Below are 57,671 nucleotides of genomic sequence, written 5' to 3' on the forward strand. Positions count from 1 at the left end.
TGATGATATTAACGTCCCTGTCGGCGTCCCTATTCCATACCCCCACCGCTACACACCAGTTGGCTATCTTACGTGCAATGGTCAATCATTCGATAAGTCTTTATACCCAAAGCTAGCAGAAGCTTATCCTGCCGGCAGAGTACCCGATTTAAGGGGGCGAGTTTATCCGAGGTTGGGATGATAGCCGTGGTGTTGATCCTGGTCGGGTGTGTGGGTCGTGGCAAGCTGACGAGAATAAATCCCATAGCCATTTTTGCCAACGGGCAGGATGGCTGTTGGTGTTAATAGTTCCGCCAGTACATGGGTCGTTGTTGAAAACGATGTGTCATCGACGAAAGTATCGACATATGGGGCGGGAGGCAACGAAACCCGCCCCCGCAACGTTGCATTTAACTACATAGTGAGAGCAGCATAATGACAGAACAAAAGTACTCTTTAGAACACGAAACAGCCGTATTGGGTAAAGACGGATTGGCTATTCAAACAGGCTGGATAAAGGTTTATCACTCGAATCAGATAACGAGAGAATTCACAATTTCAGACATTGAGTATGTCATGCTCGGTGTCAATCTATCAGCCGGTGCTTATCCCGATGCGCCACAACTTCCAGATTCTCACGATAAAGCTGTTTGTCGCAGTGAAGACGGTAAGTGCTGGCAAATCCTCCCGGATTACCGTGGCAAAACAGCTTACGACACGTTAACTCGCGCTCCGACTGAAATTACTGAAATCGGTGAACTGCCGGATACGCTAACCTTCAAGAAACCTCCCACAGATTTCGATAAGTGGGATGGTAAAGAATGGGTAGTTGATAAAGACCTTCTCAAATCTCATCAGATTAATGAAGCGAAGCAACAACAAGCAGCACTGTTACAACAAGCAAATGAAACACTCTCATTGCTACAAGACTCTGTTGACTTAGAAGTTGCTACTGACTCAGAGAAAGCCGCTCTACTCGAATGGAAGAAATACAGAGTATTGCTTACGCGTGTAGATGTGAATCAAGCGCCTGATGTGCAGTGGCCGGAAGTGCCGAAGTAAAAGACATGTTACATGTTTGATGTTCACTGCCGTACAGGCAGAACGGAGCCGGAGATAATCCGGCTTTACGATCTCCTCCTCATCTCAGAACTGATCCCCGCATCTCCCGCTAATAGTATAAAATCAATCACTATGCTTCATATGAGTGCTTTTTCGGTTTGTACATATGTGTGTACATTCTGGTATTTTTTATTGGTTATTTTTTATTTAATTAATTGTTTTATATTAATATTTTAATTATTGAAGTATTTTTTTCTGGGATATGTTGGAATGGGTCCCCCAATTGGTGGAACTCTTGAATGGAAGGTATAATACAGTCGAGCAGCGCAATGTGGTGTTACGCTATATTTTACTAAATGGACATACTCTGGATCTCTCACACTTTGTCCATCAACTGATTGAACAATCTCCGGAGCATGAAACGAAAAAGGGCGCGAGCAAGGCCGAGAGGAAGGTAAACTGGAAACGGCTCGTGCCTTATTACGGCATGGCGTGAGTTTGGACATTATTGCCACCAGTACCGGACTGAGCCGGGATAAAATTGGAGCATTAAAGCATTAAATTAATCTTCTCTTTCATGGCAAAATGCCGATATTCAAGATCGGCATTTTTGTTATTAAACTCAGGTGGTCAGTAACTCAATATTATGTTTCAGATTCATTTTTCTCTTCAGCTAATTTATCAGGCACTTCTTTAGCAAACTAATTATCACTATCAGCATTTTTTAGTACCTGATCAATAATTTGTTTATGATCACCAATCCATATTTCTGTCATGAATGTGTACGATTAAAGGGGCATAAAAGGGGTTGATATCGTACTATTTATATGAGACAACTTCATTCGAGATCCAACCGCAGTGACGAAATTCATTTTTACTGTTCGGTCAGCGATCCTCATACGGACATGATTTGCATGGAATCAGGATGATGACTCATCATATAGACCAAACTGCCAATAAAAGTAAAAGACTCTCTGCCTTAACGGATGCGAAGCAATTCGCCCTGTATGCGCTTCCTGATTTTGATGAAGGCCTACAGTTGGAATTTCTGTCGCTGTCAGCAAGCGAACTGGAGCCTACTACAAACCGGTCGGCTCTGTATTCCCAAATTTACTGTGTCCTGCAAAGCGGTTATTTCAAAGTTAAACACGCTTTTTTCCGTTTCGCTTTGTCTGATGTGGAAAGCGATTATACATTTGTGATTAATCGCGACTTCCGTCATGCCGCCCCAGTTGCCAACCATGAGTATTACACTCAACGTAAACTAATCGCAGAATTGTTTGGATATTCTCTATGGTCTGAGAAATTTAGGCAGCAATTATCACAACGGCCTATCGCCAAATGTCTGAATACCACGCTATCGAAATGCCTGCGTCCGTTCCAGCGGACATTCGATACTGATAAAAAACCAGTCGGTCTGCATTTTATTTTTAGAAGGATAAAAGTAAATGTCTTATATTCAATCGCATTTGAAGGGAGGGTGTTGGTTTACCCTCGGTGACAGTATAACTGAAAGAGGGTGGTATCAACCAATAGTGACTAAAAATTTAGATCTAAAAGAATGGAAAAACTACGGAATAGGGGGAACATGCATAGCCCAAAAAGATAAAAATGACAATTCAGCCATGTGTTTAAGATATGAAAAAATGGAAAGCAATCCAGATATTATTACAATATGGGGAGGGGTAAATGATTTTGGATTTGACTTTGGCTCCAATGGAGGAGTGGAAATAGGTGATTATAAAGACAAAACCTCTTTAACATTTATTGGCGGCATGAAATTATTAATGACTGGAATTACCAAAAAATACCCATCAACGAGAATAGGGTTTATTATAACAACGCCAATATCAGTACAAAGAGGCATGAACAGTAAAAACGCCAAAGGGTATTACTTGTCTGACTATTGCAGCGTTTGTCGGGAAATCTGCGAAAAACACTCCATCCCATATCTGGATTTGTTAAAACAATCTGGATTCAATGAAGGCAATATCGATATTATGACCAGCAATAGCTTGGGCACAGTGTCCGATGGTTTGCATCCATCAAAACTAGGTATGACCAGGCTTGCCCCAAAAATTTCAAACTTCATTTTATCTATTTAAGAGACAAAAAATGAGAATATTAGCCATAGATTTATTAAAGATAGTTTCTATATTTTTCGTTGTAATTTCTCACGTTACTTTATTTTTCTTGTTGCGCGATGATAATGACGTGGTTTTGTATTTTCTTAGGCAGGCCGGTCAGTTGGGGGTCTCGTTGTTTTTTATGTGCAGTGGCTATTTCTTACTAAACAACAAGCATGAAAAGCAGGTGGATTACATCATTAATAAATCCAAAGGGATATTAACTGTATTGTTGTTTTGGCTTATATTTTATTATCTGTATGACACATATTTTATCAGTAAATTTACAACAGTGCCTACTATTAATTTTTTAAATTATGTTAATGTTAGTATAACCACATCAGATGCTACCCATTTATGGTTTATATTTGCAATTGTCTCTCTATATATATTAACACCACTAATGCGTAACACATTTAATGAAACAAATGCAAAGGGGATTAAGAAAATACTCGTTATAATGCTTATAATTTCTAATCTTACATTGCTGAATGCACTAACAGATTACAAATTCTCTTTTTCCCTAATCCCATTCAATATTTTGTTTCCGTTCCAATCTGAGGGTTTGATTAGTTTCTTGATAGGTGGATATATAGGGCTAACGAAACCTAAAATAAAGGCTTTTTCATGTAAGCATATAATATTTCTGGTATTTTTTATTATATCATTGATATCTTTATCAATCATTTCATCCAAGACGGGGATGACTTTCTTTTATGGGAAGTTTTATAATGTATTCCTTCAAGTTTCTTCGGTGTGCCTGTTTTTATTCTTGGTTAATTTGAATGTCAGAGAAATACCATTCTTAATAGATGACATTAGCAAGAATATACTAGGAATATATCTTGTTCACAATATTTTTGTTATTGAAATACATAACGAATTTATCCATAATTTCTTATTAAAAAAATTTAATTACATAAATATATATGTTTACATAATAGCCTATTCCTTGCTGGCTTTTATCCTGTCATATATATTATGCGCTTTGTTACGGAAATCAAAAATAACCTCAAAAATTATAACCCTATAACGTTATTGGCATGGAGAGCCGGTTTCTTCTAGCCATATTTTCTTGGTAGTAAAGTGTATTAGCTAAATGGAAGGCGTTTTACAATTATCACAGACCACAACAGTGGTTTGAAAGGTAAAACGCCTTATGAAACTCCCGTTGAAAAAATGAGAGCTTAAAAATGTTCTGTCAATCGAAGCCAGAGATCACACATCATATATTTTTATAATGAGTTCCAACACTATGAATCGTCATTGTACTGTCAGTGTTATTTAGATTGAAGGTTACCCTGTCTTTTTGGCTTAGCCTCACACTATATAAATTATTCGGCAGTTTTTCCAAGTTACTGCCGCTTGCTGTACCAATACTTTTTGCTGCTGTAAGTGGATCGTTACCCTTTTGCACCTCTTTTATAAATGAGCTATACTTTTGTTTTGCAGCACCTTCCATATTAGTAAATCCATTCTTGGATTTGTTATTTTTAAGTTCTTGTAAACTAACTCTCCATTTAGGCGGTTCTGTTGGGCCGGCCAAATAACCTATTCTGCCATCAGGTAATTTCTGCGGTGGTCGAAAGAAAGGTTTAGAAAGCTTTTTTCTCTCAATATAATTCTCTAATGATTTAGACTCTAATCCATTGTAAAAGTTTTTTGAAAAAATCCTCCTTCCTAAGGATGTCACAGCAGATAAGATAAATAAGAAATCAATTAATTTAAAAAATCTTGCGGCATTTGATTGTTGATTTTCCTCCAGTGGAATTTCCTGCGCAGAAAAAAAATATAGTGCCAATAATTTATCGTCATCTGAATAAGCACTCAATGGTTTATTTTCAAGATCAGGAATATTCCAAATATTTTGAGGATATTCACCTTCAAAATCCAGTTCATTCTTGTAAAAACCATCTGCCATATCTTTAGAAATTTGATCACCATTTTCACCTAATAGTGCAGATGAAAGATTAGACATATATTCTTGATAAATTATCTCAGCAGTCTCTTTATTCTTATAATAGTCACCAGGAAGATGAGATACATCATGAATACCACTTACAGCTAAAGCGTACGCTAATATTATTTTCTTAGCTCGATATTCAATTCCATGTGATGCAGTATAACCCTCATCTGTTTGCCTAAAGTTTAGTACACGTATTATATCTCCTGCTATTTGCTTTTCAACGGGTGGATATCCACTTCTATCATCAGGTGTTAATTGTATTAGACTAGAAGTTGTTACAGATTTTATATCCATTATATTTCTCCATCATGTTAGTGTTTATTGAACTATGAATCTTCTGGCAGATAGCTCCTAAATTTGTCGCTATTAATATAAATTGCAGCTTTAAATATAGGGTTTTCTCTGGCTCTTTAATCGTTAATTTCAATATAAAATTACTTTACATGATAATTATTAGCAAGATTTTATTTTCACATCTTATGTTGATATTTTTCTATTTAAATCATTACGTTAAGATTAGTTAAATAAATAATTTAATAAGTGAAATAAAAAAGAGAAAGCACTAAAGCCAAACGAACTTGGAGAATAGGATAACTTGATGTTAACAAAACGTTTTTAGATGGTCACGGCAGGTTGTATAAGTGTAAAATAATCATTAAACATGACAGGGAATAAAGCGCTTATTCTTTTAACCCTTGTCTGACCTAATTACCGATAAAAAGGTAGTTTTCGATTACCGAAAAAGGGAAACAAAAGTAACAAGAGAAAGTTAATCATGTGAAAAAATGATTAACCTGTAAAACGATTATCATTTACAAGATTCTATATTCTTTTAATTAAACTAACATATTAAGATCAACATCTATTTCTTTAATCATTTTTACTACTGCTAAATAAAGCCTCGTGTAAACGAGGCTATTTCTGATATACAAAGTCATATAGGTTTTCAATACACCACAAAGTGTAATATCTCAAGTCCTACGGCGCGATATGACTAGCTTATCCTTAGGACGGTCCACCCAATCGGAGGGATTATTGTTGAAGTTATCCGCAAGCAGATAAGACGGCGTTTTAGCTAACCAATCAGAAAGTGAAATATCTTGGTAGATACCGTTATCTAATACAATCAGTACCTTAAGATCATCATTGCCAATATTTTCGATATAGTGACCAAATCCCTGAGGAACGTAACCGACGTCGGTCGGCCCATATTTTGCAGTTTGTGCGTGTCCATGAGAACTAAACACGGTCATACGTCCTTTACCTGAAATGTAGTATTGCCACTCGTTGGCATTAGGATGCCAATGTAGCTCACGTACTGCGCCGGGTTTGATGATCTCAATGAGACCAGTGATAGTTGTAGAAATGGGAAATTCCTTCGATGATGCCCGATAAATACTCCCTGAGTCGTTCTCGAAGAAAGGTTTATTTTTCAAGAGTTCATAACGGTGGGTGAGTGGAGCATCGTTCAATCCGCCATCGTCAGCAGGTAGGGGAAGTTTTGGCGGGATAGCTCCACCGACGATGTAAGCTTCACCCTGTTTAATTTTAGAAAAAACGGATGCCGGCATGTTGACACTTTTCTCAAGCACTTCTTTCGGCATATGTGTTATCCAATCAGTGATGCTGAAAGTGCCAAATTCCGAGAAGTGCCCGTCATCAAAAGTCAGAATAAAATGTGCGCCATCTTCAAGCGCCTGAATGGAATGACCATGACCTTTGGGAAAATACCATACATCGCCGGGACCAAAATCAGCTACTTCACTTTTGCCCTCCGGATCGATAATGGTAATACGTGCATGGCCTTCAAGCATATATGCCCATTCAGCGGCAATAGCATGCCAATGAAGTTCACGCACACCACCCGGTTCAAGTAACATATCAACGCCCGCAATCCCTTCAGATATCGGGAATTGTTCTATCGTAGCTTCCCGCGCCCATCCATTTTCCAATACCCGTTTTTTACTATCTGTGAATTTATATTTATACAAACTTTTAGCATTTGTGGATGGTTTACTATTACCAGCGGCAATAGTATTGTGCTGTTCATCAGCAACAGCGGATTTAATCATACTACCCATACTAGCAGCCGCCGCGCCAATTGCGGATGCCCTCAAGATATCACGACGAGAAAACATATTTATTGCCTCCAAGTAAAATGGGCACCAGCAAGAATAGTTGCAAGCTGATATCTATTTGTTTGGTTTTTTTAAGTTACTGGTTGTCACAGAAGGAAAAATTAGAGGTGACTGATTAAGCATAGTAGAAAATGAGTCGTCTAGGGAAAACCAGAAACAATTCTGGTTTTCCCAGAGGTGTTATTACTTCATTTACTCTTTTTTCCGGGGTAGCGGCGAACGTATTTCATAATGCAGTCAAGTTTTTCACAAGTTTCCTGCCATTCTCTTTCTGGTTTTGAATCTCTGACCAACCCTGCGCCAGCCTGGAGCCAACAGCGCCCTTGATGCTGATAGAGAGAACGTAATACCAGCGCCGCATCTAGTTTACCTGAGCTATCTAATAACATGACACAACCGCTATAAAGCCGACGTGGTTCGCCTTCATAACGTGAAATTGCTTGTAAAGAAGGTTTTTTCGGTATCCCCGAAGCGGTGACTGCCGGGAACAGAGCGATGAACGCATCCCAACGATTTTTGTCTGTTTGTAGCAATCCTTTTACCCGTGATGCTAAATGTTGTACGGAACCCCGTTCACGAATCGCCATAAACTCTGATACACAAAGTGTGTCAGCCTGACAAATCGGTGCCAGTTCCTCTAATGCTAATTTAGCCGAAACAGCATGTTCAGAGATCTCCTTCGGGTCAGAAAGCAAATCTGCTCTCAACCGTCGATCTTGATCCTTGTCATGTGTCAATGCTCTGGTTCCGGCCAATGGTTGCGTGCTGACCCAACCTGAACCATCCGCTTCAACCACAGTTTCCGGGCTGAAACCATAAACAGAGAAATCTTCATCACGTAAGAAGAAGGAGCGGGCAGGTGTGTTAGCTTGGCGGCCTAACCAGTAACTGTGCGGCATATCAATATCCGAGCCAAGCTCAACCTGACGTGACAGGATCACTTTCTGGTAGTGGCCTGCGGCAATATCCTTAACCGCATTGGCGACGTTATCTTGATAACGTTTCGCCGCATCTGACGTATTGATAATTTCCATATCTTCTGTACATGAGAAAGCAGGTGTGCCTAATTGATCAGCCCGTCTGATTTTCTCCCTCAATATGGCGAGTTGACTCTCTTCGAGAGTTCGTATCAGAACCTGTCCTTGAGTTATGCGTAATTCATGCTGTGGAATAGTGATTTTTATTAACGCTTCGTTTTGTTGTGCTAATAGCAACCCATAGGTCATATGGGAGAATTCAAATAAAGTTCTTCCATAAGCCCGCCAATTCTGAATAGGAAGAGCATTGAGCGCCTGTTCAAGTTTTTGGCTTAACGTGTTGATATCGTATGGATGACGATTACCTTGTGGATCAATTAATTGTCCCGATGCATCTGCACTAATGGTTGCTGCACAGCCTATCCCAAGTGACCATTCACCTTTTGTTTCATAGAGCATATAAGGTTGTGCATCGTCGTCTGAAAGCAAATGTGTGATCAAATCTAACGGAGTGCTGGTAATAACAACAGTTTGTTCATGATATTGCTGCATTGGGCGACCATGTTCTGCTTGTGCCATCTGTACCAAGCGGCGTTTATCAATTTTTCCCACGGTGGTGAGTGGCCAATATGGGGCAAACAACCATTGGTCAGGAATTTTATGACGCTGAACCCCTTTCTGTTGTAGAAATGCCGCTATCTGCCCCGGTTCCGGTTGATTGCCGTTGTTAGGTAAACAGGCGCAGGTTCGTTCACCCAACAGTTCATCAGGCACAGAAATGACAACGGCATCATCAATGTTAGGGTGTTGCAGCAGCAAGGTCTCAACTTCTTGGGTCGAAATTTTCTCACCACTGCGGTTAATCTGCTCTTTAATTCTGCCCTCAACGATCAGGTTGCCATCTGAGGTCATACGAACCAGATCGCCGGTGCGATAGAACCCATCGGCGGTGAAAGCCACGGTATTATGCAGCTCTGCACGGTAATATCCCGTAATAGTGTAGGGACCACGTGTAATCAGTTCTCCTACCTCGCCGGGTACTACAGGTTGTAAATTGGTATCAACAATTTTGATCTCATCTTCTTCTGATAACGGACGCCCTTGGGTATTAATGATGACCTCGTGGGGATCATCCAATCGGGTATAACAGAGTAATCCTTCCGCTGTACCAAACACCTGCTGCAAAGGCCCAAGGCGTGCTATTACTTGCTCCGCTAGTTCTGGTGTCAACCTGCCACCACCCACTTGCAAACAGCGTAAGGATGAAAGATCGCTTTGTTCCCAGTCGCGAGCCTGTTCCCAGAGCCGAGCCAGAGCTGGTACTAATGCCAGATGGGTCACTTTGTGTTGCTCGATTAGCGGCATGGCCTCATCAAAACTGGCGGTATCACTCAGAAGGACACTTCCGCCCTGGGAAAGGGTGCCCAAAATACCGGGACTGCCTAGTGTGAAGTTATGTGCCACAGGCAATACGGCTAGATAAACACTTTCTGTATTTACCGTACACAGACGGGCTGACAGCACAAAATCATAGGTATAAGCATCGTGAGTACGGGGAATGAGTTTCGGTGTACCGGTTGTTCCGCCAGAAAGCAGCAATACAGCAATATCACCATAACTTGGGCCGGGAATATTTACCGGTTCATCATCAATGGATGCCAATGCGGTAAATTCTTCCGCTTCTCCATCAACAATAATGTGTTTTAGATCGGGGCAAGATGCCACAATTTCTCGTGCCATTTTTCGGTAGTCAAAATCATGGAAGCAATCAGGGATAATGTAAGCAACCGGGAGTGCAATCTGGCAAAGAGCATGAACATCATGAGTCCGCTGTGTCGGCATTAATAACACCGGATGAGCACCGAGCCTGAACAGGGCAAAACAGGTAACGACAAAGGAGATACGGTTAGGCAGTTGTACCATAACGTTATCCCCACGACGGATCCCACGACGAAATAGTCCGCTGGCCAATCTCTCTACGAATTGGTGCAATTCACGGTAAGTTAGTTGTTGTTCTTGATAGATCAGCGCTGTTTTATCACCCCAAATACCAGACCACCCGGCAAGTTGTTGGTCCAGCGTTTTGCCATTCCAAAGGTAGTCTGGCGCCATAGTAAGTGTTTTCCCTAGAATAGAAAAAGGTGCCATTATGCGAACTCCTGTAAACAAACATATTGTATAAATTGTGTAACGTGGCGAATAAAATTCTCAGGTTCTTGAGTAATATAAAAATGGTCGCCTACAATCTCCTTGTAGCGATATGAAAGGTGTTGCTCTCCGTCTGCAAGCCATTGTTGCCACTGCTGAACTTCTATCGCAGAAGCCTCTTTATCTTCACTGCCATAAAGCAGCAATGTTGGTGTTTGCAGTTTTATCGCGTCAGTCTGAACGAACCGGTGATAATGTTCCGTAGCAAGAAAATCAGCCCGTAGCATCGGCAAGAACAGCGCAAGCAAGCCGGGATCTTCTCGCAAAATCGGGCTACAACCGCCGATATCAATCAATTGTTCAATAAACTCATGATCAGGTAATCCGCTAAGTTGGCGGCGGGATTGAAGATGAGGTGCATGGCACCCCGAAAGCACCAGCGCCTTGGGTGAACAATTTTGTTGCTCAAGGCGTTGGCAAGTTTCAAAAGCAACTTGGGCCCCCATACTGTGACCGACAAGTATCAGGTTCTCTCTTTGTGCGGAGGTGAATGACACCATCAGGTCAGAAAGTGATTGCGCCAATGTCGCAATACTGGTGGCTGCCTTTTCCGTCATACGACTGTCTCGTCCGGGGTAAATCACTAGTGAAACCGCTATATCTGAATTTTCTAGTGTGGACCAGTGGCGGAATGCATTGGTACTGCCCCCGGCAAAGGGGCAGATTAACAGCGTGTATTTGGGTTTGCCGTGAGTCGTCAGGCAAGGACGAATCATCGGGTGTGTAGGGAGTGACCACGTCATCAACATTCTTCCTTAGTTAACATCAATTTTGCTGGCTCAATCCAAACAGGGGACGATAAATCCTGAGTAACAGGCTCTCCCATAATACGCAAAATTTGTTGCCATAAACCTGCTAACCGCAGTTGGTAATCGTAAGCAAAAGCCGGTGGGCAGAGGGCACCGTTCAATACAGAACCTAAGGTATTGAGCAGAAATGCCACACCTTTAGCACCATCACATTCAAATGCTGTCATCCAGTTTTTGGTTGCCGGACAAAGAATTTGTGATGTTGCTTGGTACAGATAGTTATCATCCGGCTGGCTGGCATTCAGGTAGAGGCTTTGTTCGTTGTTCAGATGATCAGGTGCATGAAGAACGGGTGTCCAGATGACCGGCCCGTAACTGGCTTCCTGCGTAAGATAACCGACAGGCCAGATCAGCGTCATTTTATGCATTACCAGATTGTGCATATCGGGATCTCTCGGGTCCAGATAGGATTGCACGTTTAATGTTACTGTTGTCCCTGCGAAGCTAAGTTCAAAGCAATGAAATGCACTGCTTCGCTGACCGACATAGACTATCTCCATCTGTTCCGGACAGTGACATGCCTGTAACAACAGATCGAGCGCGGAAAATAGCAATTGGCGACTGGTTGTCAGATAACCACTTACCGGACGTTGCTGTGATAAGTGAGTGATTTGCCGCGCCGCATGTAACCAACTTCTTCCAGCATGACATTGGCTATAAAAGCTATTTACCCAAAACATTGCATCATGTTTGTTTGCGGTTAATTGATGTCTTTTAATGGCTTCGGCATCAAGGGGGTGTTCCTGAATGACAGAAATTCCATGCGCCAAAAGTGCCTGAGTGAGCTGATCGCCTTTGCCGCCAATAACCTCCGCCCGTATTACCACGCAGGCAATATCAATATCATCTGGTAGTTCATCCAGTGAGCGGAATAGGGGCACATTAAAATCACAGGCAAGTTGCTGCGAGCGAGCACTGCCCTGTGCCAAAATACCGGCTAATTCCAAACCAGACTGAGGTTGTAAGAACGCATTAAGATATAATTCGCCAAATTTCGAACCGGCAATCAGAACCCGCCGTGGCTTTATCATATGTTCTCCTTAACAAAATTAGTGGTTGGTACTGAATTCAAGATATCTTTCAGACAAGTAACCAATGAGCCAACATGTTCATGTTGGAACAAGGTGTAATGATCGCCCGCAAGTTGTGTCACATTGACTGGCCCAAAAGCCTGCCAGCCAAGATCGATTGAGGCGATAGTGGTTGGATCGAGATAATCCATAAAATCAGGTAGTGCCTGTGCTGCCCGTATAAGCCAGAAAGGCTGTGAAGTCTGCGGCGGACAGTAGTCAAGCAACGCATTCAGGTTATGACGCCACACGTCATAAAGTGCGGTCAGCGAGCTATCAATCTTGGCAGATTGCGGCAAGGCATCGTGCAACGCATTAAGGAAAGTCTTAGTATCAGCTGCGATAACATGATTATTCAACGTCAGACCAGGGAATTGCCCCTGCAAATCGAGCAAGAAATGACGATGACAAAATGTTTCATTCAGCGTCAAATCGGTGCGCACATTTGGCGCAAAGCAGTCAATCAGGATACATTGAGAAACACTTTCACCCACCGCACGTAATTGATGAGCCATTTCATAAGCCACCAATCCACCGAACGACCATCCTGCCAAGGCATAAGGTCCTTGTGGCTGGAAAGCTCGGATTTGACTGATATAGTCAGCCGCCAACGCTGCCACAGAAGGAGTATCTGTATTTAAATTATCTGGCGAAAATGCCAACCCAATCATGCGTTGGTCACCGAAATTGGCTGCTAAATGACGATACCCTAACAGATGCCCACCAATAGGATGGACGATAAACAGGGCAGGTTGTTCAACGCTTCCCTCGTTCAATATCACCCCTTGGCAAGGGTTTTCTGGCTGATGTTCAATGAATTCAGCCAAAGAGTGTACGGTATCGTAAGTTTGTAACAGGCTGAGTGGATATTGACGGTCAAAAGTCTGATTGATTTTCACCATTAACCGTACCGCCGCCAGAGAGTCTCCACCTAACGTAAAGAAACTCTCATGCACACTGATAGCTTGTTGTTCCAATACTGATTGCCAAAGGTTCAACACAGCTTGTTCTATCACACTGCAAGCAACTGATGTTGGATTGATATCCTGTGTCGCTTCCTCAACCAAAACTGCCAATGCGCGTCTGTCAATTTTGCCATTGTCGGATACAGGGATCGTATCAAGAATGATAAATCGCTGTGGACACATCCAGACGGGCAAGGTCTGTTGCAACCAATGAGGCAGAACCGGTAAAAGCTCTGTAGATAGCGGGGCTTCATCAGATAAACGCACACCCGCAACGAGTTGCAATGCACCGGTTGACGTAGTATGTGCAAACGCTAACGCTTGTTGTATATCCGGATGCTCGCATAAGCGGTGTTCGATCTCGCCTAACTCAATCCGATAGCCACGAATCTTAATCTGATGATCATTGCGTCCCAGAAACTCAATATTACCGTCTGGCCGCCAGCGCCCTAAATCACCAGTGCGGTATAACCGTTCACCGGTTTGAGGATGGGTAATAAAGGCTTGTGCAGTTTTTTCTAAATCAGCCCAGTAGCCTAGCGCTAACCCTTGTCCACCAATATAGAGTTCCCCCGTTACCCAAACCGGGCAGGGTGAAAGCGTTGCATTAAGCACATAGAAAGTCTGATTAGCCAGTGGTTTTCCATATGGAATGCTGCGCCAGTTTGGATCAACCTGAACGATAGGATAGGCAATAGACCAGATTGACGCTTCAGTTGCACCGCCCAAACTAAGAATATTCAGGGCAGGGTGAAGGGCAGATAATCTTTCTGGCAAACTGGTTGGTATCCAATCACCACTCATCAATATCCAGCGCAGACTCTCTAAGGAGTGCGGATAATCTCTGGCGTACTCCTCAAGCAGTTGTACAAATGCCGGAACAGAGTTCCAAACTGTGACTGATTCTTGTTGTAACCGCGTCAATAACTTGTCAGGTTGTCGGCTGTCACCAGGAGAAGGAATAACTAGTTTTGCCCCACAACTTAAAGTACCGAACAGATCATAAACTGAAAGATCGAATGTCAATTCTGATATTGCCAGTACGCTATCGTGTTCATTGAGAGCAATACGTTGGTTAATATCAAGAATGGTATTAACAGCACCTTGATGATCTATCATCACGCCTTTCGGTTTGCCAGTAGAACCTGATGTGAAAATCACATAAGCCAAATCCTCAGGATGGGCAGACAAACGCTGTTCACCGGTATTTTTCGGCAAGCGGTTAAGTAATATTTCATCCAGAGAGATAACCTGTACACCATCAGGCCAACTCAGCTGTTGAGCAAACTTAGGTTGAGTCAATACAATATCAACTTCTCCTGATGCCAATAGCTGATGGATGCGTTGTTGCGGGTAGCTGGCATCAATAGGTAGATAAGCCCGTCCCGCCAATAAAATCGCTATAACCGCGATAATCTGTTCCCAACCTTTTTCCATCACCACGCCAATCAGAGGCGAATGCTGATTTTCTTGTGCTTGTAGATGGGCAGCCAGCGTCAGGCTTTGTGACCACAAAGTGCGGTAATCGATTTGACGATAAGCATCGACTACAGCGGTACGTTGTGGGTAGCGATTTACCGACTGCTCAATTAACGAACAGAGTGTGTGGGGCGGAAACACATTCTTTGTCGCATTACTATCTTGGCACAAAATCCGATCACTTACCGGGAGCCACTCTGGAAGTAAGGTGCTCCATTGGTAATCGGGTTCAAGCAGGGCGACGACACTAGCCTGATAATGCGCAAACATGTTTTCTGCAACTTGTGGCTGGAACAGTTGCGGCAAAATTGCCCATTGAATGATAACGCCACCATCTGAACCGGAAATCAGCATACAGTCGAGATAAATATGAGGTGTTTGCGCACCAAAGAGATTCAGCGTTCCCAGCCCTGATGGCCCCTGGCCCGCAGTACCGGTTGTATCGTTGAACACAATCGGCATACCGGCGTTTAGATTGTGACGGTGCTGATTTTTCTCTCGGAGTACCAGTTGTCCGTCAAATAGAGCATGTTGCAGATCAGCTAACCACTGTTTCTGTATCCGACTTAGCGCGTCACTGAATCCTGTGCTATTGCGTAAATCCACTTCCAATAATGATGTAGTAGACAGATTTCCGACCAGCGTATCGCAATGTTGCGGCATTAACAGTCGGTTGCCATGCAGAACATTGATGGTGAAATGCTCGCTGTTGCTCCATACCGCTAGAATATGGGTGAATAACGTCAGCATAACCTGTGATGGTAAAGCTCGGTATTCTGCTGCACGTTGTTGCAAACGCTGCCATTGTTGCGGACTGATATATCCCGTCAGACATTGTTGATTAAGTTCTTGTGACTGATGATCTTTTAACGGTAACACAGGAGCATCAGGCAGATAAGGTAAGCGATTAAGCCAATATTGCTGGCTTTGTTGCCAGGCTTCCCCCGTTTTCTCATCCTCCAGTGCTTGAATATAGTCACTAATAGTCGCTGCCGGTGGTTCTGGCTGCCAGTTAAGTTCCTGATATCCGCGTTGCAAATCGCGTAGGATTAACGTCAGACTTTTGCCATCAGCAACCAGTAGGTCGATAGTCAAATGCAATAAACATACCCGGTCATCAGTACGATATAGCGTCAAATCAAACAGCGGCCAGTTATCGCTAGGAACACCTTTAGTGCGCAAGATATCGCGGGCATCAGCGAGTTTTGTCTCGCGTTGATCAGGCATCATGTTACGACAGTCAATTACCGTCGGGGTATAGCAGGGCACTTCCGGCAGAATATGATATTGCCCATCCTTCACATAGCCACGTAATTGCGCATGATGGCTCACCACACGGTTCCAAGCTGCGGTAAAACGTGGCAGATCAAGATCGTTAATAGCCAGTTCAGCGTAGAAATGCGCAATGCCGTTACCAAATTGGAATAGCTGGCTTTCGCCTAACCAATAGGCATATTGCAACGCAGTCAGTGGAAGCGTCTGCTCCGATGCTGGCTTAGCCTCAAGTGGAACAGCCTGTGTAGCGGGTGTTGTTTCAACTATTCGCAAGGTGCGACAAAACTCACTCAATTTAGGATGTTCAAAAAGCTGTTGCAGATTTGCCTGTTCGTAACCTTGACGACGCAATTGCACCACCATTCGGGTAGCAATTAAGCTGTCACCGCCACTTTGGAAAAAATCACTGTGGCGCTGTATTGGCTGAGGAAGCAGTGAACACCAGAGCGCGATTACCTGCTGCTCTATATTATCATGGAGCTGGTTATCCGCTGTTTCCGGTTGTACTGCTTCCAGAGTTGATCGCTGTGCTACGCTCTCTTTAGCGGTCATGATCAATGGTAATTGTTCTTGCTGTTGAACATGCAATGAATAAGGCAAAGTGGAAAATTGTGCCGCTATTTCACTGATATTGAGCCGTGTTTGCCGTTCAGCACGCGCCAGAATCAGTTGTTGATGCAGTTCTGGTCCATCTTGCCCCGGCCATTCCAATGAAACCCGATAGCCAGATTTCTCCAAGCACTTACGCCAGTCCGCAAGCGCCATCAATGCACTATCGCCGCGATCATCACTCCAGGCATTAATGCCTTCAATAAAACCAACACTGGCGAGTTGCATCGCACTTTCGCGTTTCGTCGATTCAATAATCAGCAACCATCCACCGGTTTTTAGTAACCGTGACAGGCGTTGCAAGGTGTTTCGCAGATGGGTTGCATCATGTAACACGTTAACCGCCATAATCAGGTCATAACCGGATTCAGGATGCTGGCTAAAATCAATACGCTGATTAATATCGAACAGCGCAAATTTTACAGTTTCGCCATAATGATTGAGCAACTGGCGTGCATCATCCAGGAATAGCGGCGAAACATCGGTAAAGTGATAGCGTTCAATCGATTGTGCATTGTGCTTAAGCACCTTCGATGAGGTTGCTCCAGTTCCTGCACCGACTTCCAGTACAGTGAAATGATCAGATACTTGACTCAATTGCCGGACAATTTCAGCGGCAGTTTGGTTCAGGCATCGTAACGCTGGATTCTCACTATAGAGGCTGGCAGTGGTCTGTTTATCGGCAAACAGCAGTTCCAACGCATTACCTCGCCCGGCAAGCAGGGCATCATGTTGCTCGATACATGTTGCAACATAACGGCTAATCTTTTGACACCATACGGCATCGTCCAGTTTTGCTGTAGGAGCAAGAACATGAGTAAGCGGTTGCAGACAACGGTATCCATCAGCGGTTTTTTCAATCAATCCTTGGTTGTTTAATAACGTCAGCCATTGGGTAAGAAGACGCTGATACTGTGGTGCCAGTTGTAAACGTTGTTCAATCTCTGCACGAGAGTGACATTGCTGAGGATAAGTGAACAGATTATGACGCAGTAATGTCTGGCTCAGACCAAATAACGCTTGCTGTTCAATGTGTTGCCAGGAACGCTCAAATGACTGTTGTTCTGCCAACTCAGGCAGCGGTAACACATCGGTGTTTATTGACAATGGTTCTGGTAGCGATAATGGCAAATTATCTTCTGCCACCAGCCATAAGTTATAACCTTGCGTGTCGTCCTGACGTGGCTGAATTTCTGCCAACCGTACTTCAGGTTTAGTACGCAAATATTGTTCAGCTTGATGCAATTCAGGTTGTTGCGGCCAGAAGTTATAACGGGTATGACCGGAAGGGGGGATATGAAGATCATAATGTTCTATGCAGTCAGGCTGATGGCAAATTTGCACTAACAGAGCATTATAAACGGCAAATAGTGCTTCAATAACCCCCGGTGCCAATACATCATCCATGCAGTACCAGTTAAACAGTAAATCACCATCCACTTCCATGACCTGATGATCCAGCCAGACTTGCGGGGTTTGACTCAGAACAAAGACTGGATCACCCAGTAACTGAGTGATGGATTGTTTAATGGCGACGCCTTCTTGTGCCATTCCCAACATGCTGGTGAAAACTACCGGCGTCAGCGGTTGCCTGCTTTGAGCTTCACCATTTTGTTGACGGCCAAGTTCTCGCAACACCTCAACACCATTGACATAGTTATGGCTCAGCCGTTGCCACAGCAAAGCTTGTGTTTTCTCCATGCTGGCACGCAAGGAGATTATTTTGCGTAAATCAAAATCCATCAACATGACTGAGGTAAAATCACCAATCAGATCTTGAACCTCTGGATGGAAAGGTTGCCGGTTAAAGAATGTCAGGTTGAGAGTAAACAGCGGATGACGGCTATACCATTCCAGAGTATGAGCAAACAGCGTCAGCAGACCGGCAGAAGGAGTCACGCCCCATTGTTGCCAGCGTTGTTTAAGCATTTGCCAATCAGATTGTGCTAATCGACCTTCATAAGTTGTGAATTGTGGCTGACTACGCTGGGGCAGTTGCGGATTCAGCGGTAATCTTGGCGCCGGAGGCAACGAAGGTAATTGTTCCTGCCAATATGCCCATGATGCCTGCCACTCTTTACTTGCCCGTTGAGCTTGTTCCGCCATCACATAGTCACGGAAAGTAAACACCTGCGGGATCAGGGGTTGCTGGTGGTAAGCGCGTTGCAAATCGTCCATCATGATCCGGAAACTCTGTACGTCAAACTGCAACAGATCCAGATTCATATGTAAGCGACAGCGTGCATTCGGTAGCAGAGAAACAGAAACTTCAAACAACGGCCACTGTTCTGCTGGCGGGACTTGGTAAGAAAGCGTATGACGACGCTGAACCAGCGCCTGTTGGCAAGCGATTTCATCCAACATCCGCAAATCATCTTGTGATAACACATACCAAGGCGTTTCAGACAAAATTCTTTGTTGTCCGTCTTCATCCACGACCATGCGCAACATGCCATGACGCTGAATTAAAGCATTCCATGCCTGTTCAAAACGCGGAATATCAAAACTATCCAGTGTCAAATCCCATTCAAATAGGACGTGACACGCGACACCGCCGAAATCAATGGCCTGAGTACGACCAATCCAGTAAGCGTGCTGAATGGGTGTTAACGGGAATGGAGCATGACGTTGGGCGCTGTCAATAATGATCTCAGGCTGAGAACAGGTTACTGGTTGTTCAGGTAATGCGTCGCCAATAAGTCGATTAAGCCCCTCTAAAGTCATATTCTGATAAGCCAACTCGGCAGTTAATCTGAAACCAAATTGCTGGTGGATCACCGCATTTAGCTCCAGGAACAGCAGGGAATCCAAACCAAATTGCAGTAAGTCCTGTTGCGGTGCCAAACATTCAGGCTGTTCTAATCGTAGCAATGCAGCAATACGTTGACGCAACCAATTAAGCCGTTCTTCACTGTCCTGATACAGCGTGTTATCGACAGAGTATGAAGGAGCTGGGGTTGCCACTGGATGGATATGAGCAGTGTCAGCCTGTAAACGTCGCGAAATATCAGGATGATGCTCATCTAACCGTATTGCCAGATAGCAAGGAGATGCGGTACGCAGAGATTGATTAAAATGCCAGATACCTTCATTGACGCTGAACGGTAACATGCCATCTTGTGCCAATTTTTCCACTAATCGCCGCTCGCGGGCCATACCAACGCCTCCCCAAACACCCCAAACCAGTGTTTTTACCATCAACGGACTCGGTGCTGTCAGCGCCAAAGATTCCAGGTAAGCATTGGCAACGGCATAAGCACCTTGCCCTTGAGCACCTAACATTGATGCGGCAGAAGAATGGAGCAACAGATAGTGTGCATTATGTTGCTTAAGAGCAATTTGCAATGCCGATGCACTTAGGGCTTTTATCGATAACATTTGTGACAGACGTTGAGGTTCAAGTTCTGCCAACTGGGTGTGATCAGCGATACCCGCCGCATGAATTGCCCCGGCGATACCATCCTCTTGTGCCAGCGTCTGCACTGCATTTAACAAAGCTGGCGTATCAGTAACATCAACGTTAATCCAGCGGATCTCACATTCAATATTCAGTGATAACTCTTGAACAAAAGCATCCCAATCCGCATGTTGACGACGGGCAAGTACCGCGATTCTACGTGCACCTTGAGCCAACAACCAACGGATGGAAATCTGACCAATTCCGCCCATTCCCCCAGTTACGATATGCCAACCCTGATGAGGAATCGACATCGGCTGTTGAGAAAGCAGTAAGGATTGACGTTGTAAAACGGGTACCGAGACTTGGTTGCCACGTATTCTCAGCCAACGGTTATGTTCACTTAAATATCCAAGCGCTAATGACAAAGCGTCAGCATCGTTGATATCAGTAATATCAATCGCTTGAATACGACGATGGGGATATTCTTCAACTGCGACACGTAACAATGCCCAGACAGCATATTGAGCTGGATTGATATTCTCTGGTGATAAGGTGGTTTCCGGTTGAGCGCCACAGGTGACAACGGTTAATGGTATTTCTTCATCACGTTTTAGTTCGGTAATAACTTGATTGCATAATTCAAGTACATCACTGCCAGTAAGTAGCAATAAGATATTTCCGCTTTCTGGCTGTAAATGAATACCCGCCTGACACCAATGATTAACTATCTCGTCATTCTCAGTTGAAGAACGGAGAGTATATGCCGTTGAAGATCTTGGGTTATCTGTGATGTTTATTGTACGCCAGTGTAGGGCATAGTGGGTATCGGGGCACGGTTGTGGTGCGGGAAGCCATGAGTTGGTTGCAGCTTGTGCTGATACAAACTGACGCGGCAGATCGCAACGATCGCTTAACAGGGCAAATAGACGCTCACCCGCATAAATCAAAGCAGGGAAAGCAGTGAGTAAACGTGCCTCTAATAATCTACGTTTGGCATATGGCAGGGGACGATCAGGACGATACATTTTACTTGTTGTTGGCCCAAAAACTTCCCGGTAATAACCTTGCTGGACGCAATAGGTTAGCAATTGTTCCAACAAAGGGCGCCAACGAGGTTGCAGACGGCCAGCCCGAATAGTGTCGATAGCACTGAAACCTTGTTCAGTATCACGCCCATGACATTGATATACCAATGCATCGGTATACAACTCACGTAGTGTTGCAGCATCGGGGTTTTGCTCAATGGCAGGATCGAGCAGAGCATTGACATCAAGTCCAGTATTGATATTGGTTGTGGGCTGCACAGATTTGGTTGCAGGGAAGCGATAATGCTGCTCATCAAATGGATAGAGCGGAGCATGACATTTTTCCCCAGTAAGCGAGAAAAGATGCGGCCAGTCAAGATGCACACCAGCACAGTAAAGTTGCATAAGAGCCGTTTGCTGAGTTGTCTCTGGAGAGCCTTGGCGCTGTACGCTAGCAATCCAGGTTTCCTGTGGCAGACTGACACGCCGCCCGATGCCAGTTAATTGTGCATCAGCCCCCATCTCCATGAATAATGTCACCCCTTGCTGGCGAGCAAATTCAACCGCCGGGTAATAGCGTACGGTCTGACGCATATGGTTACGCCAGTAGTCTGGTGAACCCAATTGTTCAGCCGTTGCAATATTGGCTGTCAGGGTAGAAATCAGCGGGATTTCCCCCAATGTAGGTTGCAACTGGCTACAACGCAGAGAAAATGCCTCCAGTACGCCATCAAGCATGGCTGAATGTGCTGCACAGGCAACGTTTAGACGTTGGCAACGAATCTGCTGTTGTTCCAGACGTTGCGCCAAAGTAGCAATTTCCGTCGCTGTACCGGCCCAAACCCAGTGTTGTGGGCCATTGCAAACCGCCAAATCTAATGCCAGCGAACAAACGAACGGAAGTACTTCTTCTTCATTGGCAAAAACCGCCAGCATTGCGCCCCCTTGGGAGCAGCTTTGCATCAGTTTGCCTCGTACCGCAACGAGCGGCATCACCTGTTCAGGTGTGAGAATCCCGGCAACAACGGCAGCGGCAAATTCTCCAACCGAGTGCCCCAATACATAATCAGGCTTCAATCCAAGCGCCCGCCAATGTGCCGCCAGTGCAATCTGATGCGCCACAATTGCCGGTTGTGCGTATTCGGTGGTGGCTAATGCGGCATCATGCTCTCCGAACATCACGGCTTTTAATGGCAATGCCAACCCTGATGCACAGGCTGCACAGCAACGATCCAACATAGCGGAAAAAACAGGAGAGCTGGCATACATTGCTTTTCCCATGCCAGACCATTGGCAACCTTGGCCGCTAAATTGCCAAAGTTGCTTACTTTCGCTGTTGATTTGCCCACTGAAAACATTTTGTGTTGGTTTCTTGTTGGCAAAAGCGGATAAATTTGCAGCACTCTGTGGCGTTAGCGTCAACGCTAAACGCCAGGGTAATGAAAAATCACGCCCCTGTAATGCGGTCCATGCCAAATCTGCATGATGCTCTGGTGCACCATTGAGTGCAGCCGCATAACGTTGGGCCAATTGACGTAATGAAAATTCAGAAGCAGCAGAGAGCAATAAAGGCGAAGTCTGCGCATGATGGACACGGTGACGACGTAATTTCTCTGGCAATGATTGCACGACGACATGACAGTTAGTACCACCAATACCAAACGAAGAGACGCCCGCGGTACGTAATGCTTGTGTCCAGCGTTGCCCTTGTGTTGCCAGCTTGAATGGACTTTGTTCCAACCGTAAAGCTGGGTTGGGTTGCTGAACATTGATCGTCGGTGGAATATGTCCATGCCAAACAGACAGAACCGCTTTAATCAAGCTAGCAATGCCGGCAGCCGTATCAAGATGGCCCATATTGCTTTTCACTGAGCCAAGATAACAAGGCGGTACCGCCACACTACGGTCAGAAAATATGCTGTGTAACGCGTCAACTTCTATCGGATCGCCAAGAGGCGTTCCTGTGCCATGTGCCTCGATCATCCCAACATCATCAACACTGACATCCGCCAGTTGAAGTGCTTCGATAATAACGTTGCGCTGACCGTTAACCGAAGGGGCAGTAAAGCCAACTTTCTCATTGCCGTCATTATTAATTGCACTGCCACGTAGCACAGCCATGATGGGATCGCCATCGCGCAGAGCATCACTTAAGCGTTTTAGCGTGACAACACCAACGCCATTGCCACCATAGGTGCCATTTGCTTGGCTATCAAAAGGGCGGCAATGCCCATCAGGGGAGAAGATCATTCCCGGCTGATACAAGTAACCACTTTCTTGCGGGAAAGAAACTGCCACACCACCAGCCAACGCCATGTCACACTCACCGGCACGCAGGTTTTCACAAGCTATATGTACGGCAACCAGTGAACTTGAACACGCTGTTTGTACCGTCAGTGCCGGGCCTTTTAGGTTTAATTTATACGCGGTACGTGTCGCAAGATAATCTTTATCGTTACTGATTAACGCTTGAAGCCCTTTAACTTTGCCAACATCAGTCATGGAAAATTGTGACCATGAAGGCCAAGTACTGACTCGGCTACTACCAAAAACACCGGTTTTCAACGGGACATGGCGTGGTGCATAACCGGCATGCTCAAGGGCATGCCAGGCAGTCTGGAGAAAAAGACGCTGTTGAGGATCGAGCATCTCCGCTTCCTGACGTGAATAACCAAACAACGAGGCGTCAAATTGTTCCGCCTTCTCTAATATCGCTGCCCGATTGACAAAATTTTCACTCTCAATAACTTCAGGAGGAATACCTGCATCTAATAATGTTTGACGGGAGAGTGGAACAGTACACTCAACTCCGTGTTGCAGGTTATGCCAGAAAGTATCGCTATCTGGCGCCTGCGGAAAGCGGCAGGCAAGGCCAATCACTGCGATAGGATCGCAATTATCGTAGTGAGGTGTTAAATCAGTCATTATGCAGCTCCTTTATGACGTCTTTCCCGTTGTTGCAAACGCTTTTGTTGTTGACGCTGACGAGGGGTAATCGACTGGCGATTTCCGTCGCGGGGATCCTTCCGGCAGCGCAAACTGAGCGTCTCTGCTGTTGGATAAGCAAATAAATCAGTCACGGCAAGATGATAAAAACCCGCATGTTGTAATTTGCTATGCAATTGAATTAGCTGTAGCGAGCTGGCTCCTGCCTCAAAAAAGTTTTGTTGTGCGTTAATAGGATGATTTGTTATAGACAAGAACAGGCGTTGAATTTCGCTGCATATTTGTGGGTCATATCCCGCTGAACTCAGTGATGGCGCAATGGCAACAGCAGTATTTTCAACCATCACGGATTGCTGGCGTGGCATCAGTTGTTCCAGTGCTGCATGCCAACTTTCTGGCTGTGCCGCAAGGGTACGCAACAGCGTCATGTAGCTATTGAACATGTTTTGCAACTGACGCGGTTCAAACAATTCTTCGACAGCATCCCAATTTAGACAAAGTTCATTATCAGATTCATAAACCTGGTGATCCAACCAGATTTGTGGCGTTTGGGAAATACCCCAAACGGGTTTCATCCATGATGAATGCGAAAGAAATTGCCCTTGGTGTGTTCCCAATGCACTGGTGAAAACGACCGGCATAATGGCCGCATCGGGGCTACGGCTCTGTGCCAATTCACGCATCACTCTAATTGCTGAAATGTGACGGTGATCCAGATCCTGCCAGAGCTGTTGTTGCAATCTACGGGCACTTGATAACCAATTTTTCTTCGGGCGCCAGGCCAGTAATAACAGAGAAGTGAAATCACCCAGAATGTGATTAATATCTTCATGCCAGTGCGGACGATCGAAAAGGGTAAGGTTGAGCGTTAGCTCCGGTTTAGTACTGAATGCAGAAAGAACCGCTGCATAAGCCGCAATTAATAGCGCGGAAGGCGTTATCTGATAAGGCGCTGCATGTTGTTTTAACTGGCTCCATTCATATGCAGATAACCGATCGCTATAGCGCACAAAACGTGGGGATTGAACCTCTTCCGGGGCAATACGCAGTGGCAATTGTGGTGCCAGTGGTAATGTTTTCACTTGCTCCTGCCAATATTGCAGCGAATGCTGGTGCGTCGGCATTTGCTGCTGGCATAACACACAATCCCGGAATGTCACTTTCAATGGTGGCAATTCATGTTGCTCGTCGAGATAGAGCTGTTCTAATTCGGCCAGCAATATCTGCATGCTCAACCCGTCTAATAGCAGATTATCCAGACTGACAAATAGCCGGGAGATAATTCCATCATCTTGCGCAAGCTGGAAATCGAATACCGGCCAGTTGCCGGCATCTAATACCTGATGTGAAAGCTGTTCACGTAATGTGTCGGCCCGCGTTATATTGATGAATTGATGTTGTTTGACGGAGAACTGCGGGACATTTTCTAATACCTGTTGCTGCCCATTAACAACCACGGTTCTGAGCATTGGATGACGCTGAATCAGACGATTTAGCACCCGATTTAAACGTTGAACATCTAATTGCTCTATCCGGTATTCAATAAAGAAATGCGCGCCAACACCACTTAAAGCGAAACCCGGATGGCGCCCGACCAAATAAGCCTGCTGAACTTCCGTGAGTGGGAAAGGGTGGTATTCATTTTGCTCTTTCGGCAGAGCACACGCTGCTGATGAGGTTTCAGCCAGAGGAACCAGCGTAGCCGCAAATGCAGCTAATTGTGGGTTACGGAAAAGATGGCCCAGTTCACCTTTGAAGCCTTGTTGTGTCAGTTCACCAACCAAGCGTGTAGCCAGAAGACTGTCTCCACCAAGTTGGAAAAAGTCACTGTCACGGCCCAGTTGCTCTGTATTGAGCAAACGTTGCCAAATGCCAGCAACGGTTTGTTCAACTGCATTTAACAAAACCACTTCATTCCGGCGTGATGATGTCTCTGTTTTTGTCGCAGACTGTAGTTCTTGCGACAACACCTTACGATCAATTTTGCCGTTAGGTGTCAGTGGCAGGCGAGGAATGATATGCAAGCGCTGTGGAATCATATATCCCGGCAGATGTTGTGCCAGCACAGACTTAATTTTTTCCCGATCAGGAATGGTGACACTGTCACTTGATCGCATCAATAACACATTAAGGTTACCGATGGTAATTGGCGTTTCAACCTGTAATGGCAATCGTTGTGGTAATAGCGATAACCACTGTGACGCAGAACGTAATTGAATACCTTGAGGTGAAAGCAATTCAGTCGTAATCAGGGAAAGAGACGATGCCTGTTGCAACTCCATTACCAATATCAACGCGCCAGGTTGAGCAAGGGGTACCAATTCCTTGGCACAACATGCGGGATCTTCTTCCCGATGTAATACGTTATTCAGCAGAATAATATCAGCCTGATGTTGCAGCGATTCAGGAACTTGTTCAGGCCAACTTCGTTCAGACCAACATTGTACTGATGCATGAGCATAACCGCTCAGCCGTGTTTGCGCCTGATTGACCAATGCTTGAGAACGTTCAAAGCCGAGATAACAGAAGTGCTGATCAGTAATATGCTCAGCCAACCACTGCGCACAGCGACCGCTGCGAGCATCAAACTCCATCAAAGTCACGGGGCGTTGTAATCGCTGAGAAAGGGCAGTGATGACCTGTTGCAACCCTGCTAACCACTGCTGGGTTTCTGGCAATACAAACAGTTGTTGTTCCGGTGCGAATTGCGGATCGTCAAGTAATGCGATCGCCGTCTGTTGCCCGGTAAGAACATCATGTAGCACAGCATGCCAACGTTCCGGGATACCTATCGCCCCATTATTGGATGTAGCAGGTAACCATCCGGCCTGATATATATGCTGTGTAGATTCAACCAGTACCTTACATTGACAAAGATATGCCAACATACGGGCAAACAAGTCATGGTATTCCGGTTGGGGCTGATAGCGCTTCAAGCAATCCGTCAGTGACTGCGGTGAAGTAAAGGTAATACCGTGACGAGATAGATGTTCCAGCAGGAACATTGCAACTTGAGGTCCACTGCTATCTGCGGTTATTGCGTGCATTGCAGGGAACAGCTCACGATAGCCCGCGGGTAACTGAGGCGCACGATTTACCCGTTGGCATAAAGAATCACCTTCCAATTCAAGGAACGCCACTAGCGACTTCTCTTTTTCGCCACTGGCGAGTGCCACCCCTTTACTGATTCCGATTACCTGATTAAGGGCAGCATCAATTTCTCCCAATTCAATTCGGTAACCACCAATTTTTACCTGACTATCACGACGTCCCAGAAATTCAAGCCAGCCCTCAGGATGGTAACAACCTAGATCACCAGTGCGGTACCAGCGTTCCCCTTGATCGACAACAAATTGAGCGGAAGTGCGTTCTTCATCATTAAAGTAGCCTAATGCGACACCGGCACCACCAATCCAAAGCTCACCGACAACCCAGTCAGGACAATCACGGCCATCTTCACCTACGACACGGTAACGCTGGTTAGCTAAAGGATAGCCATACGGAATGGAGCGCCACTGTGCTTCAACTTCTTTGACGATATATTCGTTTGACCAAATAGCCGCTTCTGTTGCACCACCCATTGCACCCAAAACACCATCAGGATTGAAGGCGCGGTAACGTTCAGGCAGTGACAAGCCAATCCAGTCCCCGGACAACATCACAGTACGAAGTGCTTTCGGCGCATCGACCTCCATGCCTTCGCAATAGGTCAGTAACATATCGAACAGTGCGGGCACACTATTCCACAACGTCACATGATGACGCGCGATCAACATTTCCCAGGTTGATGGGTCACGACGCTGTGCTTCATTAATTAATACCAGCGCACCTCCCGCGGTGAGAATACCGAAAATGTCATAAACGGAGAGGTCGAAATGTAGAGCAGAGAGTGCCAATAACCGATCGCTACTTTGGACCTGATGACGGCGATTGATATCCAAACAGGTATTGAGTGCGCTCTGGTGGCTGATAACGACTCCTTTTGGCATACCGGTTGAACCAGAGGTATAGATGATATAAGCCGGATCAGTAACCGCACGCTTAACCATGTTTGCCAAAGGTGGCCATTGCTCATCCTGATGCCAGGAAACACAGTGTACATCTTGTGACCAGTCATCACTGTGTTTTTCAAGATCAATGTGTTGTTCAGGATCAATGATAACGATACGAATTCCAGCACTTTCGCAGATAGCACGACGTCGGTTTACTGGCTGATCAACAGGAACCGGTACATAAACGCCGCCGATATAAAGTATCGCCAATACCGCAACAATTTGTCCGACGCCTTTTTCCATGCTAATGGCAACCCGATCTCCCGGTATAACCGACATTTTTTGCAACACGGTTGCTAACCAGCGAGCGGCCAAACTTAATTCACCATAACTGATTTCCTTATTATTAGTCACCAAAGCAACAATATTTGGTGTACGTTCTGCCTGCAAAAACACACCTTCATGCAGAAGGGCATCCGGCAAAGGTTCAGTTGTGTCATTGATCTGATACCGAAGCTGGTATTGTGATTTAGGCATCAGATCCGGTAATTCTTTACTCCACTGTGTGGCGTTTTCCGTTAGATGTTCAATGAACCCCTGATAAGCGGTAAATAAGGTATCCATTAACCCATCAGGGAAGAGTTCATCGTTACTATCCCACTGAATATTCAGCGTGTTTTCATGTTCAAATGCAACGAAATCCAGCCATACCTGAGGTGTTTGTGATATTCCCCAACTTGGTTTTCCCAGAACATCACGGGTATTTTCACCATATAAAGGTCGGCCTAAATTGCTGGTAAACACAATTGGCGCACCATATGGATGACTACCGCGTTTTTTAAGTTCACGTAAAACTTCTACACCAGACCAATGGCGGTGTTCGTAAGCTTCGGCAAATGTTGCCTGCGCATCTTTAGCGAGTTGGCAGAACGGCAAATTATCAGCGGGAATATCTAATAGCAGAATATTAGTAAAGTCGGCCAGCAGGCTATCAACTGCGGTGTGCAACGGCGCTCTATCAAACAATGTCAGGTTAAACAACAGGCGGGGGGCATGATTCCAGCGACATAATAGACCAGCAAATGCGGTCGCCAATGCCATCGTTGGCGTAACACCATTTTGTTGAGCAAGTTGTTTAAAACGTTGCCAATGTTCAGGAGCCAAGCGGAAACATCTGCGCTGAATGCGGACGTTTTTTATTAGGGAAGGTTCCTTAGCCAAAGGGAGTTGCGGGGCAGGGGGAAGGATATCTAACCGGTTACGCCAGAATATCTCTGCTTCTTGTCGAGCCTGCGCAAATTGAGCCTGATATTGCGCTAAATAGCTGCAAAAATCATAGTCGGAAGGGATAACAGGCAGGTTACGTTTAACAATTAATGCCGCCAGTTCAGTAAAGAACAGGCTAAAACTGGCAGCATCCATGATCAGCAAATCAATATTAGCGTGCAACCGGTGCTGATTCTCACCAAACAGACTTAGCTGAATATCGAACGTCTCCCCTTGTTCAACCTGTAATACCCGATGGCTTAGTTGTTCACGTATATTATTCAGCGCTTGTTGCTGTTCTTCTGCTGTCAAGCTGCGCAGGTCATGAACCGTTAATTTTTTCCAATAAGCATCAGCCATCCCTTTCTGGCGACCATCGGGCAAAAACCGCACTCGTAACATCGGATGTCGCTGAATCAACCTATGAATTGCCGCTTCCAGTTGTTCAGGTTCCAACCCGATACCGTCAAATTCTTGATATAAATGGCAACCTACTCCTCCCAACGTCTGCTCTGGCGAACGCCCAACAAAATAAGCATGTTGTACTGCGGTCAGCGGGAACGGACGAGCATCTGTAATCAGTGGCTGCGCCGCATCAGGCTTAAGTGCTGTGTGAGTAACAGGCGCATGACGTTGCAGAAGCTGGCTCCAGGCATACAGTGTGGGTTTTTGATAAAGTTCACGAAGGGTGACGCGATATCCTTGACGCCTCAACTGGTTTAACAATGCCATCATTTGCATTGAGTCCAGCCCCTTGCGAATTAAATCGTCGTTATCATTCACCAGTGTATTTTTTTGAGTAAACAGGCCAGATATGATCTGACGCAGTGAATCTGGAAAGACAAGATCCTTGTGCATGAAGATATCCTATAAATAATGACGGTTATAAAACGGGGGGTTACACCTTATTTGGCTTATTTGGGTATAGATGCCAGTGCTCCTCTGAGCCAAGATGGTTTTCCCAAAGGGATTGATAAAGTGAACAACGTCCTAACAATTCGTCGTGAGTGCCACTATCACAAAGGGTTCCATGATCCATCACCAATATTTGGTCAGCGCGAGTTATCGTGCTCAACCGATGAGCGATAACAAAGACCGTTTTATTCTGGGTAAGAGAATCAAACGCCTGTTGTATCAACTGTTCATTTTCGGGATCGAGAGAAGCTGTTGCTTCGTCAAGGAATAAAACTGGAGATTGCTTTAAGATAGCCCGGGCAATAGCAAGGCGCTGACGCTCGCCACCAGACAGAGTACCGCCATCCACCCCTAGCGGTGTATCGTACCCTTGCGGTAATGCCATAATCGTATCGTGAATATTGGCAAGGCGAGCAGCCTGCTCCAGTTCTAACTGGGTTGCACCGGGATCACCCAACCGGAGATTGTTAGCGACGGTATCCTGAAATAGTGCGGTTTCCTGAAATACCATAGTAACGGTGTCATACAGTGCCTGGGTTTGGTAATGATGAATATCATTCCCACCCAGACGGATTTCTCCCTTATCCAGTTGATAGAAAGAGAGCAGCAGATAAGCCAGTGTGGATTTCCCACTGCCACTGGGTCCGACAATAGCGGTCATACTGCCTTGCGGCGCATAAAATGACACATTTTGGATAGCGGGTTGATTCGTACCTGGATAGCTAAATGAGATGTTATTCACTTCAACATCATATTTGTCTGGCGCGGCTAGTGGCCCGGAAGCTTGCGTTGCAACGGCTTCTATCTCTGCAATATGGGTTTCACCTACTTGCGTTAAGGCCGTAATATTGAGTAAGGGGATGATCCCACGTAGAGGGGTCATCGTGGCAAACAACAACAGAATCGTGATAAGTATTTCTGAGAGTGTTAATGCTTCTGGTGAATTAAAGCGCAGAGCGCCAGCCAGAATGCCAACGACCACGCTGGTATCAATGATGATGTAAAACAGGCTCAGTAGCGGAATACTTCTGAATACCCCGCGGCGGAATGCGACACGTAATTGGTCGATTTCGCGGTCAAAACGCTGTTCTACCGTCGTGGTCGCTGCCGCAGCACGAATAAAGGACATACCTTGGGCGTACTCAACGATAGCTTCGGATACATCAGCCATCATAGTGGCACGCAAGCGCAATATTTCATCCAGTTTTTTACGGATAGCCCCCAAGATGAACATCCCAACCATCAGCACTAATAATGCACTACCGGCAACCACCCAATCGAACCAGAATAAAGCCAGGTAGATGAGAGTCAGCATCATCACCTGACAAGCGATTTGCGGTGTGGTATAGGCTGACTGATTTTCCTGCCATTGCACATCTTCAGATAACGTCAACGCTATTTTTCCAGCACTCAATCCCCGAATAGTGGCGACAGACATACTGACAAGGTGTTGTAGCAGAGAGCGACGAATTTCTATGCCTAAACCATAGGCGGCAATGGTGAGTTTACATAATGCGCGAGCCATAAAAGTAAACCGCAGCAACAGTAAAATAACCAGTAATCCCAAAGTGATAAGCGGCAACATAGGATTGTCACTTTCCCCTAGATGGGTAATAGCCCAAGCAGCAATAGCAAGTTGAGCCATAATCGCAACGGTATCAAACTGTTTATATAACAATCCTTTAAACCAAACTCTTTGCAGTTTTGGTGATAGATGTTGCTGGAGACGATTAAATAGCCCCATGATAATTTGCTCCGGCCCCGGTTTTTTCTCCCCGCCAAGCAGCCCACTGTCTGGCGTATGCGCCTTGCTGTGCGACCAGTTCTTCATGGGTTCCTTGTTCGATAATCTGTCCTTTATCTAAAACCATTATTTGATCAAGATGACGGATAGTCGGTAGACGATGGGCAATGACAATCACTGTCTTATTGCGGCATAGAGCATTGAGCGCTTGTTGCATCTCTTTTTCACATTCTGGATCGGCATAGGCTGTAGCTTCGTCCAATACAAGAATCGGGACGTTTTTTAGAATAGCGGCGGCAACGGCAATACGCTGTTTTTCACCTACCGATAAACTCACGCCACCGTTCAGTACGGTGTCGTAGCCTTGCGGTAATTGCTGAATAAATTGATGTGCTTGCGCTGCGATAGCAGCCGTTTCAACTTCGGCCTGTGAGGCATTAGGACGGGCTAATCGTATGTTATTAGCCACCGTATCGTTGAACAGAAACACACGCTGGAAAACAAAAGAGACGTTATTGCGTAGTGTCGGTTCATCCATATTACGGATATCAACACCGCCAATAGTAACCTGACCATGCTGAGGGTCCCAAAGACGTGCGATAAGACTCGCTACAGTAGATTTACCCGAACCACTGGCACCGACTAAAGCTAATGAACTGCCCGCCGGTATAGAAAATGAAATGTTATTTAATGCATTCTCCTGCTTATCTTGGTAGGAGAAACTGACATTGTGCAGAGCGACGCTGTGATCGGCTGGTGTTTGGCTTTGGGTACAAGGTGCCAGTTCAGGTTGATTCATTAACCAACGATAGCGTGTGATCAATGCCTCTTGCTGTTGCAAACGTGTCATCACAGCAAACATAGATGAGGCAATATTGCCGAATGCCATTGCCGCCAAAATAAAGAAAGTGAATTCGAATAAAGTGATCTCTTGTCGGTTCAATAACCAGACCGCCAAAGGGAGGACAAACAACAGGTTAGCACTGGATAACACGAAAAACCGGCTGGATTTGACCTGTACTTTCTCAACCCAAACATCAATAATCCGAGTCAGGGCAGTAAACGCTTTCTCAGCGCGTTGCAACGCAACCTTGCCGCCTGAATAGGTTTTGACCACAGGAATCGCATTAATAACTTCACCCATTGTTGAAGCAATACGGTTTTGGGCTGCATAAAAACGCTGAGTTGTCGCTTGAACTTTTATCTGAATATAGACGAATAACAGGCAGGCACCCAAAGTTGGCGCGAAGGCTGCTAAGGCTAACCGCCAATCAATGGCTAACATGACACTCAATGCAATCAATGGACCGAATAAGGTAGCAGACATCTCTGGAATGATATGGGCAATACCATCTTCAAGCTGTTCGACGTCATCTAGCATCATCTTTTTTATTTCAGTGCTGTCGGTCAGCATGAAAAAACCCAAAGGGACAGACTTCAACTTACTGCTGATATTGCGGCGAACATCAGCTTGCACATCGGCAGCGATCAAATGAGCAAAAAACGTTGAACCACTAAAGGTCAACATAGCGGCAAATGTAAATCCCAATAACATAGCGCCATAATTCAATAGCGTGTCATATTGCCCGTCATAGATAGATTGGGTGATGAGCCCGGCAACCGCCGCCGGCAACATTTGCAGGCCGGCGGAAAGAATGGCAAGTGCAATAGCAACGTAACTCAACGTGCGGTATGGGCGCATCATATACCATAATTCTTTAATAACGCCGGCATCAGCCGCACGCTGCTCCGGCGAACTCTGAACAGAAGTATCATGATTACGCATTCACGCTCTCCTTGTGGAAATTATGGAATTTACGCAATGTCCAGAACAAGGCAATGAAGGTGAAGAGAAGTGCAAGAACGAAAAGGGCAGAATAGCCTGCTTTAGTAACAATCAATCCACCCAACACTGAACAGATAATTGCAATACCCATATCTGCGGATTGCATCAACGCAAAATCCACACCGGACTGAGCACCCGCAGCGAGCGACATCATCTGGGTATACAGCGCAACAAATTTGGCGGCGGTGATTAAGGTGATGAAAACATATGCGGCTGAAAGCAGGGATAACGGCGCTTCTGGTTGCCGGGCAAGCCAGAAGATACAGGCTAATACGATAGATTCAAGCAGCATGACAGACAGTAAAGTCTGGATAGCACCGAATTTACGTACAATGATACCACCAAGCAGAACACCAGATAATCCAGCTAATGCACCACCACTGGCGGCAATGATACCAAGTTGAGTTAAATCCACACCGCGATCGATCAAAAACGGCGAAAGCATACCAAGTGAAAGACGCGTACCGATCATACATAGCAATATCAAAACCAGTGCTTGTCTAACCGGCGCCCGACGGAGTGCATTTTTGAGAGAAGGGGCAACCGGGGCTTTTAAAACCGTTGGTGCTTTTTCTACCTGTGTTTCCCGTAAAAACAGGGCAGGCAGTGACATCAATAGAATCACTATGGCTAACACCCCGGCGCCAATGTGCCAACCATACAGTGAAACAAGGTATAGAAACAGACCGCTGCCGATGATAGAACCCAAATAACCGCCGCCAACTTGCATAACATTGCACCAAGGGCGATGTTTTGGCGATAACCGGTCAATAGCGTGGCCATCGGTGGTGGTATCCACCACGGTCAAACAAATGGTGATCAGAAACAGACCGACGATAATCAGCGGCATATGTTCGGCAGGTTTTGCCAGTGACATTGAACAAAAAAGCAAGGTAATTAACAGATTTCCGCAAATCATGATACGACGGGGGTTTGTATCCCCCGAACCAGATTTACGATAGCGCTCTATAACAGGCGCCCAAAGGAATTTGAATGCCCAAGGCAGCATCAGCAAGTAGAGCAAGCCGATTTTATCCGGGGTTACGCCGTGGCTACGCAAAAACGCTGGCATACTTTGTAACGTTAACATGCCGATAGTACTTTGGAGGGTGTAAACCCCCGCCAACGTCAACAATAGTAACGATATATGGCGGGGATGGGAGATATTGTGCGTCATAGCGAGACACTCACATCCAACCCAACATTCAAGCCCTTATTGATCATACTGAGCGTATTTGGCCCCACGGTGAAACTGGAGACACGATACTTTTTATCACCCAGATTTTCGCCATAGAGTTTTACATTAATCCCATGTGCCATTTCTAAACTTAATGAAGCGTCATAGAGGGTGTATCCTCCCTGTTCAAGGGTATTCGCTTCATTAAAGTAGCTTTTTGAATAGTAGCGGGCACCGGCATTTAAATAGAGGTTACCGGGTAACAACGTTTGATCAATCAAGTAGTCAAAACTTGCATTGAGCATGACATCTGGCGCATAAGGCAGACGTTTATCGTTATAACTTATGCCATTCTCTGTATCGGTTGCATCAATGAAGTTTGATTTGCCTACACTTCCCCCGAGAGAAAATTTCAGCCCTTTCATTGGTTTAATTTGGCTACTCAATTCAATGCCTTTGCTCTCTGCTTTACCCACATTGCGTATAAACTGTGCACCGATCGGACCAACATAAATTTGTTTATCTTTCGAACGAATGTAGTAAACAGCACTGTCTAACGTCACTGCGTTACCAAAGAACGAGGTATGCCAGCCAAACTCATAATTATCTGAGGTTTCGGTATCGTAGGGTTTTCTATCATTGGCGGAGTAGACAATGTTATTGAATCCACCGGGTTTATATCCTTTCGTAGCAGAGAGATAGAAACGGGTATCTGGCGTCAATTGCCAACCCAATGCGGCTTTAGGCGTAAATTCATTGCTGGAAACTTGGTTATCAAAAGCTTCGATTGCTGCCATGCCAGAACGGCCAGCATAGTCTATCTGCGATTTTTCATGGGACAAACGGCCACCCAAGGTCAGATCCCACTGAGAAGCAAAGGGCAATTTCACTTCACCAAACAGTGCCAGCGATTTTCCTTTTATTGTGTTAGCCGCATTGCCATAGTAACCGGGGTAACCACTGGTATGATGTTTATTCTTTTCATCTGAAAACCAACCACCGAGAACGCTGGTAATCCCATTTGAGAAATTGGAGTTCAAACGCAGCTCTTGCGTGGTGGCATGGTGTTTCTCTTTCCATTTACCACCAATGAAATCACGGTAAATATCGCGATCCTGATAAGAAGTCACACTGGTTAATACACTGTCGCCAAAATCATATTCAGCCTTGAATGCATAACTGTTAACCCAACGGGTTAAATCAGGGATAGGGCCATCATATTCTTTCCGACGAAATTGTTCGTCGTTTAAATAGACTTCTTCATGGGAATCGAGATCTTCATGAGCAAAGCTAAGTTCAGCACTGAACGAAGAATCTTCTGGTGCAAATGTCAGTTGCCCTCGTCCAAGCCAGGTTTTGCTGGAATCAATATTTTTATCGCCACGATTTGGTACATCAATTTGCCCAAGCTCTTTTACCCAACGCAGGCTGGTACTACCATAAAGGAGATCTTCAATAAGCGGTATTGATCCGCTGAAAGAACCACCTTGTTTCAGCTTGGAGTAATTACCAGAAAGATTAAGCCAAGGGCCTTCTTGCGGCGAACGAGTGATGATATTAATAACACCCGCTTGTGCATTTCCGCCATATAAAGTCCCTTGCGGACCGCGTAATAGTTCTACACGTTCCACGTTGATTAATTCTTGTGTTAGGAATTGGTGATCTTGAGGAACGCCATCGACATAAATTCGAACAGAAGGCGAATAGAAATCCGGTGAACTAATACCGCGAATGGTGGTTGCTGAATAGGTTCTATTACCTCGTGAGCGGATTTGTAAACCAGGAAAAGCGCGTTCAAGATCTTGTACTTGAGTGATACCGGCCTGTACAAGTTCTTCGCCTGTTTTAACCAGAACGCTACCATCCACTTTATTTAACGCTTCTTCCCGTTTATTGGCCGTCACAATCAAAGCATCTTCTGTCGCGCCAGACGAATGTTCTGCCCATACCATAGGCGAAATTAAACAACATAAAACAGACGCCTTAGCGTATTTTTTTCTCATATAAATAACTCGTTATGCACTGTTTAAATCATGTTTTACAAAAATTAGGTGTGGTAAAACAAAAAACATAACGGGAGACTATCGATAGTATTCCATCAGGGCTAACGGAATAGGGACAAAAGTAGCGCATTACGTACTATTGATAATGATTATCATTAATGATAAATTGCGTGATATTTACAATACAATATATACACACAGTATATATATACAGTAAAAATATAATGTCTATAATATGTAAAAACTATTATTTTAAGTACGGAAATAATTTTTAACTGGTGTCTGATGCTAATTTTATAGGGGATCTCATGAAGACAATCTATAGCAAAAAATTAGAAGTTTTCACGGCTGACCATTGCAATTGCGTGCATTCACATGCAGATAAAAAGAATACAAATACTCCCTTATTGATTGAGGAATTATCTGACGGCATTCACATAAATCGGCTATGCTTTGAACTCAACAAAGATGTCACAGAATATTGTGAAGGACCGCCAACGGTGTCAATCGCGTTTATTTTAAACGGGAGAGGAAAAATGGCGATTGAAAATGGTGATGAATTAGATATTCATCCGGGAATGATGATATTTTTCTATTCACCGAAAATGACGCGAGGCATGAACTTCTTTGGCTGCGGATCATGGCATATACTCGACATTCGTTTTTCATTGAACGAAATTGCAGCTCAGGAATTGCCACCTTTTACTCAATTAGCGGCAGGTTTTGAAAAGAACGCCAGTCACAGTGATGTATTGATGATGGCATGTCCTATCTACCCACCATTTATGCAAATAGTGAACCAAATAGAAGAGTGCCAATTAAGTGGCAATGTAAGAAAGGTTTATTTAAAGGCAAAAGCGTTAGAAATACTCGCTTGTGTGGCGTCTCAAGTTTATGATTGTCAATATAATATGGTCAGTGGGTTACAACGCCGAGCCGTTTATAATGCAATAAAAATAATTAACAGTGATTATCATTACCCTTGGACAATAAAATCATTATCAAGAGCGGTTGGTTTAAATGAACGGAAATTAAAAGAGGGATTTCGTGCTGTTGTTTTTCGCACTTTCCATCAATATCTGGAAAATGTCCGCATGACGACCGCAGAAGATTTATTGAAAAAAGGTATGAGTGTCATTGATGTTTCTACCGCAGTAGGTTACGCCAGTCCAAGCCATTTTTCTAAACGCTTCCGGCAACATTATTTGATCAATCCTAAAGCATGGCAGGCGAAATATGCCGTTGGTCACACTTTATTAACAGAAAATATCGTGGTCGGAAAATAAATGAAAATCTCTGTTTTGCCATGTTGACTATTCAGTTGATTCTAAAAAAAGATGGCCATTTTTACATGGCCACTTCATGAATAGGGGTATCGCATGATTTATATGTTATGCCAGTATTATGTTATCTACCGATAAGCTATCCATGCTGACGCCAACCAGAGTGACTGAGTTTTGCCCGAAGGTAAACACCAGATCATTGTCCACCATAGAAGCATGATCCAGATAATTACTTTTATCACTGCTGCCTTCGGTACCCAAGAACACCAGTTTATCCGTCTTGTTGTAACCATAGATGATGTCTTGTCCAAAATCACCGCTGAACAGGAAGGTATTGTTATTACCCTGACTTTTCAGAACATCATTACCTTCACCACCGACGAAGACATTATTGTTGCCGAAACCGATCAACGTATCATCGCCATCCAGACCGAACAACCAGCTACCGGAGGTTTTAGAAGTCAGAGTATCATTCCCATCGTTGCCTGTGACTGAATTGGCGTATTTCGTCAATCCATTGCTAGAATACAAACCCTCGGCTCTGACTTGAGAATCCACCTGTTTAGTCAGAAACAGCCAGGTACTTTCCTTACTTCTTATAGCCGAGATATCCGTAGCAATGGTAATGCCGCCTTGTGCATCACGCATATACAATGTACCTGCCTGGTCATAGGCTATTTCTGCATTTTTTAGTGACTTCTGTAAATCAAAGGTATTATGGCCTTTCCCGCCGGCAATAATGTTAAATCCGCCATCATCACGGAAGATATCATTGCCGTCGCGCCCTTCCAGATAATCGTTTCCTTTACCACCTTTAATTAGGTCGTTGCCGTCGGTACCGATAATAAAAGTACTACCAGTGTGTTTCTCAGCATTCCGGTTCAAATCCTGCACCCAAGTATTTTCACGGGTGACGTTGGAAAGATTACTGACAACAATAGTAGAGTCTCTATGAGTCAGATCGTAGAACGTTGACTCCATAATACGTTGCATGCCGCTCTGGTAAAATGGCGTCACATGCGAAACCCAAGTTGACGCATTAGCAATGGAGAAGGGCAACACATTCCACCAGTTTGATGCATAGTGATCGTTAAAATTAACAATATTATTTGTCGCAGAGTCCCTTGGTGTATCGTGAACTCCCGCGGATGATGAATCAATGCTAGTGCCGTTTAATACGCGGAATACGGGATCATTCTCGTATCCCACGTTCAGCACTTTGTTACCTTTCTCATACTGTGATGGCGAAGCGAAAGTGATATAGTTCGACTGGGAGTAAAATCCCCCCCATTTCGTATCGCTAGACTCCGCCATACTATTCACAGCTAACCCACCCAAACTATGGCCGCTGACCACAACGTCATTGCCCGTCAAACCGTGAGCTTTGGCATAATTGGCTACATGATCCAGCAGCCGGCCGAAAGCGTTTGGCGCGTAGTCATTCGAATAGTCTTTCTTACCTAACGCTACTAGCACATTATTCATAATGTCGCCAAATGTATCGGTAATAATTGACTCTCGAGGACCACTCGTACCGCGAAACGCAATGCCGATAGAAATCAAATTACCATCAGCATCATATTTTCCCATTACCTCTGCCTGAGCAGTGGAATGACTTGATTTTTCGCCGAAAAAAGTACCGCGGGCATCAGTTTTTCCCTGATAACCTAACTCATCAGCACTGATAGTAAACCATCCTGCGTCATTGAGTTTATCTTGTGCCTGTTTTTCTGCGTCCGGATTCCAAGGCAATTTAGGTGTGATGCCCTGCGATGTCGTGCTACCGAGAATTGCAGTCAACAACGTTAATGGCATCCCTAAACCAAAACCATAGTTGTAATACCCCTCGGCAAATCCGCTGCCCAGATTATGATAAGCATACCCGGCGATAGTTTTTGCGTCGGAAAATAACTCTTTGGAAGTAGTGTCATCAAAGTCTTTGTACTGAAAAACACCCATGATGCATATCCTTATTAAGTTAATATAAAGTTAAAAAAGTGTTCTAAAAATATTAACCAGCTAGGTAAGTATAGATTGATGGAGATAATTTAAAGAGTAATTATCTAAAAATTTATAAATTAGTGAGCCATCATGAAAATTTAATATTTTTACAAATTTAACATTGAAAAAATTAATTTTATATGCTAAGGGATCTCGCGGGTGAGAATAAACACATTGATATATTTATTATCATCGTTGATAGTTTTATAAGGTTACTAAATTGATGGGTAACTATATTACATGATTACATGACATGATAAAGAGAGATTGATTTTATTTAATATTCTTGAAAAATATAGATATGTGAATTCTGGTAGAAAGTTTTTATCGCTGATTCACTTAATTGATTAAAGAAAGATAATTAAAACTATTATTCCCTATAAATAATTTCAATATGATTTTTTTAATAGGAAATTCATAAAAACAATGTATTGATTTTTCATTTAACAATAAAATTCAAAATAAGATTATTATTTTAATAATTTAATTCATTAAATTACAATGATGAATTTGCATTTATATTTTTGATGATTACTATTTAAAACGAGTTTTCTTTGATAAAAGCTGAATTTTATATTCACACATCTCATTAAATAAAAATCATTTAAAATCAATAAAATATCGCCAAACACATAGAATAAAAATACCGCAAAAATAATATAACCTATTCACATAAGGTTATTGCGTTCAATTTATCACACAGGATGTAAAATGAACAAAAAATAACTAAAACAATTTTATAACCTTTTGATTATAATTACTACTTTATTAAATAAAGGATTATTTAACATTATATTTAAAATTAAAAGCAGCGCTTATTATGATTAAAATCACCATAATAAAATATTATTAAAATAGTGCGATATCCCTTTTTTCTCTCTATAATGCACTTTTTCTACCATCTATTTACGAGATACAAATATGAAACATTCTCCGTTTCGGCGTTCGTTGTTATTAGCCGGTATTACCATTCCATTGGTCAATTTTGCTTTTCCTGCCTGGGCTGGTGCCATTCCCTCATCCCTACATAAACAACTTGCCGAACTGGAAAACAGCACAAAAGGCCGCTTAGGCGTGGCGCTGATTAATACAGCGAACGGTCAGGAAATTCAGTACCGAGGGGATGAGCGTTTTCCTTTCTGTAGTACTTTCAAGCTGATACTTGTTGCAGCAGTATTGCACAAAAGCATGTCCCAATCAGAATTGTTAGCAAAACATATTCATTATCGTGAGTCCGACTTACTCTCTTATGCTCCCATTGCGCGCAAAAATATACACCAAGGTATGAGCGTCACACAATTATGTGCAGCAACAGTGCAATACAGCGACAACACCGCAGCAAACCTATTGATTAAAGAATTGGGTGGATTAGAGGCTGTGAATCGCTTTGTTCAAGGTATTGGTGATCCTGCATTTCGACTCGATCGCTGTGAACCCGATTTGAACAGTGCCATTCCCGGTGACCTCAGAGATACCACAACACCTGCCGCAATGGCGGCCAGCGTGAAGAAAATCGTGCTTGGAGAGGTGCTTGCAGCTCCACAACGTGAACAATTAATCGCCTGGCTTAAAGGAAATACCACCGGAGATGCCAGTATTCGCGCTGGTGTTCCAGCTGGTTGGGTAGTGGGTGATAAAACCGGTATGGGTGATTATGGCACCACTAATGATGTCGCGGTACTTTGGTCGCCAAAGGGGGTACCTGTAGTTCTGGCAGTTTACTTTACCCAACCTCAGCAAGATGCCGAATCACGCCGTGATGTACTTGCTTCGGCTACGCGGTTGGTGATGGCACATTTGACTTAATTTCTCTTGAAATGCTAAGAGGGTGAATGGCTAAAATTTGTACCCCTTAGCGTTATGTAGTAATGTGCCTACATAAATTAGCTGTCATATCGAGGTGTACCATGTCAATCACAACCTTATCAAGTCGGGAGCTTAATCAGGATGTCAGCAGGGCAAAGAAAGCGGCTAAAAACGGCCCTGTGTTCATCACAGATCGTGGCAAACCGGCTCATGTCCTGCTAACCATTGAGGAATATCAACGAATCACCAAGCAGCGTAGAAACATCGCTGATGCTTTAGCAATGCCCGGTGTTGAAGATATTGAATTCAATCCACCATGTGTCGCTATCAATAGCCGCCCAGCCAATTTCTCATGATGTTTGTTCTTGATACCAATGTTGTCTCCGAACCATAATCCAAGGCACATTATTGCGCTCATGGTTCAACCACCATGTAGTACCGGAATTTACTGGTCGGATCTTGCCGGTAGATACGGCTGTGGCACAGCGGTGTGCCCGGTTGCATGTTCCAGATCCACGCTCAGAGCGTGATGCCCTTATCGCCGCCGCCGCGCTGGTTCATGGTATGACTGTCGTCACACGAAATGTAATTGATTTTGAATTGACCGGTGTGCCAATACTAAATCCCTGGGTTTAAGGATGGTGAAATATTTAAATATGCATGCTGGGTAATGGGTGATAAAACCGGTAATGGTGATTATTTCTCATTAGCCGTCATTTGTCTGATTTTAATATCCGGCCTCTTTTTGATGTCGTACAGCAAAAATTGTTGCTGTTTCACCCTCAATCCGGTATAGGGCGACATAGCCACTACTTCCAAAATCAATAAGCCATTCTCGAAATGCCGGATCCATATCGTCAGCAGGGCGCCCTGCTTCAGGCTGACGTGCCAGCATTTTCACGCCAGCACGTATTGTTTTAATGGCTCGACGAGCAGTGTCTTTGTCTTTTTTAGCAAGAAAACCATAGAGCCGCTGTATATCAGCGAGAGCAGGCGGAGACCAAATCAAACGTGGCATTCAGGTAACTCCGCATCTTCTCCTGCTTCGAGCTTAGCTAACCAGTCGTCCGCTTCTTCAAGTGTCAGGTGTAGTCCATTCTCTTGATACGCTTCCCAGGCACGCAATGCATCCTGTTTGAAAGATTCACGTTTTTCTTCACGCTCTACATAGTCACGTATAGCTTCACGCATTATCCAATGAGCTGAACGATGCCGCACTTTTGCCAAATACTGGATCCGGCTTTTCAAGTTATCATCAAGTTTTACTGAGGTTGCCATTTTCTTCCACCTAAATATTAGAAGGTAATACCTTTTAATACTATATCATGAAATCTCCGCTTTACTACCAAGTAAAGAAAACCTTCGTTCTTCACTTGCTTGGTATGTTAGCTGAATTTGAACGTAATCTAACAAGGGAAAGGACTTAAAGTCGCAGGAGCTAGAGGGAGAAAAGGAGGAAGGCCAAAGGCGCTGTATATCACCGCCACCGCGCTGGTTCATAGTATATACCCGTTATCTTTCAAGTTGCCTCTTTGTTGGCTGCACTCACTCACCCCAGTCACATAGTTCGCTATGCTCCCGGGGATTCGCTCCCTTGCCGTCGCGATCCATCTTGAAATCCATAGGGTATATATTAACTAGAAAATAAACATGGATATTGATGTATTTATTGAAAATAAAATCAAAACATAATAATATTTATTCTAATCATTGTCATCTATTTTTATCCTGTTTTTATTTACATTATTTTATTCGGATAGAAAAATTTTCATATTTTAACTTTATTGTTTTATAGGTTTTATTTTCAGAGAAATAGACAGGTAATAATTCACGAAAATTAATCAGCTTACTCCCCATTTATATAAAAATAATTAACCATGTAAGTTATAAAAACAGTCCATTATTATTTTTTTGAACTAGACTATGATTGGCGCCAATAGATAGAGTTACCTATACGATAATCTAATATATTGATTACATAAGAAAACAATTTAATTAAAGAGGGGTATATGAGCCAAAAAAATGATTTTAAAGCTTTTTCCATTAGTAATAATGCTAATGTAGTGAGTCAAGAAAAATATGAAGAAAATCAGAGTTTGCAGGTAGGATTCCCACCAGAAAATATCTCTACACATGTATTAAATAAGGCGTTACGCCAATCATCAACAATAGCTTCTGTGGTAGCTAATTTTATCGCGACACAATCTGGCGATGATGTTTTGGATGATGGTGATCTAGCTAAACTCACTGCCCAATTAAACCAAGCGTTAAAACAGAAAGTTACAACAGAAATTCCCAGTGCCTCATTGACACAAAAAGGCGTTGTTCAACTGACCAATGAAATTGGCAATAATGACACATTAGCAGTGACACAAAAGCTAGTTCAGGAAATTATCAATTCATTGCGTGAAAATATTGATAGCAAAGTATCCAATAGCCGGAAAATAAATGGTAAAGCATTGACTGAGGATATTAATCTGAATGCAAGTGATGTAGGGGCTTATACTCGAACAGATGTATACACTCGCTCAGAAGTATATACACGAGCAGAAGTAGATAAACTGATTAAAACAGCCAGTGAAATTCCTGTTGGTGCTCCTATTCCTTGGCCGTTAACGCATCCACCTATCGGCTATTTCACTTGTAATGGCTCCGCTTTTAATAAATTACAGTACCCGAAGTTAGCAGAAGCTTATCCTGATGGCAGATTGCCTGATTTAAGAGGCGAATTCATTCGTGGTTGGGATGATGGGCGTGGTGTGGATGCTAAGCGTATAATTTTAACATCTCAAGAGGATGCCATTCAAAAAATTACGGGAACATTTACAACTATCAGAGCTGTTGTTATTAACACCGCAGGAGCATTTTCACTTGGGGATAGTACACATAGAGGTAATACACTTGAAGGGCTCGACTATGGAAGGGTGGTCAATTTCGATTCATCCCTTGTCGCACGCGCAGCAACAGAAACCCGCCCTCGAAATATCGCCTTTAACTACATCGTAAAGGCGGAATAATGATGACCTAAAAATATAAAAGCTCATCAGGTAAGATGGGCTTGCTTATTTTCCAACCATGCTCGAAATTTGGATTGAGCATCATCGCCATATTTGGAAAACCCCAGATGGACAAGAATACGGTTCCGATGCTCTGAAAAAGTAGCTTTCCAGTTCGGTATGTTATTGATGAACAAATTCATCATCAGAACGAGGCACTTCTCCACCTGTCCGGACCAAGATATCCCTGAATGCTTTCATATCAGCAGCTTTGGCACGGTCTGAAAAAAATCGCTCAGTTTCCAGAGCAGAAATTTTTTCCGCAACTGCGATAGCAATAAACTGGTTAACGCTGGTATGATCGCGCTTTGCCACTCTGGTGACTTCCTCTCTCAGGGATTTCGGTAATCGCAGTGGATAGGTTGATGTTTCACTCATTTCTCACTCTCCTAATAGCAATGGCTGGTGTCAGAACCTCAATATTGAACGTTCTAGGTACAGTACCATAGTCGCGTAAATTAAAGGTCACAATGGCATTAGCTCTGCCATTAACCGCTGCTTCCAATACCATTTCATCATTGGGATCACGGAGCATTGGTCGCCATAAATAATGCGTTTTGACCGGCTCAATCAATGCTGCAAGCCCACCAACGAAAACATGAGCCTGCTTCTGAGTTAGGCCCGCCGCAATCCAATGTATAGGCATAGTACACTTTGCCTCATACTCAAAAAATAGCGAGACACTGGCCAGTGACACAATCTTGTTATCTAAGGCTGCCCCTAACAGAGCAGCAGATGCACCACTTGGGCTACGCATGGCAGCTACGATGACATCAGTATCTAAAACGAATCTATTCATACTCTGAAATATATGTCACATCACATACGATGTCAAACTTTCAAAAAGCATAAGTAAAAAAACCTCGTTTTATTAACCATCTCATGCAATCCCTAAAAATCAATGAGTTTGATTAAAGTTAATGGTTAATATAAGTCGGATCGATATTTCATTAGCACCAAACATTAACTGACCTAAAAAGACACAAGAATAATAGCGTTAAGACTTTACCATCATTAAATATTAATAAAGCGCTGTTTTTCAGTCAGTGCTTTGATTCAATAAAAACTCGTAAAGTATTTTGTTTTTCTTCTAAAGCTCATCCAATCCAAATTAAATTCTAATTCCATCTATATTTCTATTTTTCTGATTCGTCAGATTCTGATTATTAAAAACGGCGATATAAAAAATAAGACAAGTATGAAAATGCATTTTGACCATAATGCACTTTATCGATTTTTCACCATAAATACAATTGGTTATAAAATAACATAAATTTTCAGGTATTATATTTCACTCTAAGACTATTGCATTAAATTAATATCCATGAGAATTTATTCCCCGCCGAAATACGGTGGGTTTTGAATATCATTAAATGCATCACAGCATATTTACTTGCTATAAATAGTGTTAATTGATCTCTTCATCTATTCCTCATCTTATTCGGTTATTTACTGTCTATCTCATAATGCTTACTGAAATAGACCATTAATCAGGTTTGGTGCGGTTTAACGTAAGTTTGCACTTCCTGTCATATATAAAGGTAAAAGGTGCCATGAATACTCAACGTAAGCTTGATAAAGTCAGACCGCCCCGAGTTCAGATTACTTATGATGTTGAATTAGGTGACGCGGTCGAGAAAAAAGAATTGCCTTTGGTTATTGGCGTTATTGGGCAATTTGCTGAGCAATCTATTCCCATGCGTGAACGTCGTTTCATGCATGTTGATAAAGATAATTTTAATGCAGTGATGGAAGGTTTATCACCTTCATTGGAATTACAGGTTGAAAGCGCGCTGCCGGGTCAGAGCGGATTTATTAATGTCGATTTGCAATTTAAATCAATGGCTGACTTTAACCCTGAGAATTTAGCGAAACAGATAGAACCGCTTCATCATTTGTTAGAGGTACGCAGCAAACTCAGTGATCTGAAAGGCCGTGCATTGAGCAATGAAAAATTGCGAGACCGTCTGACGGAAATTCTGGCTGAACATGTGGATAAATTACCGCCGGTAAATGAAGAAGCGGAAACCGCCGCCACAGAGAATACAGCAGATGACGTCACCCCGGAAAATAGCAATATCCCGGAAAATAACAATGCACAGTGAGGGCAGTATGGAACAGAGCGTTGTTGAACAACAAGAATTGAAAACGACAGAGACAAGTGGTGATTTTCTTGATCAGATTATTGATAACACGCAGGCCATTCGTCGGGAAGCCGATCGTGATCGGGTAAAAAGCCAGCTCGACCAGTTTCTGGCCGAAGTCACCTCCGGTTCACTGGTGGTTTCCGGCGATTTGGTAAATAGCATTGAGGAACGTATCGCAGCGATTGATGCGCTGATGTCCGCTCAACTGAGTCTGGTATTACATCACCCGCAATTTCAGCGTCTGGAATCTTCCTGGGTAGGGCTTAAAGGATTACTTGACCAAAGCGAAACGGATAATACTCAAATCCGCATGCTGAACGCGACGAAAACTGATTTGATTAAAGATTTTAAATCGGCATCGGATTTCGATCAGTCAATGCTGTTTAAAAATGTGTATGAATATGAATACGGTACCTTTGGTGGTGAACCTTATTCAGCGTTTGTCGGTGATTTTGACTTTGATAACAGCCCGGAAGATCTTTACTTACTGGAACAGATTTCTCATGTGGCAGCAGCAGCCCATGCGCCGTTTATCAGTTCAGTCAATGCGGGCATGTTGGGGCTGAATGATTTTGGTGAACTACCACGTCCGCGTGATTTATCCAAACTGCTTGAAACATCCGACTATCTGCGCTGGAAACGCTTCCGGGAATCTGATGACTCCCGTTATGTCGGCCTGACGTTGCCGCGAGTGATTGGCCGTTTGCCTTACGGTGCAAAAACCATCCCGGTTGAACAGTTCTGTTTCGAAGAGCAGGTAAGGGAAGGAGATAGCAGCAGTTATCTGTGGATTAATGCCGCTTATGCACTAGCCGGGCGTATGGTGGCCGCATTTGAGCAGTATGGTTGGTGTGCGGCGATCCGTGGTGTAGAAGGCGGAGGATTGGTCGAGGCATTGCCAGCGTATCATTATACCTCTGTGTCCGGTGAAAATGTGCTGCAATGCCCGACTGAGGTGGCTATCTCTGATCGCCGTGAAAAAGAGTTAGCAGAATTAGGGTTCATTCCTCTGGTTTATTATAAAGGTACTGACTATGCCGCATTTTTCTCGGTACAGTCACCGAATAAACCAAGGAAATATAATTCTGACCTGGCAAATGCTAACGCGAAATTATCAACCCAATTGCAATACATTATGACAACTTCTCGTTTTGCCCATTATCTGAAAATGATTGTACGTGACAAAGTGGGCAGTTTTATGTCCCGCGGCGAATGTCAATCTTATCTGCAAAACTGGATCAACCAATATATTGTTGGCTCTGATACCGTCGGCGCAGAAATTAAAGCGAGTCACCCATTACGGGAAGCAAGAGTTGATGTCGTTGAAGTCCCCGGCTCACCGGGAACATATCGGGCTGTGGCTTATTTAAGGCCGCATTTCCAATTAGAAGGATTAAGTATGTCTTTACGGTTGGTGGCTGATTTACCACCGTCATCGGCTGCCTGATTTTTCTATTTATTAATATTTATCCTATTTATTACAACTAACTGGAGTAGTTAATTATGAGTTCTTCAATTTTTTTACAAATTGATAGTATTGACGGTGAGAGTACCGACAGCAAACATAAAAAGTGGATTGAGCTGGAACATGTCAATTTTGGTGCATTTAACCATGCACGTATTGCAGACAGTGGTAAACGTAAAATTACCGTTGGCGCAGCGGATTTCCGCACCATTGATTGTGTGAAGGTGATGGATTCCAGCTCGATTAAATTACTGTCTGCCGTGGCGCAAGGTACCGCGATTAAGAAAGTGAAATTGGAAATCTGTACGATTTTCAAAGGGGAAATGCACCCTTACGCGGAAGTGGAAATGGACGAATGTGTCATCTCCGATGTTCATGAAACGTGTTCACGTGGTGGTGAATTCCCACAAGAACAGATTTCTATCACCTATTCCAAAATTAAATGGACATTTACGCCACTCAAAGAAGATGGCACTAAAGGAGATAAGGTGGGGCCGGAAGGTTGGGATCTTATCGAGAATAAAAAACAGTAACAATTACCATTTACTGCCGGTTGAAGGCCGGCAGTTTCTACCGGAAATATATGATGATTCAGCCTTCATTTCTCCATCGTCTGAAAGATGATTATCCACAAGATGAAAAACGGGGTGTCACACTGGTTTGGTCACGTCAGGAAGTTATACAAAGCCTAATCGCCGATTTGAGTATGCTATTTTCATCAAGACCGATTTCTGAAATTTTCCCTTTATTTGGTGAGTTATCGAAATCCGTTTTAAATTATGGCGTTTCTGATGTCATTAATGTGGATATTTCGGATGATGAGCGTATTGATGCACTGAGCAATAATATTTACCAAGCTATTTCCCGATTCGAGCCTCGTTTGCAAGATGTCGTTATTACATTACAGAAAAATACGCCGGAGAATATTACCTTCTGGGTGAAGGGAATTTTCTTCAACGAACAAGTGGTGTTTTCTATCTCATGGAACAGTACCGCATATACCTACTCAATTTCATGGGATAAATAACAAGATGATGTTATTACCACAAAAAATACTGACTTATTATAACCGGGAATTGGGTTATTTAAGGCAATATGGCGCTGCTTTCTCTCAGCGTTTTCCTAAAATTGCTAAACGTCTTGGGTTCGCAGAAGGTGTTTCAGAAGATCCGCATGTAGAACGCCTGGTGGAATCTTTTGCATTCCTGACGGCAAAAATCCATCAGCGGATTGATGAAGATATGCCGGAACTTAGCAACACCATGTTGGAGGTATTAGCGCCACAGTTTCTACGTCAGGTACCGTCGGTATCGTTGGTGCAGTTTCAACAGGACCCATTAGCATCCGGTGTGACTGGGATGATGACGGTAGCGCGGCATACCCCGTTGATTTCTCAACCGGTAGGCGATGTGACCTGTCGTTTCCGCACGGTATATCCGCTGGAGATGTTGCCATTGGATTTAACGCATGCAGAACTGATACCAGACCCTTACGATCGGGACTTTATCTTAACGCTAAGTTTTACCCTGTGGCCGGGCGCCAGCTTTCAGGCGCAACATATCCGGTTGTATTTACATGGCGCACCAGTGCTGACCCATAGTTTGTATGAATTGTTGTCAGCGCAAGTTAAGCAACTGGAATGTCGGTTAGGCGAGCGTACATTCAACCTGAATAACCGGGGTGTTCAGGTAGTGGGCTTTGATCCGCAAGATAACTTATGTGCCGATGATTTATTAATAAACCCGATTCATCACTTATTTCGTGATTATTTCAGTTTCCCAGAAAAGTTTTTATTCCTGGATATTCCGTTACCGGATGCCGGTTTGATCACCCGTTCATCAGGCAAGCTGCAATACCGTTTCCAGCTTAAGGATTGTGTTGCATTGCGCCGTATTGAACGTATGAGTGATAAAGTCAGCAATGAAACCTTCCGGCTAAATTGCGTGCCGATAATTAATCTGTTTTCTCATCAGGCGGAACCCATTATTCCGCTGGAAACAGAGCATGAATATCTGGTTCAACCGGATGCTCGTCGCCCACAAAGTATGGAAGTCTATACCATCGATCAGGTCGAGATTGTCAGCCGTCAACAGGAACAATTAAGTTCCAAACCAGTGCCGTCGTTATTTGGTATTGAACATACACAGTCTGACGAACAGCTCCCATTATTTTGGCAGGCCACGTCACGTCCCTCACTCAGACATAACGATCTGGGAATGAATATGTTCATCGGTTTTTCTGATAGCAGTGGTGAACATCTGAAACCCGAAACCGATGTGGTGAGCCTGAGTTTGACCTGCACTAACCGCGATATACCGCGACAGTTGAGTAACGGTCATCCTGATGGCGATTTCGAATCAGAAAGCGCGCTGCCGGGGGTAAAAATTCTGGGATTGATCCGTCCCCGATTGCCGGTGCGTCCACAACCCAATAGTGCATTGAACTGGCGATTGGTATCGCAACTCAATTTAAACCAAATGTTACTGAGTGGTCCACAGGGTGTTCAGCACTTAAAAGAGGCGCTAGAACTCTACAACTTGCTTGGCGATCCAGCCATATCGCGGTTGATTGCACAACTACAGCAGATTGCTATTGCGCCGGTGAGCGCACGCCTAAATCCCGCCGATCCCCATTCTCTGGCGCGTGGGCTGGAAGTGACATTGACATTTCAGGCGCAAGCAGGCGAGTTTGTTGATTTTTATCTGTTTTGCAGCCTGCTAGAGCGTTTTATTGCCATGTATGCGCCGATTAACAGCTTCACGCAGACCGTAACACAGTTAGAGACGCTTAATAACAGCACTCACCGTTGGCCACGTCGCAGTGGGAGAGTGACATGGCTTTAGAAAATAAGATGCGTTTAGCTGGCGGCCGTTTTTATCAAAATGTACGTCGTTTGCTTAAACGTTGTCGCCAACGTGAAGACGCGATAATCATCCCTGATGATGTGGTGCAATTCAGCTCTGCACTGACATTAGATGCGCCGGAAAGGGAAGTCGAGTCGCTATTACCACCGCAAGAGGGGGATGAGCAGTATCGCATGGCGGTACATCACTTTGGTCTATTAGGAACCCTTGGCGCATTACCGTTGCGTTATACCGAGTGGCTGATTGATAGGCGTTACCGCTATGGCGACGAATCGGCTCAGGCATTTATTGATATTTTTACTCACCGCCTGCTTAGCCTGCGTTTTCAGGCATGGCAGAAATATCGGTTATATATCAATGCCGAATTGCAAAACCATGCAGAGTTACAAACCCATCGGGCTTTACCGGCTGTCATTCCGGCAGTTGCCGGCCAATTGATGGAGAACAAAATAGAGCGCTCTCATCCCGCTTGTGTCGGATTGCTGGCAACACCGGTCCGTTCAATGGTGAATTTGCAACATTTGTTGCAGCGGGAATTTGGTATGGCGGTCAACATCCAGCCCTTTAAAGGGCGCTGGCAATATGTTGAACAGGCGCACTGTTGCTGTTTAGGTCGCAGTTTGCTAGGCGATAACCCGATGTTGGGTCGCGCTTATTGGGATATTCAATCAGGATTTCATATTGAGTTAGGGCCGTTTGCCGCTCGGCAGCGTGCCGCCTTTATGCCGGGAAATGAACAATATCGCAAACTGACACAATGGGTATGGCAATTTGCCGGGCCGTTGCTCTCCTTTTCACTGGAATTGTTGGTACAGCATAGTGGGCAAGACAATATATTAAATGGCAGCCGTCAACTGGGGTGGGATGGTTGTTTGGGCAATACTGGCGAGAGCAATATTCAGCATATCTATCTGGCTGAATGTACAGGCCCCTACGCGGATTAAACAAGAATACAGGTAATAAAAAAATGCTGTTAGGGCAAAAGAATCGTTTTTTACAGGTTATCGGTAGCCTGTCAGACATTGTGGCACTGAGCAAAATAGAGGGTGAAGAGCACCTGTCGCGGCCTTATTCATTTTCTGCTCAGTTCTATTCCAACGCGGACTGGGATAAGCTGGAGTCTCATATCGGTAAGCCATTGGCATTTCGTCTCGGTGAAGCACCGAATCACCGCATTGTGCATGGCATATTGACTGAATTGCAGCAACAAGGTTTCAGCGACGGCCAGTTTTGTTATCAGGCACGTATTGAACCCTGGCTGAAAATGCTGACATTAACGCATAATTTACGTGTCTATCAGCGCATCAGCGTGCCGGATATGGTATGTGATATCTTCCGTAAACGTGGGTTTAACGACGTTGAACTGGCGCTAAAAAGCCGTTATCCGAAGCTTGAATATTGTATGCAATACAAGGAATCAGATTTTGACTTTGTGACACGCCAACTGGAACAAGCTGGAATTTTCTATTTCTTTCGCCATGAAGAGGGGCGTCATGTGCTGGTATTGGCAGATCATCCTTCTGCGTTTATTAACGCGCCTTTAGCGGTATTGCCATATCAATCGAAAGTGGGTGATCAGCAGGGCTATGGGCTACGCGCCTGGCATATTCATCGCACACTGATTCCAGGTACGGCGGAAATGAATGGCTATAACGTTAAAAGTGCCGCGGCAATCAGTGCCAGTGCCAAAGCGAACAGCGGCTATTCTACCAATCCAAAGCTTTCTATCTATGATGATCGACGTCAGGAGGAGCGTAATCAACTGGAAGTACAGGCAACGCTGTGCATGGAACAATGGGAATCACAGTCCTATTACGCACGTGCCGTTAACAGTTATCCCGGTTTGCAAGTAGGGCATCAGTTTACCCTGAAAGGGCACGCCAGTGCCGATGGCCGTTATGCCGTGGGCCACCAGCGATTAAAAGCGGAAAACAACCTGGAGGGAGGCGAATTATTGTTTTCGTCTCAAGTGACCTTATTCCCGGCGAATAAAGCATTTCGCCCGCGTCCTTCTGTTACGCGGCCCTACATTTCCGGCGTATTGTCCGCGCTAGTAGTGGGGCCGACGTCAGAGGAGATCCATACTGATACACAGGGACGCATCAAAATCCAGTTTCACTGGGATAAAGAACATAAAAAAAATGATGACAGTTCTTGTTGGATACGCGTCAGTCAGTTCTGGAATGGCGCAAAGTTTGGTGCGCAATTTGTGCCACGTGTGGGCAGTGAAGTATTGGTGAGTTTTATTGATGGCGACCCAGATAGCCCGCTGGTGACCGGAACGGTTTATAACGGAGTGAAGATGCCACCATTCGCGCTACCGGGGCAGAAAACCCAAAGCGGGATTACGACGCGCAGTAGTGCAAAAGGCACAGTGGAGCAAGGACATCAGTTCTGTTTTGAAGATAAGAAAGGTGAAGAGTTTATTTTGCTTCACTCACAAAAAGATATGCGCCTGAAAGTGAAAAATGATTTTTCGGCGCAGATCGATCGCAACGTGTTATGGGAAATCCAAGAAAAGCGCGATACCCAAATTAAAAAGGGCAATGACACGTTAATTTTGAGCGAAGGCAACGCCTTAACTGAGGTGAAAAAAGGTGACAAAAAACAAACACTGGATCGTGGCAATTTTACCACCACCGTCAGTGCAGGCAGTTATGAGCTTGAGGTATCCAGAGGTAACGCCAAAATCAATGTAGGTCAACAATGCACAATTACGGCAAATCAGGGCATTGAACTGAAAGTCGGTGCCAGCACATTATCGATTACCCCGGCCGGGATCACCATCAAAGCGCCATCTGTTACCGTAGAAGGATCAGGAAAACTGGCGTTGAAGAGCGGTGGCATGGCGGAACTAGCAGGAACCACGGTAAAAGTAGAAGGTAGTGCAATGGCACAATTAAAAGGCGGCATTGTTCAGGTGGATGCGACCGGCATTGCTATGGTGAAAGGCACTCTGACCAAGATTGGTTAATAGCAGGATCAACGAATAATAAGAGTTTGCAATCATGGTTAAATTACGACACTGCCAGCTTTCGCCACAGGCGGAATTGGCACTACAACAACACGCGGCACATGAACAGAATCTATCGGCGCTCAATAAAGAAATATTGTGGCAAGACGCAGTGTGCTACACCATTTTTATGTTGCCTTACACTCAGGCTCTGGAACTGGCACTGACATTTATCTCCTGCGTTTACGAACGTGATCTGATGCAAGGACAACGGGCGTTATTGCAACAAGTGCGACGCTGGCGGGTTGATGGCGGTGATCCGTTGCGTCATGAACTGTTCGAACAGGCGCAAACAGTCGGGTTCGATAATCCAATTTCATGTCTGGTGCTTTCCGTTTTTTGGAGTGAAGGCAGCATGACCACCCCGGGTTTGGAAGCGGTCTATCCACAACCGTGGCAGTCACTGGCGGCATTAGCCGATACGTTGTGCCTGATATTGCATATTTATGGCGAACAACCGGAACGACAAATGCAGTACGTTGAGCAATTTTTTCAACTGGCACATGGTCAACTAAGGCAATTACCACCGTCACAAGATCAGGGACGCAAAAACTATCTGTACTATGAAGCCACATTATCAGGAGAGCAATGATGCCAATGCCAGCCGCTCGTGTGGGTGATATGCATATTTGTCCAATGGTCTCGCCTGCGGTACCGCCGGTGCCACATGTAGGCGGACCGATTATGCCGCCAGGTGTACCGACAGTGCTGATTGGTGGATTACCCGCAGCGACAATAGGCTCAATGCTGGTGTGCGTCGGGCCGCCAGATACAGTTGTCATGGGCAGCCCAACGGTATTGATTGGCGGACGGCCTGCGGCCAGACTCGGCGATCTGTGTGCACATGGCGGCACAATTACCACGGGCTACCCGTTGGTGATTATTGCTTAAAATGGAAGCCACTGTGAACCTAGCCCAAACAGATATCGCGCGTTTTTTACAACCCATTGCTGCTGACAAACCAGCGGGGTGCGATATCGAATACGAACCTATTTTTGAACAGATAAACGCAGCACGCGAAACTGACGACGATTTTCTCCAAGACGACGCATGGGGTTATGAAACTCGTCAGGCTGATTGGATGCGAGTTTCAACGTTGTGCCAAGAGGTGCTGGAAAAACAGAGTAAAGACTTGCAAATAGCCTGCTGGTTAACCCAAGCACAAGGGGAACTGTATGGTCTGGCAGGGATTAGCGGTGGTATCACATTACTTGCCCATCTACTGGAAACTTTTTGGCCGGTACTTTACCCGCCGCTGGATGATACAGAGACAAACAGTGCAGATGCTCGTCTTGGCCGGTTAAGCTGGTTGGATAAGCAATTGGTGAAACAACTAGACAATCTGACACTGACCGATGATGGCAAATTGAGCTTAAGCGTCTGGCAACAAGTGCAATATTTTGAACAACGCGTTGCCGTTAATAGCGAATTACGCAGTGCTTTGATCAGTGATGGCTATTTCGGTATCGCTGAGTGCGACGGTAGTATTCGCGCTACGCCAGTCGAACAATTTAACCAACTACTAGTGCAGGCTGAACAGGTTAGTCAGGCATTAGCAGAACTGCAAAAAATCATGGTGGAACTATTGCCTGATACCGGTAACAGCATGAGTGCCAGTACGCAGCGATTGCAAGATCTGGTGGCCTTAATCGAACGATTTCGTGAAATGGCGGCACCGGGATCAAGCCAAGAATCCAGCAATCGCAATGAAGCAATAGCGTCAGGGGAAGATGCGCCAAACGGCATGAATACGACTTTTTTAACAGAAGATCGGGCGCACCATGAAATGCGCACTATCGCTATAGGACAAATGATCAATATCGCCAATTACTTTCGTCAAAATGAACCTACCAGTCCGGTGCCCTATTTAATTGAACGTGCAGCGCGTTGGGCAAATATGGGCATGGCCGAATGGCTGGAAGAAATGATGTCAGAAAATACCTCCGCGCTACAAGAAATTATGCGCGTGATGAAAGGACCAGAAATAAATAGAGAGCAAAATGAATAACATAAATTTTTATAGCGTCATTAAACGCCGTTTTTTAATATTGACAGTAATTCTCGTAATAAGTGGTTGCAGTCATTCTATCTCCAACGATGAAAAACGCTTACAGGCAATTGAACAAGCCAAACCAGTTTATGCCAGCAATGCCATTCGTTTAAAAATAACTGCGGTTCCGCAACTGAATGTTTTTAATAATATGTCGAACAGTTGCACAATATTAATTGCTCAAGCAGAGAAACGTGAGCAATTAGATAAATTACTGGCTAATCCGGTGTTATTACGCAATTTATTTGCCGGCACCGGTGCAACAGAGCAAATATTACAGTTGGATAATTACGTGATGATGCCGGGGCAATCGGTATCTTTACACATCGATAGAGCGGAACAGGCGCGTTATATCGCATTAATTGCCGGTTACTACCCGATGCCAGATAGTACTCATACACGAGTATTATCACTGCCGCTGCGCCTTGAGCAACACGGTTGGTGGAATAGCGCCTGGAGCGCTGAATTTGTTCCCATGCGCATTAATCTGACGCTAGGACGTTACGCCATTACCCGCAGTGATTTCTCCGCAGGCAACACCGGAGATGAGGTGGTTTTCCCCGGACAACCCGGACAAATAGATTTCCCCGGGCAAACGACAGAATCCAGCAGTAACGAAAGTGTGTTAAGGAAGTAACCCATGTTTGAACATAAACCGATATATTGGTATTCAGGATTATATTTACAACCACAGCACTTTCAAACCCATGAATTGCAACATGAATACTGGCAAGGACGTTATCAGTTACTGACACAGCCTTATGCTTTTGGTGTGGTGAAACTCGCATTCAATCTGGCCGCACTAAGTGATGAAATACTGAGTGTTCATCACGCCGCGTTTATTTTTCCCGATGGTTGTTACGTGGATTGTGATGTCAATGGCGTACTTAGTGCCCGATCATTGCGGGATTGCTGGCCGGTACGTGACAAACCGCAGCGCATCTATGTTGGCCTGCGTATGTTCAGCCACAATCAGAGTAACGTCACCGGCATCACGGATGCCAACGGT

At 44.3% G+C, this 57,671-nt stretch carries 37 protein-coding genes and 3 pseudogenes (1 of these 40 running past the window's edge); 24 read left to right on the forward strand and 16 right to left on the reverse strand.

Translation table 11 applies throughout. The features are described from left to right. Window positions 1–7: 7 nt before the first annotated feature. The 7 genes and pseudogenes from LG003_RS01865 to LG003_RS01895 all read left to right on the forward strand — a co-directional run. A pseudogene (locus LG003_RS01865) lies at window positions 8–201 on the forward strand (phage tail protein); the annotation flags it as partial. A gap of 67 nt (window positions 202–268) precedes the next feature. Then, entirely contained in the window at window positions 269–415 is a 147-nt protein-coding gene (locus tag LG003_RS01870) for a hypothetical protein (RefSeq protein ID WP_240003013.1), read from the forward strand. Continuing rightward, on the forward strand, window positions 415–1,041 hold the full coding sequence (locus LG003_RS01875) for a tail fiber assembly protein (protein WP_112879118.1): 627 nt from the start codon (window positions 415–417) through the stop codon (window positions 1,039–1,041). The genes LG003_RS01870 and LG003_RS01875 overlap by 1 nt, the downstream gene beginning before the upstream one ends. 259 nt (window positions 1,042–1,300) lie before the next feature. Then, window positions 1,301–1,602: pseudogene (locus tag LG003_RS01880) on the forward strand (ISNCY family transposase); the annotation flags it as partial. A 364-nt stretch (window positions 1,603–1,966) separates the two neighbouring features. After that, entirely contained in the window at window positions 1,967–2,542 is a 576-nt protein-coding gene (locus LG003_RS01885) for a DUF4158 domain-containing protein (RefSeq protein WP_112879119.1), read from the forward strand. Further along, a complete protein-coding gene (locus LG003_RS01890) occupies window positions 2,490–3,146 on the forward strand; it encodes an SGNH/GDSL hydrolase family protein (RefSeq protein ID WP_112879120.1) in 657 nt (218 codons plus the stop codon). Before LG003_RS01885 ends, LG003_RS01890 begins: the two co-directional genes overlap by 53 nt. Window positions 3,147–3,156: 10 nt before the next feature. Beyond that, entirely contained in the window at window positions 3,157–4,200 is a 1,044-nt protein-coding gene (locus LG003_RS01895; RefSeq protein WP_112879121.1) for an acyltransferase, read from the forward strand. Window positions 4,201–4,392: 192 nt separating this feature from the next. Here the strand turns inward: LG003_RS01895 and LG003_RS01900 are convergent, their stop codons facing one another. From LG003_RS01900 to LG003_RS01950, 11 genes are all read right to left on the reverse strand, one after another. After that, window positions 4,393–5,427: a Txp40, insecticidal toxin (previously name A24tox) gene (locus LG003_RS01900; RefSeq protein WP_112879122.1), complete on the reverse strand. Its 1,035-nt coding sequence runs from the start codon at window positions 5,425–5,427 to the stop codon at window positions 4,393–4,395. A 677-nt stretch (window positions 5,428–6,104) separates the two neighbouring features. Then, a complete protein-coding gene (locus LG003_RS01905; protein WP_112879123.1) occupies window positions 6,105–7,271 on the reverse strand; it encodes a cupin domain-containing protein in 1,167 nt (388 codons plus the stop codon). A gap of 188 nt (window positions 7,272–7,459) precedes the next feature. Then, window positions 7,460–10,360: a salicylate synthase gene (locus tag LG003_RS23600; RefSeq protein ID WP_240000855.1), complete on the reverse strand. Its 2,901-nt coding sequence runs from the start codon at window positions 10,358–10,360 to the stop codon at window positions 7,460–7,462. 35 nt (window positions 10,361–10,395) lie between these two features. Next, a complete protein-coding gene (locus tag LG003_RS01915; protein ID WP_240000852.1) occupies window positions 10,396–11,199 on the reverse strand; it encodes a thioesterase II family protein in 804 nt (267 codons plus the stop codon). Then, complete coding sequence (locus tag LG003_RS01920; RefSeq protein WP_112879125.1) at window positions 11,199–12,296, reverse strand: Gfo/Idh/MocA family oxidoreductase; 1,098 nt, start codon at window positions 12,294–12,296, stop codon at window positions 11,199–11,201. Before LG003_RS01920 ends, LG003_RS01915 begins: the two co-directional genes overlap by 1 nt. Further along, window positions 12,293–24,013 (reverse strand): non-ribosomal peptide synthetase/type I polyketide synthase, encoded by an 11,721-nt coding sequence (locus LG003_RS01925; protein ID WP_262980048.1) that lies wholly within the window; start codon window positions 24,011–24,013, stop codon window positions 12,293–12,295. Before LG003_RS01925 ends, LG003_RS01920 begins: the two co-directional genes overlap by 4 nt. Next, on the reverse strand, window positions 24,013–30,150 hold the full coding sequence (locus tag LG003_RS01930) for a non-ribosomal peptide synthetase (RefSeq protein WP_262980049.1): 6,138 nt from the start codon (window positions 30,148–30,150) through the stop codon (window positions 24,013–24,015). The genes LG003_RS01925 and LG003_RS01930 overlap by 1 nt, the downstream gene beginning before the upstream one ends. Window positions 30,151–30,190: 40 nt before the next feature. Further along, window positions 30,191–32,038 carry an ABC transporter ATP-binding protein gene (locus LG003_RS01935; RefSeq protein WP_262980050.1) on the reverse strand — a complete coding sequence of 616 codons (1,848 nt, stop codon included), beginning with the start codon at window positions 32,036–32,038 and terminating at the stop codon, window positions 30,191–30,193. Further along, complete coding sequence (locus LG003_RS01940; protein ID WP_262980051.1) at window positions 31,938–33,737, reverse strand: ABC transporter ATP-binding protein; 1,800 nt, start codon at window positions 33,735–33,737, stop codon at window positions 31,938–31,940. The genes LG003_RS01935 and LG003_RS01940 overlap by 101 nt, the downstream gene beginning before the upstream one ends. Next, window positions 33,730–34,974, reverse strand: a complete 1,245-nt coding sequence (locus tag LG003_RS01945) for an MFS transporter (RefSeq protein ID WP_112879129.1) — start codon at window positions 34,972–34,974, stop codon at window positions 33,730–33,732. Before LG003_RS01945 ends, LG003_RS01940 begins: the two co-directional genes overlap by 8 nt. Next, a complete protein-coding gene (locus LG003_RS01950) occupies window positions 34,971–36,977 on the reverse strand; it encodes a TonB-dependent receptor (protein WP_262980052.1) in 2,007 nt (668 codons plus the stop codon). Before LG003_RS01950 ends, LG003_RS01945 begins: the two co-directional genes overlap by 4 nt. Before the next feature lie 308 nt (window positions 36,978–37,285). Here LG003_RS01950 and LG003_RS01955 point away from each other — a divergent pair, with 308 nt between their 5' ends. After that, the gene (locus LG003_RS01955; protein WP_112893771.1) at window positions 37,286–38,263 is read left to right on the forward strand and encodes a helix-turn-helix transcriptional regulator; all 978 of its coding nucleotides are present in this window, start codon (window positions 37,286–37,288) and stop codon (window positions 38,261–38,263) included. A gap of 105 nt (window positions 38,264–38,368) precedes the next feature. On the opposite strand, the gene LG003_RS01960 is transcribed toward LG003_RS01955, so the two are convergent. Continuing rightward, the gene (locus LG003_RS01960) at window positions 38,369–40,219 is read right to left on the reverse strand and encodes a polyurethane esterase (protein WP_262980053.1); all 1,851 of its coding nucleotides are present in this window, start codon (window positions 40,217–40,219) and stop codon (window positions 38,369–38,371) included. 963 nt (window positions 40,220–41,182) lie between these two features. Here LG003_RS01960 and bla point away from each other — a divergent pair. The 3 genes and pseudogenes from bla to LG003_RS01975 all read left to right on the forward strand — a co-directional run. Next, the gene (gene bla, locus LG003_RS01965; RefSeq protein WP_262980054.1) at window positions 41,183–42,067 is read left to right on the forward strand and encodes a class A beta-lactamase; all 885 of its coding nucleotides are present in this window, start codon (window positions 41,183–41,185) and stop codon (window positions 42,065–42,067) included. A gap of 101 nt (window positions 42,068–42,168) precedes the next feature. After that, window positions 42,169–42,423, forward strand: coding sequence for a type II toxin-antitoxin system Phd/YefM family antitoxin (locus LG003_RS01970; RefSeq protein ID WP_262980055.1), 255 nt, complete (start codon window positions 42,169–42,171; stop codon window positions 42,421–42,423). A gap of 40 nt (window positions 42,424–42,463) precedes the next feature. After that, window positions 42,464–42,703: pseudogene (locus tag LG003_RS01975) on the forward strand (PIN domain-containing protein); the annotation flags it as partial. Between the two features lie 91 nt (window positions 42,704–42,794). On the opposite strand, the gene LG003_RS01980 reads toward LG003_RS01975, so the two are convergent. Further along, entirely contained in the window at window positions 42,795–43,085 is a 291-nt protein-coding gene (locus LG003_RS01980; protein ID WP_112875912.1) for a type II toxin-antitoxin system RelE/ParE family toxin, read from the reverse strand. Further along, the gene (locus LG003_RS01985) at window positions 43,073–43,345 is read right to left on the reverse strand and encodes a CopG family ribbon-helix-helix protein (RefSeq protein ID WP_074020760.1); all 273 of its coding nucleotides are present in this window, start codon (window positions 43,343–43,345) and stop codon (window positions 43,073–43,075) included. Before LG003_RS01985 ends, LG003_RS01980 begins: the two co-directional genes overlap by 13 nt. A 731-nt stretch (window positions 43,346–44,076) precedes the next feature. On the opposite strand from LG003_RS01985, the gene LG003_RS01990 reads away from it, so the two are divergent. After that, on the forward strand, window positions 44,077–45,084 hold the full coding sequence (locus tag LG003_RS01990; RefSeq protein WP_112875913.1) for a tail fiber protein: 1,008 nt from the start codon (window positions 44,077–44,079) through the stop codon (window positions 45,082–45,084). Window positions 45,085–45,246: 162 nt separating this feature from the next. On the opposite strand, the gene LG003_RS01995 is transcribed toward LG003_RS01990, so the two are convergent. Then, a complete protein-coding gene (locus tag LG003_RS01995; protein ID WP_112875914.1) occupies window positions 45,247–45,501 on the reverse strand; it encodes an Arc family DNA-binding protein in 255 nt (84 codons plus the stop codon). After that, window positions 45,494–45,922 (reverse strand): putative toxin-antitoxin system toxin component, PIN family, encoded by a 429-nt coding sequence (locus tag LG003_RS02000; protein ID WP_112875915.1) that lies wholly within the window; start codon window positions 45,920–45,922, stop codon window positions 45,494–45,496. Before LG003_RS02000 ends, LG003_RS01995 begins: the two co-directional genes overlap by 8 nt. A gap of 754 nt (window positions 45,923–46,676) precedes the next feature. Between LG003_RS02000 and tssB the strand changes: the two genes are divergently transcribed. The 12 genes in view from tssB to tssK are tightly spaced (at most 56 nt apart) and all read left to right on the forward strand, a layout consistent with a single transcriptional unit that may run on beyond the window. Beyond that, complete coding sequence (gene tssB, locus LG003_RS02005) at window positions 46,677–47,228, forward strand: type VI secretion system contractile sheath small subunit (RefSeq protein ID WP_112875916.1); 552 nt, start codon at window positions 46,677–46,679, stop codon at window positions 47,226–47,228. Window positions 47,229–47,235: 7 nt separating this feature from the next. Further along, on the forward strand, window positions 47,236–48,717 hold the full coding sequence (tssC, locus tag LG003_RS02010) for a type VI secretion system contractile sheath large subunit (RefSeq protein ID WP_112876093.1): 1,482 nt from the start codon (window positions 47,236–47,238) through the stop codon (window positions 48,715–48,717). 56 nt (window positions 48,718–48,773) lie between these two features. Further along, window positions 48,774–49,268 (forward strand): Hcp family type VI secretion system effector, encoded by a 495-nt coding sequence (locus LG003_RS02015; RefSeq protein WP_112875917.1) that lies wholly within the window; start codon window positions 48,774–48,776, stop codon window positions 49,266–49,268. 50 nt (window positions 49,269–49,318) lie between these two features. After that, window positions 49,319–49,762: a type VI secretion system baseplate subunit TssE gene (gene tssE / locus LG003_RS02020; RefSeq protein WP_112875918.1), complete on the forward strand. Its 444-nt coding sequence runs from the start codon at window positions 49,319–49,321 to the stop codon at window positions 49,760–49,762. 4 nt (window positions 49,763–49,766) lie between these two features. Continuing rightward, window positions 49,767–51,578, forward strand: coding sequence for a type VI secretion system baseplate subunit TssF (tssF, locus tag LG003_RS02025; protein WP_112875919.1), 1,812 nt, complete (start codon window positions 49,767–49,769; stop codon window positions 51,576–51,578). Further along, window positions 51,569–52,543 (forward strand): type VI secretion system baseplate subunit TssG, encoded by a 975-nt coding sequence (tssG, locus tag LG003_RS02030; protein ID WP_112875920.1) that lies wholly within the window; start codon window positions 51,569–51,571, stop codon window positions 52,541–52,543. The genes tssF and tssG overlap by 10 nt, the downstream gene beginning before the upstream one ends. A gap of 23 nt (window positions 52,544–52,566) precedes the next feature. Continuing rightward, window positions 52,567–54,573 (forward strand): type VI secretion system Vgr family protein, encoded by a 2,007-nt coding sequence (locus LG003_RS02035; RefSeq protein ID WP_262980056.1) that lies wholly within the window; start codon window positions 52,567–52,569, stop codon window positions 54,571–54,573. 34 nt (window positions 54,574–54,607) lie between these two features. Then, window positions 54,608–55,204 carry a DUF6931 family protein gene (locus tag LG003_RS02040; protein ID WP_112875922.1) on the forward strand — a complete coding sequence of 199 codons (597 nt, stop codon included), beginning with the start codon at window positions 54,608–54,610 and terminating at the stop codon, window positions 55,202–55,204. Further along, entirely contained in the window at window positions 55,204–55,503 is a 300-nt protein-coding gene (locus tag LG003_RS02045) for a PAAR domain-containing protein (protein ID WP_192880957.1), read from the forward strand. The genes LG003_RS02040 and LG003_RS02045 overlap by 1 nt, the downstream gene beginning before the upstream one ends. A gap of 13 nt (window positions 55,504–55,516) precedes the next feature. Then, entirely contained in the window at window positions 55,517–56,620 is a 1,104-nt protein-coding gene (gene tssA, locus LG003_RS02050) for a type VI secretion system protein TssA (RefSeq protein ID WP_112876094.1), read from the forward strand. Next, on the forward strand, window positions 56,613–57,299 hold the full coding sequence (locus LG003_RS02055) for a type VI secretion lipoprotein TssJ (RefSeq protein WP_112875924.1): 687 nt from the start codon (window positions 56,613–56,615) through the stop codon (window positions 57,297–57,299). The genes tssA and LG003_RS02055 overlap by 8 nt, the downstream gene beginning before the upstream one ends. 3 nt (window positions 57,300–57,302) lie before the next feature. Continuing rightward, on the forward strand, window positions 57,303–57,671 hold the beginning of the coding sequence (gene tssK / locus LG003_RS02060; protein WP_112875925.1) for a type VI secretion system baseplate subunit TssK. 1,029 nt of this gene lie beyond the right edge of the window; only the first 369 of its 1,398 coding nucleotides appear in the window; the start codon lies at window positions 57,303–57,305; its stop codon lies beyond the right edge, outside the window.

This window comes from Photorhabdus kleinii (genome assembly GCF_025384885.1).
Lineage (GTDB): Bacteria > Pseudomonadota > Gammaproteobacteria > Enterobacterales > Enterobacteriaceae > Photorhabdus > Photorhabdus kayaii.

Bases quoted from the DNA above. Each gene is read 5' to 3' on its own strand.
- LG003_RS01870 (WP_240003013.1), top strand. From the start codon at position 269: ATGGCTGTTGGTGTTAATAGTTCCGCCAGTACATGGGTCGTTGTTGAA.
- LG003_RS01875 (WP_112879118.1), top strand. From the start codon at position 415: ATGACAGAACAAAAGTACTCTTTAGAACACGAAACAGCCGTATTGGGT.
- LG003_RS01885 (WP_112879119.1), top strand. From the start codon at position 1,967: ATGATGACTCATCATATAGACCAAACTGCCAATAAAAGTAAAAGACTC.
- LG003_RS01890 (WP_112879120.1), top strand. From the start codon at position 2,490: ATGTCTTATATTCAATCGCATTTGAAGGGAGGGTGTTGGTTTACCCTC.
- LG003_RS01895 (WP_112879121.1), top strand. From the start codon at position 3,157: ATGAGAATATTAGCCATAGATTTATTAAAGATAGTTTCTATATTTTTC.
- LG003_RS01900 (WP_112879122.1), bottom strand. From the start codon at position 5,427: ATGGATATAAAATCTGTAACAACTTCTAGTCTAATACAATTAACACCT.
- LG003_RS01905 (WP_112879123.1), bottom strand. From the start codon at position 7,271: ATGTTTTCTCGTCGTGATATCTTGAGGGCATCCGCAATTGGCGCGGCG.
- LG003_RS23600 (WP_240000855.1), bottom strand. From the start codon at position 10,360: ATGGCGCCAGACTACCTTTGGAATGGCAAAACGCTGGACCAACAACTT.
- LG003_RS01915 (WP_240000852.1), bottom strand. From the start codon at position 11,199: ATGACGTGGTCACTCCCTACACACCCGATGATTCGTCCTTGCCTGACG.
- LG003_RS01920 (WP_112879125.1), bottom strand. From the start codon at position 12,296: ATGATAAAGCCACGGCGGGTTCTGATTGCCGGTTCGAAATTTGGCGAA.
- LG003_RS01925 (WP_262980048.1), bottom strand. From the start codon at position 24,013: ATGACTGATTTAACACCTCACTACGATAATTGCGATCCTATCGCAGTG.
- LG003_RS01930 (WP_262980049.1), bottom strand. From the start codon at position 30,150: ATGCACAAGGATCTTGTCTTTCCAGATTCACTGCGTCAGATCATATCT.
- LG003_RS01935 (WP_262980050.1), bottom strand. From the start codon at position 32,038: ATGAAGAACTGGTCGCACAGCAAGGCGCATACGCCAGACAGTGGGCTG.
- LG003_RS01940 (WP_262980051.1), bottom strand. From the start codon at position 33,737: ATGCGTAATCATGATACTTCTGTTCAGAGTTCGCCGGAGCAGCGTGCG.
- LG003_RS01945 (WP_112879129.1), bottom strand. From the start codon at position 34,974: ATGACGCACAATATCTCCCATCCCCGCCATATATCGTTACTATTGTTG.
- LG003_RS01950 (WP_262980052.1), bottom strand. From the start codon at position 36,977: ATGAGAAAAAAATACGCTAAGGCGTCTGTTTTATGTTGTTTAATTTCG.
- LG003_RS01955 (WP_112893771.1), top strand. From the start codon at position 37,286: ATGAAGACAATCTATAGCAAAAAATTAGAAGTTTTCACGGCTGACCAT.
- LG003_RS01960 (WP_262980053.1), bottom strand. From the start codon at position 40,219: ATGGGTGTTTTTCAGTACAAAGACTTTGATGACACTACTTCCAAAGAG.
- bla (WP_262980054.1), top strand. From the start codon at position 41,183: ATGAAACATTCTCCGTTTCGGCGTTCGTTGTTATTAGCCGGTATTACC.
- LG003_RS01970 (WP_262980055.1), top strand. From the start codon at position 42,169: ATGTCAATCACAACCTTATCAAGTCGGGAGCTTAATCAGGATGTCAGC.
- LG003_RS01980 (WP_112875912.1), bottom strand. From the start codon at position 43,085: ATGCCACGTTTGATTTGGTCTCCGCCTGCTCTCGCTGATATACAGCGG.
- LG003_RS01985 (WP_074020760.1), bottom strand. From the start codon at position 43,345: ATGGCAACCTCAGTAAAACTTGATGATAACTTGAAAAGCCGGATCCAG.
- LG003_RS01990 (WP_112875913.1), top strand. From the start codon at position 44,077: ATGAGCCAAAAAAATGATTTTAAAGCTTTTTCCATTAGTAATAATGCT.
- LG003_RS01995 (WP_112875914.1), bottom strand. From the start codon at position 45,501: ATGAGTGAAACATCAACCTATCCACTGCGATTACCGAAATCCCTGAGA.
- LG003_RS02000 (WP_112875915.1), bottom strand. From the start codon at position 45,922: ATGAATAGATTCGTTTTAGATACTGATGTCATCGTAGCTGCCATGCGT.
- tssB (WP_112875916.1), top strand. From the start codon at position 46,677: ATGAATACTCAACGTAAGCTTGATAAAGTCAGACCGCCCCGAGTTCAG.
- tssC (WP_112876093.1), top strand. From the start codon at position 47,236: ATGGAACAGAGCGTTGTTGAACAACAAGAATTGAAAACGACAGAGACA.
- LG003_RS02015 (WP_112875917.1), top strand. From the start codon at position 48,774: ATGAGTTCTTCAATTTTTTTACAAATTGATAGTATTGACGGTGAGAGT.
- tssE (WP_112875918.1), top strand. From the start codon at position 49,319: ATGATGATTCAGCCTTCATTTCTCCATCGTCTGAAAGATGATTATCCA.
- tssF (WP_112875919.1), top strand. From the start codon at position 49,767: ATGATGTTATTACCACAAAAAATACTGACTTATTATAACCGGGAATTG.
- tssG (WP_112875920.1), top strand. From the start codon at position 51,569: ATGGCTTTAGAAAATAAGATGCGTTTAGCTGGCGGCCGTTTTTATCAA.
- LG003_RS02035 (WP_262980056.1), top strand. From the start codon at position 52,567: ATGCTGTTAGGGCAAAAGAATCGTTTTTTACAGGTTATCGGTAGCCTG.
- LG003_RS02040 (WP_112875922.1), top strand. From the start codon at position 54,608: ATGGTTAAATTACGACACTGCCAGCTTTCGCCACAGGCGGAATTGGCA.
- LG003_RS02045 (WP_192880957.1), top strand. From the start codon at position 55,204: ATGCCAATGCCAGCCGCTCGTGTGGGTGATATGCATATTTGTCCAATG.
- LG003_RS02055 (WP_112875924.1), top strand. From the start codon at position 56,613: ATGAATAACATAAATTTTTATAGCGTCATTAAACGCCGTTTTTTAATA.